The organism is Butyricicoccus sp. AF35-5AC, assembly GCF_003477715.1.
Taxonomy (GTDB): Bacteria; Bacillota; Clostridia; order Oscillospirales; family Butyricicoccaceae; genus Agathobaculum; species Agathobaculum butyriciproducens.
On sequence record NZ_QUDX01000010.1, the window covers coordinates 1 to 57,671 of the forward strand.

51 protein-coding genes (1 of these 51 running past the window's edge) are annotated in these 57,671 nt (G+C 55.4%); 23 read left to right on the forward strand and 28 right to left on the reverse strand.

Annotated elements, in window-relative coordinates; genetic code table 11:
- Positions 1-356 precede the first annotated feature (356 nt).
- The 4 genes from DWZ82_RS11680 to DWZ82_RS15705 form a co-directional block, all read right to left on the reverse strand.
- A complete protein-coding gene (locus DWZ82_RS11680; protein ID WP_118480998.1) occupies positions 357-1,691 on the reverse strand; it encodes an MATE family efflux transporter in 1,335 nt (444 codons plus the stop codon).
- Positions 1,678-2,115: a MarR family transcriptional regulator gene (locus tag DWZ82_RS11685; RefSeq protein ID WP_158575223.1), complete on the reverse strand. Its 438-nt coding sequence runs from the start codon at positions 2,113-2,115 to the stop codon at positions 1,678-1,680. Before DWZ82_RS11685 ends, DWZ82_RS11680 begins: the two co-directional genes overlap by 14 nt.
- A 103-nt stretch (positions 2,116-2,218) precedes the next feature.
- Positions 2,219-2,914, reverse strand: a complete 696-nt coding sequence (locus tag DWZ82_RS11690) for a DUF554 domain-containing protein (RefSeq protein ID WP_118480999.1) — start codon at positions 2,912-2,914, stop codon at positions 2,219-2,221.
- Between the two features lie 121 nt (positions 2,915-3,035).
- A complete protein-coding gene (locus tag DWZ82_RS15705; RefSeq protein ID WP_243022946.1) occupies positions 3,036-6,434 on the reverse strand; it encodes an S-layer homology domain-containing protein in 3,399 nt (1,132 codons plus the stop codon).
- A 414-nt stretch (positions 6,435-6,848) separates the two neighbouring features.
- Between DWZ82_RS15705 and DWZ82_RS11700 the strand changes: the two genes are divergently transcribed.
- Positions 6,849-7,226 carry a hypothetical protein gene (locus DWZ82_RS11700; RefSeq protein WP_118481000.1) on the forward strand — a complete coding sequence of 126 codons (378 nt, stop codon included), beginning with the start codon at positions 6,849-6,851 and terminating at the stop codon, positions 7,224-7,226.
- Positions 7,227-7,300: 74 nt separating this feature from the next.
- Here DWZ82_RS11700 and DWZ82_RS11705 read toward each other — a convergent pair whose 3' ends face one another.
- Together DWZ82_RS11705 and DWZ82_RS11710 are read right to left on the reverse strand one after the other, a co-directional pair.
- Positions 7,301-8,278, reverse strand: a complete 978-nt coding sequence (locus tag DWZ82_RS11705; protein WP_158575225.1) for a D-2-hydroxyacid dehydrogenase — start codon at positions 8,276-8,278, stop codon at positions 7,301-7,303.
- A gap of 114 nt (positions 8,279-8,392) precedes the next feature.
- Positions 8,393-8,695, reverse strand: a complete 303-nt coding sequence (locus DWZ82_RS11710) for a helix-turn-helix domain-containing protein (protein WP_192924468.1) — start codon at positions 8,693-8,695, stop codon at positions 8,393-8,395.
- A gap of 119 nt (positions 8,696-8,814) precedes the next feature.
- Here DWZ82_RS11710 and DWZ82_RS11715 point away from each other — a divergent pair, with 119 nt between their 5' ends.
- Complete coding sequence (locus DWZ82_RS11715) at positions 8,815-9,681, forward strand: hypothetical protein (RefSeq protein ID WP_118481002.1); 867 nt, start codon at positions 8,815-8,817, stop codon at positions 9,679-9,681.
- Positions 9,682-9,730: 49 nt separating this feature from the next.
- On the opposite strand, the gene uraA is transcribed toward DWZ82_RS11715, so the two are convergent.
- From uraA to rpmG, 7 genes are all read right to left on the reverse strand, one after another.
- Positions 9,731-10,993, reverse strand: a complete 1,263-nt coding sequence (gene uraA / locus DWZ82_RS11720; protein ID WP_118481003.1) for a uracil permease — start codon at positions 10,991-10,993, stop codon at positions 9,731-9,733.
- 44 nt (positions 10,994-11,037) lie between these two features.
- Positions 11,038-11,880, reverse strand: a complete 843-nt coding sequence (locus DWZ82_RS11725) for a patatin-like phospholipase family protein (RefSeq protein WP_118481004.1) — start codon at positions 11,878-11,880, stop codon at positions 11,038-11,040.
- A 179-nt stretch (positions 11,881-12,059) separates the two neighbouring features.
- Positions 12,060-12,755 carry a 50S ribosomal protein L1 gene (gene rplA / locus DWZ82_RS11730; protein WP_110435835.1) on the reverse strand — a complete coding sequence of 232 codons (696 nt, stop codon included), beginning with the start codon at positions 12,753-12,755 and terminating at the stop codon, positions 12,060-12,062.
- Positions 12,756-12,853: 98 nt separating this feature from the next.
- On the reverse strand, positions 12,854-13,279 hold the full coding sequence (gene rplK, locus DWZ82_RS11735) for a 50S ribosomal protein L11 (RefSeq protein WP_118481005.1): 426 nt from the start codon (positions 13,277-13,279) through the stop codon (positions 12,854-12,856).
- Positions 13,280-13,383: 104 nt separating this feature from the next.
- The gene (gene nusG, locus DWZ82_RS11740) at positions 13,384-13,920 is read right to left on the reverse strand and encodes a transcription termination/antitermination protein NusG (RefSeq protein WP_110435833.1); all 537 of its coding nucleotides are present in this window, start codon (positions 13,918-13,920) and stop codon (positions 13,384-13,386) included.
- A 17-nt stretch (positions 13,921-13,937) separates the two neighbouring features.
- Positions 13,938-14,168: a preprotein translocase subunit SecE gene (secE, locus tag DWZ82_RS11745; protein ID WP_110435832.1), complete on the reverse strand. Its 231-nt coding sequence runs from the start codon at positions 14,166-14,168 to the stop codon at positions 13,938-13,940.
- 18 nt (positions 14,169-14,186) lie between these two features.
- Positions 14,187-14,336, reverse strand: coding sequence for a 50S ribosomal protein L33 (gene rpmG, locus DWZ82_RS11750; protein WP_110435831.1), 150 nt, complete (start codon positions 14,334-14,336; stop codon positions 14,187-14,189).
- A 294-nt stretch (positions 14,337-14,630) separates the two neighbouring features.
- Between rpmG and ruvX the strand changes: the two genes are divergently transcribed.
- A complete protein-coding gene (gene ruvX / locus DWZ82_RS11755) occupies positions 14,631-15,047 on the forward strand; it encodes a Holliday junction resolvase RuvX (protein ID WP_117491465.1) in 417 nt (138 codons plus the stop codon).
- Between the two features lie 199 nt (positions 15,048-15,246).
- Positions 15,247-16,587 (forward strand): Na+/H+ antiporter family protein, encoded by a 1,341-nt coding sequence (locus DWZ82_RS11760; protein WP_118481006.1) that lies wholly within the window; start codon positions 15,247-15,249, stop codon positions 16,585-16,587.
- A 407-nt stretch (positions 16,588-16,994) separates the two neighbouring features.
- Here DWZ82_RS11760 and DWZ82_RS11765 read toward each other — a convergent pair whose 3' ends face one another.
- A complete protein-coding gene (locus DWZ82_RS11765) occupies positions 16,995-17,363 on the reverse strand; it encodes a hypothetical protein (protein WP_118481007.1) in 369 nt (122 codons plus the stop codon).
- Positions 17,364-17,538: 175 nt separating this feature from the next.
- On the opposite strand from DWZ82_RS11765, the gene DWZ82_RS11770 reads away from it, so the two are divergent.
- Together DWZ82_RS11770 and DWZ82_RS11775 are read left to right on the forward strand one after the other, a co-directional pair.
- Positions 17,539-18,837, forward strand: a complete 1,299-nt coding sequence (locus DWZ82_RS11770; protein WP_118481008.1) for a sedoheptulokinase — start codon at positions 17,539-17,541, stop codon at positions 18,835-18,837.
- A 136-nt stretch (positions 18,838-18,973) separates the two neighbouring features.
- Positions 18,974-19,618, forward strand: coding sequence for a CatA-like O-acetyltransferase (locus DWZ82_RS11775; protein ID WP_118481009.1), 645 nt, complete (start codon positions 18,974-18,976; stop codon positions 19,616-19,618).
- A 45-nt stretch (positions 19,619-19,663) separates the two neighbouring features.
- Here DWZ82_RS11775 and DWZ82_RS11780 read toward each other — a convergent pair whose 3' ends face one another.
- From DWZ82_RS11780 to DWZ82_RS11790, 3 genes are all read right to left on the reverse strand, one after another.
- Complete coding sequence (locus DWZ82_RS11780; RefSeq protein ID WP_118360871.1) at positions 19,664-20,098, reverse strand: hypothetical protein; 435 nt, start codon at positions 20,096-20,098, stop codon at positions 19,664-19,666.
- Positions 20,059-21,198 carry a GGDEF domain-containing protein gene (locus DWZ82_RS11785; protein ID WP_118481010.1) on the reverse strand — a complete coding sequence of 380 codons (1,140 nt, stop codon included), beginning with the start codon at positions 21,196-21,198 and terminating at the stop codon, positions 20,059-20,061. The genes DWZ82_RS11780 and DWZ82_RS11785 overlap by 40 nt, the downstream gene beginning before the upstream one ends.
- A gap of 448 nt (positions 21,199-21,646) precedes the next feature.
- A complete protein-coding gene (locus DWZ82_RS11790; RefSeq protein ID WP_118481011.1) occupies positions 21,647-23,152 on the reverse strand; it encodes a Y-family DNA polymerase in 1,506 nt (501 codons plus the stop codon).
- Between the two features lie 379 nt (positions 23,153-23,531).
- Between DWZ82_RS11790 and yedF the strand changes: the two genes are divergently transcribed.
- The 9 genes from yedF to DWZ82_RS11835 all read left to right on the forward strand — a co-directional run bounded on the left by yedF (position 23,532) and on the right by DWZ82_RS11835 (position 32,122).
- Positions 23,532-24,143 carry a sulfurtransferase-like selenium metabolism protein YedF gene (yedF, locus tag DWZ82_RS11795; RefSeq protein ID WP_118481012.1) on the forward strand — a complete coding sequence of 204 codons (612 nt, stop codon included), beginning with the start codon at positions 23,532-23,534 and terminating at the stop codon, positions 24,141-24,143.
- Positions 24,143-24,385, forward strand: a complete 243-nt coding sequence (locus DWZ82_RS11800) for a DUF3343 domain-containing protein (protein WP_117751907.1) — start codon at positions 24,143-24,145, stop codon at positions 24,383-24,385. Before yedF ends, DWZ82_RS11800 begins: the two co-directional genes overlap by 1 nt.
- An 11-nt stretch (positions 24,386-24,396) precedes the next feature.
- Positions 24,397-25,530 carry an aminotransferase class V-fold PLP-dependent enzyme gene (locus DWZ82_RS11805; RefSeq protein ID WP_118481013.1) on the forward strand — a complete coding sequence of 378 codons (1,134 nt, stop codon included), beginning with the start codon at positions 24,397-24,399 and terminating at the stop codon, positions 25,528-25,530.
- Between the two features lie 30 nt (positions 25,531-25,560).
- Positions 25,561-26,121 carry an alpha/beta hydrolase gene (locus DWZ82_RS11810; protein WP_118481014.1) on the forward strand — a complete coding sequence of 187 codons (561 nt, stop codon included), beginning with the start codon at positions 25,561-25,563 and terminating at the stop codon, positions 26,119-26,121.
- A 69-nt stretch (positions 26,122-26,190) separates the two neighbouring features.
- Positions 26,191-27,711, forward strand: coding sequence for an amino acid adenylation domain-containing protein (locus tag DWZ82_RS11815; RefSeq protein WP_158575227.1), 1,521 nt, complete (start codon positions 26,191-26,193; stop codon positions 27,709-27,711).
- Positions 27,698-28,474 carry a GNAT family N-acetyltransferase gene (locus tag DWZ82_RS11820; protein ID WP_118481016.1) on the forward strand — a complete coding sequence of 259 codons (777 nt, stop codon included), beginning with the start codon at positions 27,698-27,700 and terminating at the stop codon, positions 28,472-28,474. The genes DWZ82_RS11815 and DWZ82_RS11820 overlap by 14 nt, the downstream gene beginning before the upstream one ends.
- A gap of 14 nt (positions 28,475-28,488) precedes the next feature.
- Positions 28,489-28,716 carry an acyl carrier protein gene (locus DWZ82_RS11825; RefSeq protein ID WP_110435814.1) on the forward strand — a complete coding sequence of 76 codons (228 nt, stop codon included), beginning with the start codon at positions 28,489-28,491 and terminating at the stop codon, positions 28,714-28,716.
- Positions 28,716-30,257 carry an MBOAT family O-acyltransferase gene (locus DWZ82_RS11830; protein ID WP_118481017.1) on the forward strand — a complete coding sequence of 514 codons (1,542 nt, stop codon included), beginning with the start codon at positions 28,716-28,718 and terminating at the stop codon, positions 30,255-30,257. Before DWZ82_RS11825 ends, DWZ82_RS11830 begins: the two co-directional genes overlap by 1 nt.
- Positions 30,258-30,268: 11 nt before the next feature.
- Complete coding sequence (locus DWZ82_RS11835; protein WP_118481018.1) at positions 30,269-32,122, forward strand: polysaccharide deacetylase family protein; 1,854 nt, start codon at positions 30,269-30,271, stop codon at positions 32,120-32,122.
- 303 nt (positions 32,123-32,425) lie between these two features.
- Here the strand turns inward: DWZ82_RS11835 and aguB are convergent, their stop codons facing one another.
- Both aguB and rnr read right to left on the reverse strand, forming a co-directional pair.
- Positions 32,426-33,298, reverse strand: coding sequence for an N-carbamoylputrescine amidase (gene aguB / locus DWZ82_RS11840; RefSeq protein ID WP_117491513.1), 873 nt, complete (start codon positions 33,296-33,298; stop codon positions 32,426-32,428).
- 183 nt (positions 33,299-33,481) lie between these two features.
- Positions 33,482-35,752: a ribonuclease R gene (gene rnr / locus DWZ82_RS11845; RefSeq protein WP_118481019.1), complete on the reverse strand. Its 2,271-nt coding sequence runs from the start codon at positions 35,750-35,752 to the stop codon at positions 33,482-33,484.
- A 214-nt stretch (positions 35,753-35,966) separates the two neighbouring features.
- On the opposite strand from rnr, the gene DWZ82_RS11850 reads away from it, so the two are divergent.
- The 4 genes from DWZ82_RS11850 (at position 35,967) to DWZ82_RS11865 (ending at position 39,274) form a co-directional block, all read left to right on the forward strand.
- Positions 35,967-36,722 (forward strand): SDR family NAD(P)-dependent oxidoreductase, encoded by a 756-nt coding sequence (locus DWZ82_RS11850; RefSeq protein WP_117751914.1) that lies wholly within the window; start codon positions 35,967-35,969, stop codon positions 36,720-36,722.
- On the forward strand, positions 36,719-37,519 hold the full coding sequence (locus DWZ82_RS11855; protein ID WP_118481020.1) for a tRNA lysidine(34) synthetase: 801 nt from the start codon (positions 36,719-36,721) through the stop codon (positions 37,517-37,519). Before DWZ82_RS11850 ends, DWZ82_RS11855 begins: the two co-directional genes overlap by 4 nt.
- Before the next feature lie 12 nt (positions 37,520-37,531).
- Positions 37,532-39,025 (forward strand): AAA family ATPase, encoded by a 1,494-nt coding sequence (locus tag DWZ82_RS11860; protein ID WP_118481021.1) that lies wholly within the window; start codon positions 37,532-37,534, stop codon positions 39,023-39,025.
- Positions 39,026-39,088: 63 nt separating this feature from the next.
- Positions 39,089-39,274 carry a hypothetical protein gene (locus DWZ82_RS11865; protein WP_118481022.1) on the forward strand — a complete coding sequence of 62 codons (186 nt, stop codon included), beginning with the start codon at positions 39,089-39,091 and terminating at the stop codon, positions 39,272-39,274.
- Positions 39,275-39,292: 18 nt separating this feature from the next.
- Here DWZ82_RS11865 and DWZ82_RS11870 read toward each other — a convergent pair whose 3' ends face one another.
- From DWZ82_RS11870 to DWZ82_RS11895, 6 genes are all read right to left on the reverse strand, one after another.
- Positions 39,293-40,726, reverse strand: coding sequence for a hypothetical protein (locus tag DWZ82_RS11870; RefSeq protein WP_118481023.1), 1,434 nt, complete (start codon positions 40,724-40,726; stop codon positions 39,293-39,295).
- A gap of 1 nt (position 40,727) precedes the next feature.
- A complete protein-coding gene (locus DWZ82_RS11875; RefSeq protein WP_118481024.1) occupies positions 40,728-41,546 on the reverse strand; it encodes a sensor histidine kinase in 819 nt (272 codons plus the stop codon).
- A 9-nt stretch (positions 41,547-41,555) separates the two neighbouring features.
- The gene (locus DWZ82_RS11880; protein WP_118481025.1) at positions 41,556-43,139 is read right to left on the reverse strand and encodes a response regulator transcription factor; all 1,584 of its coding nucleotides are present in this window, start codon (positions 43,137-43,139) and stop codon (positions 41,556-41,558) included.
- A gap of 137 nt (positions 43,140-43,276) precedes the next feature.
- Entirely contained in the window at positions 43,277-44,242 is a 966-nt protein-coding gene (locus tag DWZ82_RS11885; RefSeq protein ID WP_118481026.1) for a sugar ABC transporter substrate-binding protein, read from the reverse strand.
- 92 nt (positions 44,243-44,334) lie between these two features.
- Positions 44,335-45,279 (reverse strand): ABC transporter permease, encoded by a 945-nt coding sequence (locus DWZ82_RS11890; protein ID WP_118360888.1) that lies wholly within the window; start codon positions 45,277-45,279, stop codon positions 44,335-44,337.
- Between the two features lie 15 nt (positions 45,280-45,294).
- Entirely contained in the window at positions 45,295-46,788 is a 1,494-nt protein-coding gene (locus DWZ82_RS11895) for a sugar ABC transporter ATP-binding protein (RefSeq protein ID WP_118481027.1), read from the reverse strand.
- Between the two features lie 432 nt (positions 46,789-47,220).
- Here DWZ82_RS11895 and DWZ82_RS11900 point away from each other — a divergent pair, with 432 nt between their 5' ends.
- Complete coding sequence (locus tag DWZ82_RS11900; RefSeq protein ID WP_118481028.1) at positions 47,221-47,955, forward strand: hypothetical protein; 735 nt, start codon at positions 47,221-47,223, stop codon at positions 47,953-47,955.
- Positions 47,956-48,079: 124 nt separating this feature from the next.
- Here DWZ82_RS11900 and DWZ82_RS11905 read toward each other — a convergent pair whose 3' ends face one another.
- Genes DWZ82_RS11905 through DWZ82_RS11915 form a run of 3 tightly spaced genes read right to left on the reverse strand, consistent with a single transcriptional unit; the run spans position 48,080 to position 52,391 of the window.
- Positions 48,080-49,996 (reverse strand): sensor histidine kinase, encoded by a 1,917-nt coding sequence (locus DWZ82_RS11905; protein ID WP_118481029.1) that lies wholly within the window; start codon positions 49,994-49,996, stop codon positions 48,080-48,082.
- Positions 49,993-51,672 (reverse strand): hypothetical protein, encoded by a 1,680-nt coding sequence (locus tag DWZ82_RS11910; protein ID WP_118481030.1) that lies wholly within the window; start codon positions 51,670-51,672, stop codon positions 49,993-49,995. The genes DWZ82_RS11905 and DWZ82_RS11910 overlap by 4 nt, the downstream gene beginning before the upstream one ends.
- The gene (locus tag DWZ82_RS11915; protein WP_118360896.1) at positions 51,669-52,391 is read right to left on the reverse strand and encodes a LytR/AlgR family response regulator transcription factor; all 723 of its coding nucleotides are present in this window, start codon (positions 52,389-52,391) and stop codon (positions 51,669-51,671) included. The genes DWZ82_RS11910 and DWZ82_RS11915 overlap by 4 nt, the downstream gene beginning before the upstream one ends.
- Positions 52,392-52,628: 237 nt before the next feature.
- Between DWZ82_RS11915 and DWZ82_RS11920 the strand changes: the two genes are divergently transcribed.
- The 3 genes in view from DWZ82_RS11920 to DWZ82_RS11925 are tightly spaced (at most 52 nt apart) and all read left to right on the forward strand, a layout consistent with a single transcriptional unit that may run on beyond the window.
- Complete coding sequence (locus tag DWZ82_RS11920) at positions 52,629-52,982, forward strand: response regulator transcription factor (RefSeq protein WP_118360898.1); 354 nt, start codon at positions 52,629-52,631, stop codon at positions 52,980-52,982.
- A 52-nt stretch (positions 52,983-53,034) separates the two neighbouring features.
- The gene (locus DWZ82_RS14990; protein ID WP_147356933.1) at positions 53,035-53,376 is read left to right on the forward strand and encodes a hypothetical protein; all 342 of its coding nucleotides are present in this window, start codon (positions 53,035-53,037) and stop codon (positions 53,374-53,376) included.
- Positions 53,373-57,671, forward strand: partial view of an InlB B-repeat-containing protein gene (locus DWZ82_RS11925; protein ID WP_118481031.1) — the start only. The gene runs 5,052 nt beyond the window's last position; the window shows 4,299 of its 9,351 coding nt (coding positions 1-4,299); the start codon lies at positions 53,373-53,375; its stop codon lies off the right edge, out of view. Before DWZ82_RS14990 ends, DWZ82_RS11925 begins: the two co-directional genes overlap by 4 nt.

A 57,671-nucleotide genomic window follows, 5' to 3' on the forward strand; every position in this document is an offset into this window, starting at 1 on the left:
GCGTCCGGTTCTCATGGCTAAGGCTGCTACCGAGTCCTGCCAGGCTGGCGGCGTGTTCGTCAAGGTCGGCGAATAACTCTTCTTAGCATTTCTTTCTTCTCTTTCCATATTTCAAATTAGAAAAGCAGCTCCAAATGCTTTTCATTCCCTCAAATGCAACAGCAAGACAGTTTTAAAGTGACCTCTAAAAGTCAGACAAAATTGTTCAAGCGACCGAAAGGGCTTGCTGCCTGTGAATTACAGGCGGCAGGCCCTTTCGCTTTTCCTTTGCTCTACACCTTCATTCTATATACAATTTGTTATATTTCATCTATATATAACAAAAGAGTGCTGTTCCCTCAACAGCACTCTTTTCCTTAATACTGATACTTTTTCCGTCCCTTGACGAGAAAAAACACCGAAACCATCACGCCGAGCGCCTCTGCTACCGGAACAGCCAGCCAGATGCCGGTTTCCTGCAAAATCAGCGGCAGGAACAGCAGCATCGCCACGAGGAACACAAGCGTGCGCGAAAACGAGATGATCGCAGACACGAGACCATCCGAGAGCGCGGTAAACAGCGAGGACGCGAAAATACTCGTGCCCATGAGCAGGAAGCTGACCGCATAAATCGGAAAGCCGTGCATGGCAATCTCATACACACTGCTGCCGCGCGGCGTAAACAGGGTCAGCGCCGGCTCGAGCGTCAGCCACGAGAGCAAATATGTGCCGAGCGAGCACGCCAGCACGAACGTTATGCAGATGCGGAAGATATGCCTCAGCTGCGGGATATTTTTCTCGCCGAATTTGTAACTGATAACCGGCGCAACGCCCATCGAGAAGCCGAAATACACCGCCGTAAACACAAACTGAAAGTACATTGCAATCGTGATGGCGGCTACGCCGTCCTCACCGCGGTAGCGCATGAACAGCGTATTGAACACGAATGTGGTGATGGCGTTCGCAATGTTGCTGACCATCTCGGACGAGCCATTGCCGCACGCGGCAAGCAGAGTCTGTCCGTCGAATTTGAAGGGCACAAAGTACAAGCTTCCGGTGCGGTTTTTAGTGAAATACACCAAACCAACGATGGACGGCACGCAATAGCCGAGGCAGGTGGCAATCGCCGCACCGGCAACGCCCATGTTCATCGGGCCCATGAACAGCCAGTCAAGCACCACGTTTGTAATGCCGCCGCCCACCGAGGTCAGCAGACCCAAGCCCGGCTTGCCTGCGGTGACGAACAATGTCTGAAAGGCAGTCTGCAGAAACAGCATGGGTGCAAACACCAGCTGAATGCGTGTGTAAATACGGCAGTCTGCCCACTGCAGCTCACTCGTGCCAAGCAGACGCAGGATGGGGTTCAGAAACAGATTGCCAAACACGGCGAAAATCAGACCGATACCCAGCGCAACTGCAATCAGCATGGTGAAGTTGCGGCGCGCCTCGTCTGTGCGTCCCTCCCCCTGCCGGCGGGCGATAATAGCGCTGCCGCCCGTGCCGAGCATAATGCCGGTAGCCATCTGCAGGCAGTTGAGCGGATACGACATATTGATTGCGGAAAGCGCGGTTGTGCCGGCAAACCGCGAAATAAACATGCCGTCCACGATGGTGTACATTGACAGCAGCATCATCATTGCAATGTTCGGCAGTGCGAATCGGAGCAGCGATGCGGCGTTGAATTTGCGCGCAAGCGCGTTATTCTGCTCCATTGCGAATCTCCTTTTCAAAAGAATCGGTAAATTTTCGGGTCATTTCCACCATCATGGCGAACTGCTCAGTGCCCATGGCAGCGGCGGCGCGTTCCTCTGCGCGATACAGACCGCCCAGCTTATCCGCTGTGTAGCGTTTGCCGGATTCGGTCAGGCGCAGCGGCTTTTCCTTGCGGCCGGATACGCTCACCTTTTCCAGATAACCGGCCTGCTCCAGCTCCTGCACCACCGTATGAATTGTCTGCTTGGGCAGCAGGCACATCTGCGCGATTCCTCCTTGTGTCATCTCTGAAAACTGATCTAACATATACAGCACCGTTACTGTACTGGGTTTCATGCCGCTGTGCTTCGCCCAGATGTCGTACAGCTCATCCTGTCGAAAAATACATGCGCACAAGTCGTTCATTTGTCTGCGAAAATCCATAATGCACCTCAATAGTCCTAAATCGTACCACTCCATTATAGTATGATTTAGGACTATTGTCAAGTAAAAGAAAAGCAGACCCGTAAAAGAGTCTGCTTCAAATTTATCCCATCAGCATGGTCCAGAGTGCGCTGAACGGCATGACGAGTATCAGCGCGGGCATGAGATCGACCAGCAGCACGGATTTGATCTTGGAGACACGAAAACCGGCCGACATAGTCAGCACGCCGCCGCACGCGGACAAATCCGCGAACATTTCCGGTGTGAGCACACCGGACAGCAGTCGTCCTGCGATAAACACGCACAGGAGAATCACGCACTGCGGCAGCGGGATAGCACAGATGGCCTTGCCGAGCGTGGACGCGAAGATCATTGCAGTGAACAAGTCCAGCACGGACTTTGCAAACAGCAGATTCGGATCGCCCGCGATGCCCTCAGTCAGCGTGCTGTACCACCCGAATCCCGAGCAGCAGAATAGCGCGACCGCCGTGATGTAGAACTCCATATCAATATTATCCCCGCCGAGGTGCATGGTTTTGACCAGCCGATGAAAAAACCGGCTTGTCCAATCCTCAAGGTGCAGCAGGTGCCCGATGGTAAACCCCACCAGAATCGCCAGCACGACCGCTGTCATGCTGACCGCCTTGATGATGGAATTGATACCGATAGCGATCGAACACATGCCGAACAGCGTCGGCAGGTGCTCTTTCAGGCTGTTCGGCAGGACGTGTCCCAGTGCGGAACCGATCACGCCGCCGGCCAGCACCGAGATACAGTTGACAATTACTCCGATTGGCATAGGATTTCCTTCTTTCTCTTTCCCCTTCTCCTCTATTTCCCATTTTACAGTAGAAAAGCGTCTTTGGCAAGCAAAAGAAAACCGCACAGCCGAAGCTGTGCGGTTTTTGTTGCATTTTCGCTTACTTTTCCACGTTTTCGCAGAAACGCATGAGCATTGCCGCTACTTCCGCGCGGGTCGCGTAGCCCTTCGGGTCCAGCTTGCTGCCGGACTTGCCGGTAACAACGCCAGCCGCATTCGCCCACTGGAGCGCCGGAACAGCATAGCTGCTTACGCTCTGCGCGTCCGTATAGCCGTCGAGGCTCTTCGCGCCGGAAACGTCATACTTCTTGTTCTGTGCGTAACGGTACAGCATAGCTGCCAGCTGCTCGCGGGTGATGTTCACCTGCGGGTTGGTGCCGTCGGATACGCCGTTCGCCTTAGCCCAGTTCATGCCCTTTTCGTACCAGACAGAGCCGCCGGTGGTGTCCTCGCCGGCATGGCGTGCCAGAACCGTCATCAGCATGCCGCGGGTGGTATTAGCCTTCGGAGAGAAGGTATTCGCTGCGGTGCCGTTCATCATGCCCTTGCCGGTTACATAATCAACCGCGGAAGCGAACCAGTCGTTCGCGGAAACGTCGTTAAACGTGGTCTTAGACGGGGTTTCGTCCGCCTTTGCGTAGCTTACGCCAACGGTAACGGCGGAAGCAGGCATGGTGAAGGTGTAAACGGTGTCGCTCTTCTTAACGGTGGAAACGGACTTGCCGGAGCCGTCGGTAACGGTCAGCTTATCCAGCTTGTAGCCCTTGTTCGGGGACAGGGTAATGGTAATGGTAGCGCCCTTTTCCGCGTTGGACGGAGAAGCGTTTACGCCGCCGTTGTTGACCGCCGAGGTGGTTACCTTGTAGGTCGTCTTGCCGGAGGAGGAGCCGCCGGAGGAACTGGAGGACGGCTTGGTGTAGGTAACAACAATCGTGTCGTTCTTAACTTCCTTGGTGCAGTTGCTGCCAACCGTTACATTAGCTTCATCAAAAGTCTTGCCATTGCGATTGATAGTCAGGCTCTTGCCTGCAACCGTAACCTTTTCAGTGCAATTCTTCTGCAGAACGATAGTAGCACCCGTCTGTGCTGCATCGATAGCATTCTGCAGGGTAGTGTACTTATTATTGCCGATTACAGCAACAGACTGCGTGGTCTTGGTAATCGTAAAATCAGAGAAACCGTCAGGATTGATAAACTTTGCAGTGTAAATATTCTTATTTACGCCATCTACCTTTACGGTATTCACCGAAACATCTGCATTGTACTCGTGACCCTTATGCTGTACATACAAACTATCAGTGTTAGTTACAAAACCATCCGGGAGCTGAACCGATACCGGAGTTTCGTTGGAAACCGGCAGCGTATCACCAGTAAACTTCTGTTCCTGATTGTTAGTACCTACGACAACAATATCATACTTCGGAGTAATATTGAGCTTATAGGAATCCGCACTGTACTCCTTAGGCGTTACTTCCAGATATGCGCGAACTTCAACTCGATCTGCCTTTGTGATATTTGTTGCCTTCTCTGTATACTGCTTAGCATCAACTTTGTCTGCAACAACAGCCGCTGCTTCGCTAATCTTCGGTGCTGCAACTACCTTAGCAGCTGCATCAACCTTTGCAACATCAGCTTCATTAACAACGCCTGCTGCGCTTTTAGCCTCTGCTGCACCAACATTCGGAATTACCTCAACATTTTCGTCGAGAATTTCCTTTACCTCAAAAAGGTACGGAGACGCATGCTTTACAGCTGCATACTTATAACCATCCTTGACGCTATCCGCAAGGTACTTAGACGGATTCTCAGTGTAGAGACCACCAGAAATTTTGAGCGATACTGCTGCATTTGTTGCAATACTGCCTGCAAACTTACCATTAGTAACGGTCAGATTACCCGCATTATAATTGCCGTTGTACTTCCAGTTTTCCAGTGCATGATAACCGTCTGCATCAAAAGTACCGCCATTGATGGTTGCAATATTATTATTCTGTACAACAGCCTGCGTAACATTGCTGAACTCGCCGTTATTAATGGTAAGTGTTGCGTTATCATCATTCTTGATGGTGTTGATACCGCCGGAGAATTTACCGTCATTGATAGTTAGTTCCGGTGCAGCATGTCCTACACCCTCAATATAAGCAGTTCTGTCGCCCTTTTGCGTATCAGAATAATTGTAGTAGCCATTTGCTACCAAGCTGGAGAAATGACCGGAAGAGTATACTTCTACACCCTCATTGATGGTCATAACACCATGGTTCAGAATGTTATAATAGCTGTTGCCGCCCGAGCTGGAAGTAGTATTCGCCGCTTCTGCGCTACGAGTGTACTTGCCGCCATTCAGAGTGGTAATACCATTATTGTAAACAGGAGCTTTCGCATTAGTAACATTATCAACAATGCCCTTGCCCTGCACCGTCAGAGTTGCACCCTTGGTAACAGTAATGGTATCGCTCTGAACATTGGTCAGCTTCTTACCATTCAGGTCGAGAGTAATGGTCTGGTCAGCCGGAATAACAACATCTTCTGTTACGTCTTTCAACAGCTTAACGGTTGCGCCGCCCTGTGCCGCTGCAACAGCGTCAGCCAGCGTCTTATAATAGGTATCGTCAATCTTAGCTACTGCATTGGTTTCACCCAGTTGCTCAACAGTGCCGTTCTCGTTCTGAACGTAACCCTCTGCAACATATGCAGAAACATCAGAGGAGAACTTACCGCCAGTGATGGAGATATTAGCAGGTGTATTGCTTACAATAAATCTACCATTAAATGTACCATCTTCAATATTGAGTTGACGGCTCTGTCCTTCACCAATCGTACCACTAATTTCTACATCACCATTGATAACAGAACTGCCCTGAACGGTTACGCTAACCGATGGATATGTGGAATAACGACAAACATCAAATGCAAACGGCCCCGAGCCATAGCCCTTTGCCTTACCTGCATTGATTGTCGAATCCTTAATAACTGTATTACCGCAATTATTAGAGAACGTATAAACCGTTTCATCGCCACCGGTTACAATCATATTTTCCAGTGTCAAATCACAGTAATTCTGAATCATAATAGCCGGTGCGCCATGCCAATCCGGTGTATCATCAGCTGGTTTGGAGCCTTCAGTAGCGCCAACAAACGATCCATTTTTGAAAGTAATTTTGTTATTCTTCAGCAGCTGGCAACCATTTGTTCCCGTACCTGCACTGCCAACCAGTTGACCACCAATCATATAAGTAAATTGATTAAAGTCAATTGTCAATCCCTGCTCAGTAAATTTGCCTTCAGGAACTTTGAAACCATTTCCATTTCCGCCTTTTAGCAACGTGATAGTATCGCCATCATTTGCTGCTTCAATAGCATCCGCTAGCGTTTCATACTTATTACCATCAACTTGAGCAACATATTCAGTTGTGGTTTCCGTATCCGCCGCAAATGCCACCGGTGCCATAGTCAGCACCATCATCACAGCGAGAAAAGCCGATAACAATCTTCTTTTCATGTTTATCCTCCTCAAAATTATTTTTCCGGCAAAAGCGGTGCCGTTTCGCCTTTCCTTTGCGAAATTTGTACTTAGGAAGGTTTTGTGTCTGAGGGCGAGCACCTCAGACACAAGGGTACCCTTGTGCCGCTTTATTGCCTACATCATACCACCGTTTTACATTTTTTGCAATGCCATTTATCACAAAACTTTGTCGATTTTGTGTCGTTTTGGCATAATTATAACTTTTTCATTGCTTTTGCACAATTAAAATTGCCAGCATTTATACATTTTTACCACCGCCGCTTGTATTTTGCGCCCGGTTATGCTATGGTAAACGCAGTAATTTGGAACATTTGTGTTCAACCGCTTCTGAGTCCGTTTTATCGGACACCCGATATGCGATACTCAAAGCATGAAAAGGAGGCATGGCATATGAAAAACGACGATTACGGCTTCTACGGCAAGGGACTTGACGGCTATGTGCACTACCGGCAGGGCATGCAGGAAGCGGCGCGCAATGCACCGAATGCGTCCGGCGGCCGCCGGCCTGTCTCCGCAGAGCAGAAAACAACCGAGCCTGCACCGAAATCCGACGAATCCGGTCAGATCAGCAAGTGGATCCTGCAGCATCCGCTGCATACGGCGTGCATGATCAGCTGGTTTATTGCGCTGACCTGCGTGATTATTGAAAGCCTGGGCGAACCGTCCATCCAGTTTATGACGGCAGCGGCGGTCATCTGCGTGGTTGCCCTGATTTTCCTCGGCATAGAGGTTATCAACTTTATCATCTGGTTTTTCAAAAACTGCTGAGCACCAAAAAACGAGCCGACAGCATGGCTTTCGGCTCGTTTTCTCTTTGTTGCTATACCTGCGGGAAACGCGTATCAGTATCCCTCTGACCGGTTTACGACATTTTTCAGCGGGTTTCCGGTCAAATATCGCTCCAGATTGTCCATGCAGATATGCCAGATCGTGTTCTGCACGTCCGCGCTGCCGCCGAAGCTCGGGCCTGCGATATGCGGCGTGAGCAGCACGTTCTCCATGTCCCACAGCGGACAGTCCGCTGGAAGCGGTTCGGTCTCAAACACATCGAGTGCGGCGCCGCCAAGGTGGCCGTCCTGCAGGGCCGACACCAGATCGTCCGTCCCCGCCAGACTGCCGCGTCCGACATTGACCAGCACCGCGCCTGCTTTCATCGCGTGCAGACGCTCCGCAGTCAGCAGACCTGCGGTCTCGCGCGTGTTCGGCAGACAGCCGATGACGATGTCCGCCCGCGGGAGCAGAGCGTCTAACGCATCGAGTGTATGCGCCTCCTCGAAGTCTGCCGGTACAGCCGAAACCGCTGTGCGCTTCACGCCAAGCACAGCTGCGCCAAAGACTTTCAATCGGCGGGCCACATTCGCGCCGATGTCGCCCATGCCGAGTACAAGCGCGGTCTTGCCGGAAATCGTCTCCGCATGGTCGTATTTTTGCCAGATATGCGCCTGTTTGTTGCTCCAGTACCGTCCAAACGAGCGGTACAGCGCCACCAGACTGCCAATCGCGTACTCCGCGATGATCGTGCCGAACGCACCGGACGCATTCGCCAGCACCACGCTCTGCGGCAGGTTTTCCATGCGCGTGTACTTGTCCGCGCCCGCCCAGGTCAGCTGCAGCAGACGCAGGTTTTCGGTCTGCGCCAGCTGGGCTTCACTCGGCTCGCCGAAAATAATCGCAGCCGCGCGAAGCTGCTCTGCGGTCGGGTGTTCGCCGTTCTCCACGAACGTGAACGCGCACCGCGTACCGAATCGGGTATTTAACGTCTCACGTATGGTCCAATCGCACTGTGCGAGCACCAAAACGGATGTTTTTTCGTTCTGCATTGTGTTTTCTCCGTTATCTGTCAGGATATTTACAATTATATAGTACAGATTTCCGGTTTTCAACAATGGGATAATAAAAAGCATCTGCATGAGCAGACACTTTTCAAATTATTTTTATAATTTCATTTCGCGGTTCTTTCTGCGCAGATGGGTCGCCAGCGCATACAGAACGGCGATATCCTCCTCGTCCAGACCTGTTAAATCCAGCGTCTGCGTTTTTGCAACACACAGCAGATAGTCTGTCGATACCTTGAAAATCTCGGATAATTCGATAATATACTGCGTACTCGGTACATTCAGGCCCAATTCCCACGCATTTACGCTTGACCGTGTGATGCCCAGCCGCTTTGCCAGCGCGGCCTGTGAGAGGTTGTGACTCTCCCGCAGCATTTTAATTCGTTCCCCTATAATCAGCATGCAATCACCTTATTATAGGATATGCCAATCACGATGATATTACGATATCATTATGATATTCATAATTGACATACATATTTCTTCCAGCTATACTAAAGAAGATAACAGGAGGACTGTACATGGTAATCTTACGAATGCTCTTGGTATGTCTGATCATAGCTCTCATACTCCGGGGAATCTATGCTGCCCTTCGTTCCATACTATCCAACAAGTGGCTTCATGACGAGGCACGACAGGATGTTGTACATCTGTTTAATCGAGACTTACCTAAATGGTTAGAAGCAGCTTATACCGCCTTATACCAACATTTGCAGACACAGGGCAGCAAATGTGACTGGAGCATAGAAATTACATGCCCCTCCCATGCTGTTATTGATCGATGCCGTATCAATTTTTCCGGTTCGCAAGGTATTATTCTGGACAGTGCCAATCAGCAATTACTCTATTATAAAACAAAGGATTTGCCGGAATTACATGCCCTTCAATGCACAAATGCCCACCCGTTAGAAGCATTTGAGTGTTTTTCTCTCCCCTACTCCGATATTCTCCAGGCACAGCTTATTACTTCCGCGCACGCCTATACGCAGAGGAAAACGAAAGGCGGGATTTCTCAAGGCACCGCCGAACAGCAGGCCGCCGGGCAAACGGTCTATGACAAATTAGCAATCGTTATTCAAATCAAGAATCCCAATCATCCATATATAGAATTAGACTTTTCTAATCATACCGCGGTATCTGAACTGTGGAAAATTCTTCAGACCTCCGGCATATTAGGAAATATCTTTGAAACCGAGACTAAATTCAGCATTTCATATGCAGGCTGTGATACCGATATCAAGATTCAAAAGCGTTTCTCTGCTATTCCATCGCTTCCATTTGCTCTGACGTCGATCGGACCGGCACAGTTAAATATGTTAAATCAAACCCTGCTCCATCTGGAAGCGATTGCACAAGCTGATCCGTCCGATTCCGCACCTGTTTCATGATTTTCATAATAAAAAAGCGCCTGCTCACGCAGGCGCTTTTTCGATTCATTTACGCATCATTCGACAGATGGAACTTATCGAACGCATAGAACACAAGGCTCATGATCATGCCGACGATAGCGGCGAGGGTCATGCCGGACAGCGACACATCGCCCAGCGCCAGCGTCACGCCGGACAGGCCGGTAACGAAAATGACCGAGGTCAGGATCATATTGCGGTTCTTGCTGTAATCCACATGATTATCAACCAGAATACGCAGACCGGAGGTGCCGATCATGCCGTACAACAGGAACGAGATACCGCCGATGACCGGACCCGGAATGGTCTGGATAAGGGCTGCCAGCGGACCAACGAACGAGCAGATGATGCTCAGCACAGCCGCGCCGCCGATCACGCGCACGGAGTACACCTTGGTGATCGCCATAACGCCGATATTTTCGCCGTAGGTGGTGGTCGGCACCGAGCCGATAAAGCCGGAGATCATGGTCGAGAAGTTATCCGCGAACAGCGAGCGATGCAGACCGGGATCCTTGAGCAGATCACGGCCGATGACCTTGCCGGTGACGAGCTGATGACCGATATGCTCGTTTGCGATAACCAGAAGGACCGGAAGAATGATCAAAATCGCGTTGATGTCAAACTTCGGGGTCTGGAAATTCGGAATGGAGATAAAGCTGGTGTGCAGCGCATCCACAATAGTCTGGGGCTTGATGACTTTGGTAATGACACCCGCGATATAACCGCAGATGATCGCGATCAAAATCGGGATAGTCGAGAAAAAGCCGCGGAACAGCACGCTGCCGAATACCGCAACAGCCAGCGTTACGAGGAACGTGATGACCGTGCCTCTCGTTACACCACTACCGATAATACAGCCGGTTTCAGCCGCCGAGCCTGCCAGCTCAAGGCCGATCAGCGCAACGACCGGGCCCATGGCTGCGGGCGGCAGAACGACGTTGATCCAGTCCGTGCCGCACTTATAGATAATGAACGCGAGCACACAGCCGCACGCACCGACGACAACAAAGCCGCCGAGCGCGTACTGATAGCCCCAGTTCTGGATAACGATGGTCGCCGGAGCGATAAACGCGAACGACGAGCCGAGGTATGCGGGCGCCTTGCCCTTGGTGATGAGGATGAACAGCAGCGTGCCGATACCGTTCATGAACAGCACGATCGCCGGGTTCATCTTGAAGATGAACGGCACGAGCACGGACGCGCCGAACATCGCAAACATATGCTGGATGGACAGCGGCACGAGCAGGCGCGGCGGCACCTTTTCCTCTACCTGAATGATTCTGTTGCTTTGCATCGTTTTTTCATTCCCCCTAAAATATTTCTCTTTTACCAAACCCGTCAGCGGAACAGATTTTTGATCTGCTCCATCCGGGCACACGTCATATTATACCCCATTTCATAGCCCCATTCCAGCTTTTTCACGTCTTTTTCAAAGCTGTTCAGCGATTTTTCCGGCTGAAGGAGTACGGTGTCCTGCGGTTTGTTCTCCGCAAGGCGGTGACAGAAGCAAACTGTCTCGTTGTAGTGCTTGGCACGCTCAAGCAGCACCTTGGGCATTGCCGGATATTTGCGTTTCAGCCACTTTGCGGTGAACTGCACGCCGCGTCCAAGCGTTTTGCGGTAGCTTTCCGGCTGCGTGAGCACGATCAGATTGCGCTCGTTGCCGTCATGCAGGCTGCGCAGAATCGGGATTGGGTCGGCCAGACCGCCGTCGTAATAGGTCTCGCCGTCCATCTGCACCGGTGGGAAGTAGATCGGGATGGCGCAGGTCGCTCGCAGCATCGTGCATGGACGGTCCATGCGCATGCCGTCGAGGTATTCGGCTTTGCCTGTCTTTGCATTGGTGACACCGACCAGATATTTTCCCTGATAGCTGTGAAATGTGTCCCAGTCGAACGGCACAAGCTGGTTCGGGATGGTATCGAACACGAAATCCGTGCCGAAAATGGAGTGGTCGTGCAGCAGGTTGCGCGCGCCGAAATAGCGCTTGTCGCCACGATACTGCCGCAGTATGTTGATGTTGCGCTCACGCTGCCGTGAGAGATACGACGCCGCATAGGTAATGCCGGCGGACACGCCGATGACGTAATCGAACATGATGCCGTTGTCGAGCAGCGCGTCCATCACGCCGCAGGAGAATACCGGGCGGAAGGTTCCGCCTTCTAAGACTAAACCGGGCATAATTAACCTGCCTTTCTTACTATTTTTCTGAAATCAAGAGAGTTTTCGTGTTTTTCGGCACACGCTGTCTGGTGCAGTAAAAATCTACGCTATTTTACAAAAAGACAGACCAACAATCGAAATCATCGGTCTGTCTTTCTGACTCTCAGCGGAAAACCGCCGAGTAAAATGCTATTGAATTAGCCGATCATCTTTGCGGTGCTTACCTTGATGCCAGGGCCCATGGTAGAAGCAATAACGCAGGAACGAACGTACTGACCCTTTGCAGCAGCCGGCTTAGCCTTGATGATAGCACCCATCAGAGCGTCGAAGTTGTCCTGCAGCTTCTCAGCGCCGAAGGAAGCCTTGCCGATCGGGCAGTGGATGATGTTGGTCTTGTCGAGACGGTACTCGATCTTACCAGCCTTGGACTCCTGAACAGCCTTGGTAACGTCCATAGATACGGTACCAGCCTTCGGGTTCGGCATCAGGCCCTTAGGACCAAGCACGCGGCCCAGACGGCCTACAACGCCCATCATATCCGGGGTAGCGATAACTACGTCGAACTCAAAGAAGTTCTCCTTCTGGATGCGCTCCATCAGGTCCTCTGCACCAACGATGTCTGCGCCTGCAGCCAGAGCCTCGTCAGCCTTTGCGCCCTTAGCGAATACAGCAACGCGAACCTGCTTGCCGGTGCCGTGGGGCAGAACGATAGCGCCGCGAACCTGCTGGTCAGCGTGACGGGAGTCAACGCCCAGCTTTACGTGCAGCTCGATGGTCTCATCGAACTTAGCCTTCGCGGTGGAAACAACGGTGGAAAGCGCTTCAGCCGGATCGTACTGCTTGGTGCGGTCGATCGTCTTTGCGCTGTCTACATACTTTTTACCTTTATGCACAATAAATCCTCCTTAAGTGGTTAAGCGGGAACTTGAATAACCCTCCCACTGTATGCGGCAGATAGCCGCAGCTTCGTACAACAAATAAAAACCGGAGATTACTCCTCGACGGTGATACCCATCGAACGGGCGGTGCCCGCGATCATGCTCATAGCAGCCTCGAGAGAAGCGGCGTTCAGGTCGGGCATCTTGGTCTCTGCGATCTTCTGGCAGTCAGCCTTGGACAGCTTTGCAACCTTGGTCTTGTTCGGTACAGCAGAACCGGACTCGATGCCGCAAGCCTTCTTGATCAGAACCGGCGCCGGAGGCGTCTTGGTAACGAAGCTGAACGAACGGTCAGCATAAACCGTAATGATAACCGGAATGATCATGCCGGCATCGTTCTTGGTGCGCTCGTTGAATTCCTTGGTGAAAGACATGATGTTTACACCGTGCTGGCCGAGAGCCGGACCTACCGGGGGAGCCGGGGTTGCCTTGCCTGCGGGAATCTGGAGCTTGATATAACCTACTACTTTCTGTGCCATGTTGAAAGGTTCCTCCTTCAAAAAATGTGGTGGCTGGCGAGTTCCTAATTGGCACGGAACTCTCCCACTTGCCGTAAATGCGGAAATCTATCTTCCGCTCATTGTCACTCGTCGAGAGTTTCAACCTGATCGAGCTCAAGCTCGACAGGGGTTTCGCGGCCGAACATGGAAACGGTTACGTTTACCTTGTTCTTATCCGGCTCAACCGACGATACAACGCCGATAAAGCCTGCCAGCGCGCCGTCGATAACGCGAACACTGTCGCCTGCGGCGTAGTTTACCTCGATCTCGCGCTTTTCCACGCCCATTGCGATGATTTCTTCCTCAGTCAGCGGAATCGGCTTGGAGCCGCCGGACTTGTCCTGACCCAGAAAACCGGTGCAGCCGCGCGTATTGCGAACCAGATACCAGGTTTCATCGGTCATGATCATCTTAACGAGCACGTAGCCCGGGTACAGCTTGCGCTCTACCTCGCGGCTTTTGCCGTCCTTTACCTCAACGACCTTCTCGGTCGGGATGTTGACGGCTTGGATCAGGTCATGCAGCTTGCGGTTTTCGACCGCTTTTTCGATCGAAGAGGCTACCTTGTTTTCGTAGCCGGAGTACGTATGAACAACGTACCATTTTGCAGCGTCTGACATTGTTGCCTCCTTTTAAGTTAGGCGGCGAAATGTTTAAGCAGCGTCTGGACACCAAGACCGAATACGATGTCAAGCACCCAGATGAAAATACCGATGATGACTACGCAGGCGATAACGACCAGCGTGTTGTTCGTCGTCTGCTCACGGGTGGGCCAGACGATCTTACGGCATTCGCTCTTCAATTCGCGGAACCACTTGCCGATACGAGCAAAGAGACCGGGCTTTTTCGCTTTGGTTTCTTCAGCCATTAAGCTACTTCCTTTCCCTTACTTCGTTTCGCGGTGAAGCGTGTGCTTCCGGCAGAAACGGCAGTACTTGTTCATTTCCAGACGATCCGGATCATTCTTCTTGTTCTTCATTGTGTCATAGTTTCTCTGCTTGCACTCGGTGCAGGCCAGCGTGATCTTTACGCGCATAGATAACGGCACCTCCTTTTAATATCTCGCTTCGTTTCCGTATCCCTGTGACACGGCTTGAAGCTAATTGCCTCCCTCTGTCAGCGTTCCGACGTCAACTTTTCAGACACACGAAAAATAGGCGCAAAAAAAGAACCTGCATAGGTGTTTTTAGTATAGCATGTGAGGGATTTGCGGTCAAGCATTTTTTCTGAAAAAGTGCTGATTATTTTCGTTTTTTATGGTATACTCAGGGTAATCACACGGGCAGAAAACACCGATTTGAAAAACTGCCCAAGAAACAGGAGTATGACTATGCGTATTTTGGGCATTGATTACGGAGACGCCCGCACCGGCCTTTCGATCTCCGATCCTTCCGGCTTTCTGGCCGGCTCGCCGAGCGTGATCCACGAGTGGAATTACGCCAAGCTGGTGGACAAGCTGGCGGCCTTCATTCAGGAAAACAAGATTGAGGAGATCGTCCTCGGCCACCCGAAGAATATGGACGGCACGGTTGGCCCTCGCGCCGAAAAGTGCGAGACTCTGGCGAAGGAGCTGGAGGAGCGCACCGGACTGCACGTTGTGCTGTGGGACGAGCGCCGCACGACGGTCGCCGCACACGAAATCCTGCACCGCAGCGGCAAAAAAGAGAAAAAGCACCGTCAGAACGTCGATGCAGTCGCGGCAACGCTTATCCTGCAGGGCTATCTGGATTTTAAGCGCCGCCAGTGATTTCCGGTATATCTATTTATATAGTATCCTTTTTCGGCACCTGTTCCCCGCAGGTGCCGTTTGCTTTTCCAATAACTTCTTTCGATAAGAAACATTTCTTGACGGTTTGGCTTTTTTCTGCTACAATAAGAAAAACTTCAATACTTTACCGTGTGCAAGTCCCGCTGCATGCGGTTTTTGTTTCTAAGGAGAATGATACATGTCTATTCTTTTCAGCCTGCTCACAAACCCGGTCACGATATCCGTACTGGTGCTCTGTGTTCTGTGCCTGACCGGTTTGAATGTGCTGCTGTCCATGCTCATCGCGTGCATCATCGGCGGCGTGGCCGGCGGTATCCCGCTGCTGAACGCGCCCGAGGGCACGCAGACCGTTATGCAGCTGCTGACCGGCGGCTTTGCCAGCAACGCCACGACTGCGCTGGCGTACATCCTGCTCGGCACGTTTGCCACCTGCATCGCCACGACCGGTCTGGCCGACATTCTGTCGAAAAAGCTGTCGCGCCTGCTCGGCGGACACAAACTGGCGCTCATTGGTGTGCTGACGCTCGTTGCCTGCCTGTCGCAGAACCTCATTCCGGTGCATATCGCATACATCCCGATTCTCGTGCCGCCGCTGCTCCGCATGATGAACCGTATGCGGCTTGACCGGCGTGCCGTTGCGTGTGCGCTGGCGTTCGGCCATAAAGCGCCGTATATCACCATTCCGTTTGGTTTCGGATTGATTTTTCAACGCGTTATCGCGGATAATCTGAGTGAAAACGGTCTTTCTGTAACGGTCAAGGACGTTACCGCCGCCAACTGGAGCATTGGCGTTGCCATGCTGATCGGTCTGTTCATCGCCGTGTTTGTCCTGTACCGCAAGCCGCGTGACTACCACGACATTGAAGCAGACACCTCCGCTGCCGAGGTAATTTCGGAAAAGCTCGAGTATCGCCATTATGTCATGCTTGCCGCCGCGATTGTTGTCGCAGTCGTGCAGGTTATCAGTCAGGATCTGGCGCTTTCCGCGCTGTGCGGCCTGATCATCATCATCGCGTTCCGCGCTATCAAATGGAGTGACATTGACGAGCAGATCGAGGGCGGTATCCGTCTGATGGGTCAGATTGCCATCATTATGCTGGTGGCAGGCGGCTACGCCTCGGTCATCAAGGCCACCGGCGGCATTGACGCGCTCGTAAACGCCGGTATTTCCGCCGTAGGCGGCAGCAAGGTTGTCGCTGCGATTGTCATTACGCTCATCGGCCTGCTGGTGACGATGGGCATCGGCACCTCGTTCGGCACTGTGCCCGTGCTCGCTGTGCTGTTCGTGCCGATGTGCAGCTCGCTTGGGTTCTCCACTCCGGCTACCATCCTGCTCATTTCGGCCGCCGCTGCCCTTGGCGATGCAGGTTCGCCCGCATCCGATACCACGCTCGGCCCAACCTCCGGACTCAACGCCGACGGTCAGCACGACCATATCCGCGATACCTGTATCCCAACGTTTATCGCGTTTAATATTCCGATTATGATCTGCGCGATTTTGATGTCGCAGGTGCTGTAAAACAGCACCCCTGCAATAATAATTAAGGTTTAAGGCGCGACGATGAAAAACGCTCGAGATTACTCGAGCGTTTCAGTCTGTCGATAAAGTCAATCTATCGTTTTTACTTTTCGTGCGGCAGCACGCATAAAATAGAATTTGCACAGCAAATTCATCATTCCCGGGGGCATGGTCCAGACCACCCTCTCTTGCCGCTATGCGGCAATTCACCTTGTGTACCTCGGGAATTATACAAGGGACGAAAAATCGTGCCCGTAGGGCGCGGCTTTTCGTCAAGATTCGATTGAAAGCGTGGTTTCAATCGAGAGGCTGCTCGAAAAACGGAGTTTTTCGACAGCCTCAAACGCTCGAGATTACTCGAGCGTTTTATTTTTTATCCACAGCAATGTGGATAACTCGGTGGATAGCTACTCCATCTTTCCATCCAGAATTTCCGCAATATCGTCAATCAGCTGTTCCCAGTCATCCTCGGTGCCCTCGGTCTGCAGAAATCCAGTGCCCATATCGTTGACAAAGGCGTGTCCGATGTCGATATAACTGTCGTAATCCGGCTCATGATAGCCGTATTCCGTGCCGAGCAGCACGATTTCGTCGCATTCATCGCCCTGCAGGTGCGCCATCGCTACATTGAGAAAGCCGTTTTCCGCCATGCTGTCATCATCGTCCGGCGCCGCCCATGCACGCTCCCAGTATTCGTCCTCATCCTCGTTGAACAGGCCGTCCTTGTAATAGTCCAGCTCACGCCGAATGCTCTGCTTGAGAAAATTTCGGTCCATATTGTTCGCTCCCCTTTTCTCTGTTTTGCGACTTTATTATAGCATGTGCAACTCGTTTTTCAAGTCGGTAAATTATCCACAAACTTGTGGACAAATTTGTGCGCAATTTCTTTTCATACACGCTCCGCTGTGCTATACTGCTGACAGAACCATCAGGCGAACCGAGGGACGCAGCATGAAAACATTAGGCATTGACATCGGCACCACAACGATCAGCGCGGCTGTGCTCGAGGACGGACAGTTTCTCGCCAGCGAAACGCGGTCAAACGGTGCCTTTATTTCGTCTGCGCTGACGTGCGCACGCGAGCAGGACGTGGAAAAGATCACGCAAACAGCACTTGCTATTGTGCAAATGCTGTTTGAACGCTATCCGGATATTCATTCCATTGGCGTGACCGGGCAAATGCACGGCATTCTGTATGTGGACGCGGACGGCAATGCCGTCAGTCCGCTGTACACCTGGCAGGACGCACGCGGCAGCCTGCCGCACAGCAAAACCGAAAGCTGGGTGCAGTATCTCACGCGCGAGACCGGATGCCTTGCCGCAGTCGGTTTCGGTCTGGCAACGCACGCGTACAACCTTGCCGCCGGACTTGTGCCGCCCGCCGCCGTCACCTGCTGCACCATCGGTGACTACCTTGCCATGCGGCTGTGCGGATTGGCTGCGCCGCGCATGGATGCCAGCAACGCCGCAAGCATCGGCTTCTTCGACGCGGAACGCTGTGCTTTCGACCAAAACGCTCTGCAAAAAGCCGGTATCGACCCGAACTTTGTCCCGCAGCTTGCCGCCGAGCCGGTAATCGGGCACTTCCGGAATGCGGCTGTCTGTGCCGCCATCGGTGACAATCAAGCCAGCTTTCTGCGCGCGGTGCGCGACAAAACCGCCGAAATGCTTGTGAATGTCGGCACCGGCAGTCAGTTTTCCGTGTTTACGCCGCACTATCTGCAGGCAGACGGCTTAGAGACCCGTCCCATGCCGGGCGGCGGCTATCTTCTGGCCGGTGCTTCGCTGTGCGGCGGACGCGCTTACGCACTGCTCGAGCAGTTTTTCCGCTCCACCGCGTCCATGCTCGGCACAGAAACGAACAGCTGCTACGACGCAATGGCGCGTCTGCTGGATGAAAATCCGCGTCCGGATGATGTGCCTGCCGTCTGCACCCTGTTTGAAGGCACGCGCGCAGACAGCAGCCTGACCGGCAGTATTTCCGGCCTTACAACGCACAATTTCACGCCTTTACACCTGATTTACGGCGTGATGGACGGCATGGCCGACGAGCTGCATCGAATGTACACCGCGTATCGGCAGGCCGGCGGCACGCCGAAAAGGCTGATCGGCTCGGGCAACGGCCTGCTGCAGAACCGGTATCTGCAGCAGCGCTTTGAGTCTGCCTTCGGCTGTCCGCTCACGCTGTCCGACGGCCGCGAGGAAGCTGCCGCAGGCGCGGCGCAGTTCGCTGCGGAGCAGCAGATTTGACAGCAGCAAGATTATTGAACAAGTCGTATCATCAATATTTTGAATTTCGTGCGTTAGTGCGCATGAATAGCGTTTGCTTTGCAAATGCCAAAAAGTCAGGGCGTGTACCTGCAGGGTTCGGAAAGGATGGAACGCTATGCAAGCCTTCAAAAAAGTCAATATGGAAAGCTGGCCTCGCCGTGAGCACTACCGCTACTATACCGAGGCTCTCAAGGTTGAATTCAATATGACGGCGCCGGTGGATGTGCAAAACCTGCTCCGTTTCTGTCATGCACACGGCTGTAAATTCTACGCAGCGGCGATTTACTGCGTCACCAAGGCGCTGGGCCGCATCGAGAACTTCCGCATGTTCAAAAACGCGGACAACGAACTCTGTGTCTGGGATAAAATCGTGCCGAATTTCACGTTCTTTCATCCGGATGACTGCACGTTTTCCGACTGTTGGACGGACTTTTCCGAGGATTTCCCCACGTTTTACAACGCCATTACCGCGGATATGGAGACCTATAAGGATGTCAAGGGCATCAAGACCAAGCCGAATCAGCCTGCGAATTTCTACTGCGTATCCTGTACGCCGTGGACGGCGTTTACCGGCTGCGGCAGCCGCGTCGCGGACGGACAGCCGGCGTACTTTCCCATCGTTGTCATGGGCAGATACGAAAAATGCGGCGAAAAGGTCAATATGCCGGTCAATATCACCATTGCACATGCGGTGGCAGATGGATACCACGCAGGCCTGTTCTTCCGGTATCTGCAGGAGGAACTGGATGCTCTGCACTGAATGTACAAAAATCCACGCTTTTCTTTGTGAAAAGCGTGGATTTTCTCATTCATCCTGTCCAAATATTGCCCCATCCAACATCAGCACATCCTCCATCGGAATCACCGTGCCGTCTGTCAGGGTCAACCGCCGCGTGAACTCATCCGCCTTTTTGACCACACCGGAAACTGTGCGGTATGCACCGCCGGATTTGCGTTCATCCGGCACAAAATAGGTAATCTCCACCTCGGGTTCTGCATCGAGCACGGAAAGCAGCAGCCGATACCGCTCGTTAAGTGCGGTCAGCATGGTCTCGTCCAGCTCGATTTTGCGGTCGGTCAGCCGCGCTGTCTCACGGATAACACCGGCATACCCGGTCAGCGCCGCAAACGGCGAAAACTGCGCCGCACGGTCGCTCATGGGCATCTGCGGACGGGTTGGGGAGACATGATGCGGCAGATTCATAATCCCGGCGTATTTTCGATTGTCGATTGCGGACATACTTCACCTGCTTTCTTCGACTGCGTTTCGTCCAGAAAAATCCACAGCAGCTCATGTGCGTCTGCGGAACTCCGGTCGGCCATGGTGATTTTGAGATGTACCCGGCTGCCGTCCCGTATCTGATAGGTCATCTTCAGCGAACCATGCGCCGCAATCTGCTCCTCTATATAGCTGTAATCCAACAGCTTTGCAAATTCGTCATAATACTCCGGATGAACCAGTTCGCGGCAGTACTCACGCACGGAAGACATAAACGCATGATGATTATTCTCCAGCATGGTCTTAAAATATGACGGAACATAGATATACCGACAGGTATCCTGCTTGGCATTGACCATGTACACTCCCCTGTAAAGCGGCGCGATGGCCTGCAGAAAACGGGTAACATCCTGCTTTTTGATGAGTAGCTGCTCCAGCTTGTCATCGATGATGCGCATTTGACGGATACCGCCGTTATTGCGGTAAAACTCCATCTTATCATGCCGCATGGCCGTTTCAGCCCGATTGACCGTCTCGTTCAGCGTCTGTCTGTCCGTGCTTTCAGACACGCCGACCGAGACCTCATAACCCATCTCACGGATTGTGTGACGGAACGCCGCAAGGCTTTCTGCAAGCTCCTCCGGCTGACGCGCCGGACACAGCAGGACAAACTCATCACCGCCGATGCGGTACGCGCAGTCGTCCGGGAAATACTTCCGAATCCCGTCCGCAATCGAGCGCAGCATATGGTCGCCGGCCTCATGTCCCAAGTGGTTGTTGATCTCATGTAGGCCGACGGCATCCATGTAAATGCAGGTCAGCCGCGCATAATTCGCCAGCTGAAAGACCTTGAGATCGTGCTCGTACTTGCAGCGCGTGTACAGATGGGTCAGCACATCATGATTATAGTAGTCCTCGGAATGGTCGGCTGTGTGGTGCGACAGCTGCAGCTCCTTCTCACCGAGCACGATGGACTGACCGTTCTCACCGTTCTTGAGTGAAAGCGTGATTTCCATATTTTCATCCAGAATCATATCATCCGGATATCGTTTTTCCAAATATTCCGCTACCAGACGCAGGACATTTCCGGCGTGATAGCCTTTTTCGCAGATAATTTTCATTAGCTTCTCCGTATGCAGCTGCCTTGCGGCTTCGCAATCCTTCCAGAAAAGATATATTTCCCATATTATTGTGAATATATTATATTTCCTTTGATTGCCATATACAAGGGTGACTGCCTGAAATGTCGAATTTTCGACATAGAACGTCAGTGGAGAGGCAGAATCAGGCAATTCATTTACATTGCCTGAGGCTGTCGAAAAACTCCGTTTTTCGAGCAGCCTCTCGATTGAAACCACGCTTTCAATCGAATCTTGACGAAAAGCCGCGCCCTACGGGCACAATTTTTCGTCCCTTGTATAATTCCCGAGGTACACGCCCCCGGGAATTATGAATTTGCTATGCAAATTCTATTTTATGCGTGCTGCCGCACGAAAAATAAAAACGATAGATTGACTTTTTCGACAGACTGAGGCAATGCATTTACATTGCCTTAGCATGTTTTTCCGATTATGCGTTATGCCCGCCGATTTTTCCGTTTCGCTCGATGGCAGTCGCACCTTCCTCAAGGTTCATGCCCTTGAGCAGCGCGTTTTTGCCGTACTTGCTCTTGATGGCAAGCGCCGCCTGCTGCAGCTTTCGTTCCCGCTCGAGTGCGGTCTGCTCTGCCCTCCGGCGCTCCTGCTCGGCAGCATAGTCGGTAAACAGGTCAAGCTGCTCACACCGAGCCGGCTGGGGTGCGTCAGATTCCGGAAGGATGTGATCTGCCACCAGATACATGCGCCGGATGAGCAGATTCGGGTCGATAATACGGTCGAACAGCGTGGTCGCTGCGTCCATGAGCTTTCGCGTAGACGAGGTCAGTTCTCCGAGACTCTGCGTGCCGTGTGCAGATTTTGGAAGCGTGCGCCCGTAGCGATCGGTCTCGGTCTTGCCGTGATAGTGAATCCGCCGTGCCGGATCGTTCAGGTTATCAATATCGTACCCGACGGTCAGCACAAGCCGGTCGGTGACAAAGCCCTTGCTCACCAGATCGAGTACCAGCTGATCCGCCATTTCGCGGACAACCAGACGTGCCTTGTCCGCTGTATACGGACACGCAAGCACCTGCCCGGTGCTGATGCTGTTGGTGCTCGGCTTGTAGGCTTTGATATCCGCGACCGTGCACGGCTCCCATCCCCACGCATGGTCGATGAGCAGCTCCGCATTTTTACCGAACAGCTTATACAGCAGATCCTCGTTTTTCTCCGAGCACAGCGCGATATCGCCCATGGTGCACATGCCGTACTGCTCGAGTTTTTTCGCGGTGCCTCGTCCCACACGCCAGAAATCGGTGAGCGGCTGATACGACCACAGCTCGTGCCGGAATCTGCGCTCGTCCAGTTCGGCGATACGCACGCCGTCGCGGTCGGCGGGAACGTGCTTGGCGACAATATCCATCGCCACCTTGCACAGAAACAGGTTGGTGCCGATGCCCGCCGTGGCCGTGATGCCGGTGGTGTTCAGCACATCGAGAATGATTTTCCGCGCCAGCTCACGCGCGGTCAGGCCGTAGGTCTCAAGGTAGCCGGTCACGTCCATGAACACCTCGTCAATGGAGTACACAACCATGTCCTCCGGCGCGACATATTTCATGTAAATGGCATAAATCCGGCTGCTGTACGCCATATAATGCGCCATATGCGGCGGTGCGATGATGAAATTCATCGCAAGAGACGGGTTGTCCCGCAGTTCCGCAGCAGAGTAAGACGCGCCGGTGAATGTGTGCCCGGGCGCACGGCGCTGCCGCTCGGCGTTGACCTGCTTGACGCGCTGACGTACCTCAAACAGCCGTCCGCGGCCGGAAATGCCGTAGCTTTTCAGCGACGGCGTGACTGCCAGACAGATGGTCTTGTCCGTGCGGGTCTCGTCCGCGACAACAAGGTGCGTGTCGAGCGGATCCAGCCTGCGCTCCCGGCACTCCACGGAGGCATAGAAGGATTTCAGGTCGATGGCAAGGTAGGTGTGGGATCGCATGGTTATGCCTCCTTTCGGCATGTCAGTCAATCAGATAACGATTTTGTATCAGATATTGGATATTCGGGTTATCCATAGATAATTTTCCGGTAACACAGTTCAAATAAGCAAGTAATATCTGTAAATGTGTTCTATATAAGGTTACGGATAGATAATTATCGTCTAGGGCAATACCGCATAATTGAACAAGAGCGATTTGCGAATAAATTTTGCGTACTTTTGTAAAATACATTATAATTTTACCCTTTTCAAGAGAACACCGTCAAGAAAAACCGTCCTCTCCTCCCAGTATTCCGCAATCCTATGGATAAATTATGGTCTTCAGTGATTTATTGTGCTATACTATCCACAGAACATCCCCAAAAGGAGGAACTTTATTATGGTACAAGTGAATGCGATCGGTGACGCATGTCCGATTCCGGTCATCAAAACGCTGCACGCGCTGCAGGATTTAAACGGTGCGGGCACGGTGCAGACGCTGGTAGATAATGAAATTGCGGTGCAGAATCTGACCCGCCTTGCGGAGAGCAAAGGCTGCTCGATCACGACCGAAAAGCGCTCGGACAAGGAGTTCTGCGTGACAATCACGACTGAAAATTCCATCGGCAAGGCAGAAGCCGATGAGCAGATTGCCTGCACGGTACCGGCGGCGCAGAAAAAGACGGTCGTTGTCATTTCCGCCGACCATATGGGCGAGGGCGACGAGGAGCTTGGCCGCATTCTCATCAAAGGCTTTATTTTTGCGCTCACCCAGCAGGAGCACCTGCCGAGCACGATTCTGTTCTACAACGGCGGCGCACGCCTGACCTGCGAAGACTCGGCATCGCTCGAGGATCTGAAAAACCTGGCATCGCTCGGTGTGGAGATTCTGACCTGCGGTACCTGTCTCAACCACTACGGCCTGACCGACAAGCTGGCAGTCGGTGACGTGACCAACATGTACGTCATCACCGAGAAGCAGATGCAGGCCGACCTCATTCTGCGCCCGTGATGCGGCGCAAACGACCGTTTGCGGTCATCGCGTTCGCGTCCACCGAGCAGGCACTCGCGGCAGAAGCCATGTTCACGCAGCGCGGTCTGCCCGGACGCATGATCCCGATTCCCTCTCAGGTGAGCGCAGGCTGCGGACTGGCATGGAAGGCCGAAACAAGCGAGGAACAGGTGCTCCTCGACGCTCTGTGTGAAACCGGCATCGGATTCGAGACACATGCTCTTGTCGAACTGTTCGACTGACGGAGGAAATCATGATTTATCTGGATAACGCAGCGACCACGCTGCACAAGCCGCCTGAAGTCGCAGAGGCGGTCAAAAACGCCATTCTTACCGCAGGAAATGCATCGCGCGGCGCACACGGCGTGTCGCTTTCCGCGTCGCGCATGGTGTTCGAAACGCGGAGCAGGCTGGCGAAGCTGTTCGGCTGTCCGCGTGCGGACCATGTTGTGTTCACCGCGAACTCCACCGAGGCGCTGAACATTGCACTCTACGGTCTGTTTTCGTCCGGCGATCACGTCATTTCGACCGATCTGGAGCACAATTCCGTGCTCCGTCCGCTGTATGATCTGCAGACGCGCGGCGTATCGGTAGATTTTGTACCGGCGGACCGTCAGGGCAATATCCGCTATGAGGATATGGAAACGCTCTTTCGACCGGAAACCAAGGCCGTTGTCTGCACGCATGCATCCAATCTGACCGGAAACCTGCTCGATATCGCCAAAATCGGTGCAATGGCGCACGCACACAGTGCCCTTCTGGTTGCAGACGCGTCACAGACGGCAGGTGCGGTACCGATCGACATGCAGCGCATGAACATTGACGTGCTCTGCTTCACCGGCCACAAGGGCCTGATGGGTCCGCAGGGAACCGGCGGCCTGTGCATCCGGCCGGGTGTAGAGCTTCGGCCGCTGCTCCGCGGCGGTACCGGCATTCACTCCTACGACCGCGAACAGCCGCAGGCGTATCCCGCACGGCTCGAGGCGGGCACGCTCAATACGCACGGCATCGCCGGACTGCATGCCGCGCTGAAATTTATCGAAAAACAGACCGTGCAGGCCATCGGAGCACACGAACGCGCACTCATGCGGCGGTTTTACGACGGTGTGAAGGACATTGACGGCGTGACCGTCTACGGCAATTTCTCCCGGCCGGAACGCGCGGCTGTCGTGGCACTTAACATCCGCGATTATGACTCCGCCGAGGTCGCGGACGCGCTGTTTGCCGATTATGACATCGCCACACGCGCCGGTGCACACTGTGCGCCGCGCATGCACGAGGCGCTCGGCACCGTGCAGCAGGGCGCGGTGCGCTTCAGCTTTTCGTATTTCAACACGGAAAACGAGGTCGATACCGCAATTGCCGCCGTGCGGGAGCTGGCGGAGTAATCCTGCATTTTCCCCAAAGGAGCCTTACCTATGAGCAACCAGCTTGCCGTGCTGTTTCCCGGCATCGGCTACCATATCGACAAACCGCTGCTGTATTACAGCGCAAAACTTGCACGCGCACGCGGCTGTTACCTGCTCGCGGTGCAGTATCCTGCTCTGCCGACCGGTTTGAGAGGCCATGCCGAAAAAATCGAACAGGCTGTGCAGACCGCGCTTTCTGCCGCAGAGGAACAGCTTACCGCCATCGACTGGACCGCTTACGACCGCGTTTTCTTCCTCTCGAAGAGCATCGGCACTGCGATTGCAGCACGCTACGCCGTCCGGCAGGGCATTCATCCGCGGCAGGTGTACTACACGCCGATTGAGCAAGCCCTGCCCTATCTCGACCCGACCGGCATTGCCTTTCACGGCACCGCCGATCCGTGGGCGGACACCGAGATGATCACGAACGGCTGCCGGAAGATCGGCATTCCGCTCTATCTGACCGAAAACGCCAACCACTCAATGGAAACCGGCGATACCTTGCACGATATTTTTATTCTGCACGATATTATGGATGAAACCGCACACTGGATGGATTCTCCGACGTAACTACCGTTTTCCGTTTACTTTTTCCGCCCTCTATGATAAAATAAACTATCATAATGAGGAAGTATGTCTATGAGAAAAAATGTACTCGAATATTTGGAATCCTCTGCCCGAATGCATGCGGACAAGCCTGCGTTCTGCGATGAGAACCGCGTGTTTACCTTCGGCGAGCTGCTGAAGGCCGCACAGGGTCTGGGCACCCACCTTGCCAAAACCGTCGATACGCTGCACAAGCCGGTCGCGGTTTTGATCGGCCGCACGGCCGAAAGCGTTGCCGCGATGCAGGGCGTGCTGTATGCGGGCGGCTGCTACGTTCCGATCGACGACCACATGCCGGAAGCGCGTATCCGCCGCATTTTCGAGCAGGTCCATCCTGTTGCCATCGTCTACGCCGAGGGCAACCGTAAGCAGGCTGAGCCGCTTGCCGACTGTGCCCCGCTCATCTCGATGGACGAGGGCTTTGCAGCACCGGCTGACGCAAACCTGCTGCAGTCCATCCGTGAGAGCGTACTGGATATCGACCCGGTTTACCTGCTGTTCACCTCGGGTTCGACCGGTGCGCCGAAGGGAATCGTCATTCCGCACCGTGCGGTCATCGACTTCACCGACTGGATGAGCGAGTTCTGCGGCTACACTGAAAACGATGTTTTCGGCAATCAGGCACCGTTTTACTTTGACCTTTCGTGCAAGGACCTGTACCAGACTCTTTCGCTCGGTGCAACCTGCCATATTTTCTCGAAAAAGCTGTTCACCTTCCCGATGCTGCTGCTCAAGGAGATGGAGCGTGTCGGCGTGACCGCCATCAACTGGGCGACCAGCGCGTTTCACTTCGTGGCAAGCTCGGGTGCGCTGAGCAAATGTGCACCGCCCACGCTGTGCAAAGCCGCTCTCGGCGGTGAAGCGCTGCAGGCGCGCTATGTCAATGCGTGGAAGGCCGCGATTCCGGGTCTCGAGGTTGTCAATATGTACGGACCGACCGAGACCACCGTGGACTGTGCCGCATTCCACCTCACCCGCGACTACCGCGACGATGAAGCCATTCCAATCGGCAAAGCCTGCCGCAACATGCAGATTGTGCTGCTCGACAAGGACGGCAAGCCCGTTCCGGACGGCGAGGCCGGTGAGATCTGCGTGCGCGGCAGCGGACTGGCCAGCGGCTACTTCGGCAACTGGGAAAAGACAACCGAATGCTTCATCCAGAACCCGACAAACCCGTATTTCCGCGATATTCTGTACCGCACAGGCGATATCGCCGTCAAGAAGGATGACGGTCTGCTGTATTTCCTGTCGCGGCAGGACGGACAGATCAAGCACATGGGCTACCGCATCGAGCTTGGCGAAATCGAGACCGCGCTGCACAGCGTGGACGGCATCGCCGCAGCAGCCTGCCTGTTCGACCGCAACCGCGACCGCATTGTCTGCATCTACGAGGGCGAACCGGACGCCGCGGCACTCGCGCGTGCCATGCGCAGGCTGGTGCCCAAGTATATGCTGCCCAACATCTACGAAAAGCTGGACGCACTGCCGATGAACGCCAACGGCAAGATCGACCGTGTCAAGCTGAAGGAGCAATTTATCCATGCGGAAGATTGAGAATTTCGCACAGATTTCCGATCTGCTGAACGCACAGCTCAAGAAAGGCGTCATTACCAACAACTTTCTGCGCGGTGACGACTACACGCGCGAAATCGCGAACGGACTGTACATCCACGAGGCAGACGGCGCACTGCTGCTGTTCCGCGAACGCGGCGACCACCTTGTGATGACGTTTTATCTGCATCCGAACGCGGTGCTTTCCCTGCCGGAGACGGACAGGCCGGTTATGACCGAGCTGTCCTGCCGCGCCAAGGACGCGGACGCGATGGCCAATGCTGCCGAGCAGTTCTGCGCTCTCGGTTTTCGTGAGGTGCTGCGCCGCACGCGGCGCACCCGCAAATCGGAAGCATTTCCGGTGGCAACAACCGCAGTTCCTGCAAAGCCGGAGGATTTCGAGGATATTTCCCGCTTTTTAAGCGAGCACTTCTCCGCTCTCACCGGCTGTCTGCCGACTGCGGACGATCTGCGCGAAAACCTCGCAAACGGCCATACCGTTATCACCCGGGACGAAAAAGGTGTTTCCGGTGTGCTGCATTTTGCGGTTTCCCGCGTCTCGACCGAGATTCGGCACCTTGCCGTGCGTGCGGACTGCCGCGGACGCGGACTGGCAGGCGAACTGCTCACCGCCTACCTGAGTGTGACAGACGGCGCAAAAAGTCAGGTATGGGCGCGGACCGGCAATGCTCCTGCCGAGCATTTTTACGAACAACACGGCTATCAGCCCGACGGATGGACTTCCGCCGTGCTGCAATATAATTAAAGGAGAAATCGACCATGAGAGAAAAAATTATCGAAATTCTGAATGAGATCTGCCCGGGCAACGACTTTGAGAACGAAACTGCCATCATCGATGACGGCATCATCGATTCCCTCGACATCGTAGCCGTTATTTCCGAGCTGATGGAGGAGTTTGACGTTCAGCTGGGTGTCAACGACCTGACGCCTGAGAACTTCAACTCGGTTGACGCCATCGTTGAACTGATCGAGAACGCGCAGGACTAATGGCTTTTACTTCCGCTTCATTTATCGTACTTACCATTGCGAGCGTGCTGCTCTACTACATCGTGCCGAAAAAGGCACAGTGGTGCATCCTGCTGCTGGCGAGTGCGGCGTTTTACATGGCCGGCTCGGTCAAGGCGTTTGCGTGGGTGGTTCTGGTGGCCGGAATGACCTGGGTAACCGGACTCATTCTCGGGCGCTATAACGCCATCAAGCCTGCCGACAAGGCGCAAAAGACCCAAATACAGCACAAAAAGAGGCAGATCGCGGTAATTTGCGCGGTCTGCTGTTTTGGCTTGCTCTACGCGATGAAATACTGGAATTTCACGCTCGAGCTGCTGCCGTCCGCGCTCGGCAATCACATTCCCCGATGGGATTTTGTCGTGCCGCTCGGTCTGTCGTTTTTCATTTTCCAGTCCATGAGCTACGTCATTGACGTGTACCGCGGCAAATATGCGCCCGAGCGCAATCCGCTGCGCTACGGCCTGTTCGTATCGTTCTTTCCGCAGATGGTGCAGGGACCGATCAGCCGTTTCGATCAGCTGGCGCCGCAGCTTACTGCAGAGCGCAAGCTGTGCTGGGATGACCTGCAGATCGGCATTCAGCTGGCGCTCTGGGGGTACTTCAAAAAAATCGTCATCGCTGACCGCGCAGCTGTTCTGGTAAACAACGTCATCATGGAGAACTGTCCGTACGGCGGTGCTGTCATTGCGCTCGGTATTCTGTTTTACTGCATTCAGCTGTACTGCGATTTTTCCGGCGGCATCGATATCACACGCGGCGTCGCGCGCATGTTCGGCATTGATATGACGCTCAACTTCCGCCGACCGCTGTTTTCCACCTCGCTCACCGACTACTGGCGCCGCTGGCACATCACGCTCGGTGCGTGGATGCGCGACTATGTGTTCTATCCTCTGGCGTTTTCCAAGCCGTTCGGCAAGCTGGGCAAGTGGGCGCGCAAGCATTTCAAGGGCATGATGGGCAAGATCTGTGCCACCTCGACCGCTACGTTTATCGTGTATTTGATCATCGGCATCTGGCACGGCGCCAACTTCCGCTACATTGCGTTCGGCCTGTGGAACGGCATCCTCATTACCGCTTCCCTGCTGATGGAGCGCCGCTTCCTTTCGTGGAAGGAAAAGCTGCACATCAACGACAAATCGACCGGCTGGCGCATCTTTATGACCGTCCGCACATTCGGACTGGTGTTTATCGGCCGTTATTTCACCCGCGCACCGCGTCTCAAGACTGTATTCACGCTGCTCGGAACGACCGTGCTGCACCCGCATTTCAGTGAGTTTACGTCGGTTGTGCCGACGCTTGGATTGGGTATTTCCGACTTTATCATCATTTTTGTCGGCATTCTCATCGTCCACGGCGTGGAGTTCTTTGAGGAACGCGGCACGGATGTGCAGGCGTGGCTCAACGAGCGCCCGGCGCTCATGCAGCTGACCGTGCTGACCGTTTCGCTCGTGGTCCTGCTGCTGTTCGGCATTTTCCGTGCCGGATACATCTCGTCCGAGTTCATCTACAAGCAATTTTAAGGAGGCAGAGCATGAACGCAAAAAAATGGGTGCTTTCTCTGCCCGTTATCGTGCTGATCCTGGCCGCACTGCTGGCCGGATTCAACTACGTCACCGACCCGTTCGGCGCGTTTGGCGACCGGTTTATGCAGTGGTTTTCGTATGACGAGACCAACAACCCGCGTGCGGCGAAAATCTCCTATCTCGAACAGCACCATGACGAGTATGACTCGTATTTCCTCGGCTGCTCGTCCACCAGCTCGCTGCCGACCGAATCGTTTAACGAGATGCTGAACGCGAAGTTCTACAACCTCATCATGTACGGCGCGGATATGAAGGACTGCGAAAAGATCGCAAACTACCTCATCGACAACTACACGGTCAAAAATCTGGTGCTGAATGTGTATCTGGACAACGGCCTGACCTACGATGATGAGTCCAACAAGCTGACCCACAGCCTGCACTACAAAACCGACCCGGATATGTCCGCGCTGTCGTATTACTCGCGGTTTCTCCTCGCGGACCCGCGGTACGGCTATCAGAAGCTGGTGAATAAGAGCAAGGACACGCTCATGCCGCAGTCGTTCGACGTATTCGACGAGCAGACCGGTGCGTATGACAAGCGCGTGCGTGATGTAGAGCCGATCGGCTCTACCGCGGATTATCTGAACGCCTATCCGGTATTCACCGATTATCCCAACCACGAGCCGCTGCACCTGTACAAGACCGAAGCCTGCATGCAGTCGGTAGCTGCAATCCGCAAGGTTTGCGAGGAAAACGGCGTTAATCTCATTGTGCTGACCGCTCCGGTGTACACCGACTATTACAAGAACTTTTACGACGATGATATCACGAATTTCTACGAATCTCTTTCCAAAGTGACCGATTACTGGGATTTTTCGTCCTCATCTGTCAGCAGTGAGCCGCGCTTCTTCTACGACAGCACGCACTTCCGCAACAACATCGGCGAGATGATGGCAGCCCGCATTGCCGAGAAGGAGTATCCCGACTTTACGCCTGCCATCACCGCGATTCCGTCGGATTTCGGCACTTATGTAACGGCTGACACGCCGCATGACTATTTCACGCAGCGTCCTGCACCGCGCACGGACAACGACACCGCCGTTCAGGTTCCGGTGCTGACGTGGCACCAGCTGACCGAGGATGTGAGCGGCTCAGCTACCATTTCGCCGGAGGCGTTCCGCAAACAGATTCAGGCGCTTTCCGATGCCGGCTGCAACGCGATTTCGCTTGAGCAGCTGCGCGATTATGTGTACAACGGTACGCCGCTGCCCGAAAAGCCGATTGTTCTCACGTTCGACGACGGCTATCTGAGCAACTACGAGGACGCATTCCCTGTGCTGGGGGAATACAACATGAAGGCGACCATTTTCGCCATCGGCGTTTCCATCGGCAAGGACACCTACAAGAATACCGACCACGCCATGACACCGCACTTCGGCGCGGCTGAGATGCAGGAAATGGTGGATTCCGGCCTGATTTCCATCCAGAGCCACACCTATGACATGCACCAGTGGCCGCCGTTCGAGGACGGCAACGACCGTGTTCGGGAAACACTCGCGCAGCTTCCCGGCGAAAGCGATGCGGACTATGAAGCCGCTGTCAGGGCTGACATCCAGCAGAGCCAGCAGGCCATCGAGCCGATCACCGGCGAAACGGTCAACGCGCTGTCCTATCCGGAAGGCGCGTACGGCACACTGACGATGGATGCGCTGCGCAGCCAGGGCATCGAGCTGACGTTCACCACCCAGCCGGGCGTGAATGCGGTCGTACAGGGTTTGCCGCAGACGCTGTACAGCATGCACCGCATTACCATGACCGAGGATACGGATATGGAGGACTTTCTGGCAGAATTGGAGCAATAATCCTTTATACAGCAAAAGAAAACCCGATTGCGTACACGCAATCGGGTTTTCCAGTCTGTCAAAAAAGTATTATTTTAATTTTTACGCTTCGTGCGGCAGCACGCATAAAATAGAATTTGCGAAGCAAATTCATAAAAACCGGGGGCGTGTACCTCGGTTTTTATACTTTAAGAGGGAGAAAGTTTCCGAATGGGAACTTTCGAACGTCCGTGTTTTGCAAAGTCAAAACACAGATTGTCGGAAAAACGATAGTTTTTCGACAGTCTCACCCGATTGCGTACACGCAATCGGGTTTTCTTTTGCTTATTCTGCGCCGTAGCCGCGCATTGCACCATACATTTCCGGTCTCCGGTCGCGGTAGACACCCCACGAACGGCGCATCTCACGGATTTCATCCAAATCGAACGTATGCGTCAGCACGCCTGCGTTTTCGCGGTCAGCCTGCTCGACAAGCGCGCCGGTCTCATCCGCGATAAAGGACGAGCCGTAAAACGTCAGCGAGGACGACTGGTGCTGGTTATCCTCAGTCGGCTTTACGGTCTCGGTGCCGATGCGGTTTGCAGCGATCAGCGGCATAATATTCGCCGCCGCGTGACCCTGCATGCAGCGCCGCCAGTGCGGCATGGAATCGCAGTCGAGAATCGGCTCGGAGCCGATAGCCGTCGGGTAGAACAGCAGCTCGGCGCCCTGCAGCGCCATGCAGCGCGCGGACTCCGGGAACCACTGGTCCCAGCAGATACCGACGCCGATTTTCGCATAAGCCGTATCCCAGACCTTGAATCCGGTATTTCCGGGCGTAAAATAGAACTTTTCCTGATAAAAATGGTCATCCGGAATGTGGGTCTTGCGGTACTGACCCATGATCGTGCCGTCCGCGTCAATGACAGCCACCGTGTTGAACGTGGTCTCACCGACCCGCTCGTAGTAGCTGACCGGAATGACGACCTTGAAATCACGGGCAATGGTCTGCATCTCGCGGACCGCCGGATTTTCCTCGAGCGTTGTCGCTAAATGGTAATTTTCATAGCTTTTTTCCTGGCAGAAATACCAGTTTTCAAACAGTTCGGGCAGCAAAATGATCTGCGCACCCTGAGATGCCGCTTCGCGAACCTTCTCGCAGGCTTCTTCCAGACCATAGGTCATCTGAATCGCAGCAACGGTTACTTTATTGGACATAAAAGATTCTCTCCTTTATAGCGGCAACACCACACAATTAAAGCTGCGGTGCTTTGCGGAAATTTTGTGCTCTGCTGTCGTTGCGATTTCACGGTAATACACAAAGTATTACCGCAAAACCGCGCCTAAGCAGAACGCAAAATTTGCTCGCAAATCACTCTTGTTCAATTATGCGGTATTGCCTTATCTTCTCTTGCGCGTGGGCGGCTTTTTGCCCTTGCCGGGCTTGCCGCCGCGTCCCTTGCCGCTGTGACGGCGGCGCTCCGCGCGATTGCCTCTCGGAGCACGGTCGGTATCCTCACGGCGCGGACGATCCAGCTTTTCCGAAACCGGAAGCGAGCCGTCTGCCGGTGCAAAGTCGATCTGACCGGTGGTGTCGCTTGCAGCAAGCAGCTTGACACGCATCGGCGTGCCGATCGTAAACCGCTTGCCGGTGTGGCGGCCGACCATCGCCATGTGCTCCTCGTCATACTGGTAGAAGTCGCCGGTCATCAGCTCTGCACGAATCAGACCCTCACAGCCGTTTTCCAGCGCAACGAACACGCCGAACGACTGTACGCCGGAAACCTCCGCGTCAAATTCCTCACCGATAAACTGCTGCATGTAGGACGCGATATACAGCTTGTCGATGTCGCGTTCGCAGTTGTCGGCAGCCTGTTCGCGGTTTGTGGACTGGTCTGCGGCTTCCTCGCACATCGTTTCGTCTGCCGCGGTAAATTCTTCGCCGAGAAGCGCCTTCTGTAGCATGCGGTGCGCCACCAGATCGGGATAACGGCGGATTGGCGAGGTAAAGTGCAGGTAGAACTTCGCCTTCAGACCGTAATGGCCAATACACTCATCCGCGTAGCGGGCACGCGCCAGCGAGCGCAGCAGAAGCGTCGGCAGCACGCGCTGCTTCGGGTCGTTCTTTGCGCCGCGCAGCACGGTCTGGAACTGCGCCGTATCCTCCGGCTTGGACGGGTCGATGCGGTAGCCGAACGGACGCGCAAACGACGCAAACACGCGCAGCTTGTCCGGATCGGGATTCTCGTGCACACGGTAGACGGTCGGCAGCTCGCGCTTGCACATATACTCGGCAACCGCTTCGTTGGCCTGCAGCATGAATTCCTCGATCAGCTTTTCACTCTCGCCGCGCTCACGGAACCGGATTTCAACCGGCTTGCCGTTCTCGTCCACGCGGATTTCCGCCTCCGGAATGTCCAGCTCGAGTGCGCCGCGCTCAATGCGGCGCTTGTACAGCGCGTGCGCCAGATTGTTCATCGTCTCGGCAGTCTCGACCAGAAAGGCGTATTCCTCGCGCAGCCCCTTGTCCCCCGCGAGGATTTTGTTGACCTTGTTGTAGGTCATGCGGGCCTTGGAGCAGATGACCGACTTGGCAAATTTCGCGCCATACCGGCGGCCGTCCTTATCGACCTCCATCAGCGCGGAGAACGCCAGACGGTCCACCTTCGGGTTGAGCGAGCAGATGCCGTTGGACAGCGCGAACGGCAGCATCGGCACAACGTGTCCCGGGAAATAAACCGACGTGCCGCGGCGGAACGCCTCGGCGTCAAGCGGCGAATCCGGCGTGACGTAATGGCTCACATCCGCGATGTGTACGCCGAGCAGATAGTGTCCGTTTTCCAGCTTTTCGAGCGAAACCGCGTCGTCAAAGTCCTTCGCGTCATCGCCGTCGATGGTAAAGATCAGCTTGTCACGCAGGTCAAGCCGCTTGCCGGCGGTGCCCATATCGACCTCCTGCGGAATGGCGAGCGCCTGCTCGAGCACCTCGTTCGGGAATACATCGTACACACCGTTTTCGTGCAGAACAGCCGCGATAGCGGCCTCCATTGTACCGCTTTCGCCCAAATCCACGCGAACAACGCCCTGCGGCATAAACTGCTCATCGCCGTAGTGCGAGATTGAAACAGCCACGCAGTCACCGACGGCGGCTTCGCCGAGGTCATGCTTGTCCACCGCGATCTCCGGATACTTTTTCGAGGTCGGCTGCACGAAAAATGCCTTGCCGCGCTGCACGAGTTCGCCGGTCAGCTCCTTGCCGGCGCGTCCCAGCACGCGAATAACGGTTGCTTCCTTGCGGCCGCGGTTGTTCTTGCGCTCACTCACCTTGACGAGCACGCGGTCGCCGTGCCACGCACCGCCGGACGCATTCGGCGGGATGAACAGATCATCCGGCTTGGCTTCGCCCTCCGGATAATCCGGCGCAACAAACGCGAATGCCCGCTCGGTAGCCAGATAGGTTCCGGCCGCACAGCCGTAGTGCGCGGAGACCGCAAAGCGGTTTTTCTTATTTTTCATCACCCTGCCGTCCGCAATGAGCGCATCCAGCGCGTTTTTGAGATTGTTTTTGCCTGCATTCGGCAGCTCGCGCCGGATGTCCTCAATGCGGCATGGGTGCACCAGGATTTCCAACAGTCTGGATTCCAATTCGGTGTCTGCTTCTTTATTTTTCATGTTCGCCCCTCCAATCTTCGGCTTCTGGCGAAAAAATCAATGCACTATTTCATTGTTATTATACCATTCTCAAATCTTATTGAAAAGCAAAAACCAAGTAAACCCATCACCATCCGCAAATTTGTACAGAATGTGACGAACAACATGAATTGACGCGGACAAGTCCGCATGGTACTATATAATAAGTTATCACAGTGATTTGGAGGGAATTTGCATGAAAGCACTCATCACGGGTGCGTCCTCTGGACTGGGACGCGAAATGGCGCGCCTGCTGGCGGCACGCGGCTACGAGCTGATCCTGTGCGCCCGCAGAGAGGAACGCCTGCGCGAACTGGCGGCAGAGCTGCCGGTACCGTGCCGCGTCATCGCGGCGGACGTGTCGGACGAACAGGAATGCCGCCTGCTGTACGAGGCGGTACAGAGTGAGGAGCTGGAGGTCGTGATCAACAACGCGGGGTTCGGTCTGTTCGGCGAGTTTGTCACCGCCGATCTGGATGAGGAGCTGCGCATGATCGACACCAACGTGCGTGCCGTGCACATTCTCACCAAGCTGGCTGTGCGGGATTTTGTGCAGCGCGGACGCGGCTACATTCTCAACGTATCATCCTCGGCGGGATTTTTGCCGGGACCGCTGATGGCGACCTATTACGCCACAAAAAACTATGTTCTGCGCCTGACCGAAGCCTTGCGCGAGGAGCTGCGCCGCGCCGGCTCTCCGGTGCGTGTGTGCGCCCTCTGTCCGGGACCGGTGGACACCGAGTTCAACAAAGTCGCAGGCGTGCGGTTTTCGCTCTCCGGTCTGTCGGCAGAGCGTGTGGCGCGCGAAGCTGTTGACGGCCTGTTTGCAGGCAAGGCGGTTGTCGTTCCGGGTGCAGCCATGAAGGCCATGACACTGGCGCGGCATTTCGCGCCGGACAGCATTCTTGCCCGTATCACCTATCATTTTCAGCATAAGAAGGGCGCAAAATGACTGCAAAAGAGATAAAAAGAACGCTGCAAAGCGAATTTGTGCGTACATTGCGCAAGCCGTTCGTGGACGCGGTAAAAGCATATGGACTGGTAAAACCGAGCGATAAGGTTGCGGTCTGCATCTCGGGCGGCAAGGATTCTATGCTGCTGGCACTGCTGCTGCAGGATTTGCAGCACACGGTGGATTTTGACCTCGTGTTCCTTGCAATGGACCCGGGCTATGCGCCGGAGGGCCGCAGGCACCTCGAGGAAAACGCAAAACGACTGGACATCCCGCTCGAAATTTTCGACACCGACGTACTGCGCGTGGCAGGGATACACTCTGCCGAGCACCCCTGCTTTCTGTGCGCAAAGATGCGCCGCGGCTATCTGTACACCGAAGCACGCAAGCGCGGCTGCAATAAAATCGCGCTCGGTCATCACTATGATGATGCCATCGGCACCGTGCTGATGGGACTGATCTACGGCGGTCAGGTGCAGGCCATGCTGCCGCGCGTCAAGGCCAAGAATTACGAGGGCATGGAGCTGATCCGTCCGCTGTATTTCACGCGCGAGCAGAGTGTCCTCGACTGGGCGGAATATTGCGGTCTGACCTTCCTGCCGTGCGACTGTCCGGCGAAAAAGCTGGAAAGCGACACCAAGCGCGCGGAAATCAAGCAGCTGATCGCGTCTCTCGCGGCAAACAACCCGCAGATTGAGGCGAATATCTTCAACGCGGTCAAGAACGTCGATACCGCCAAGCTGCTCGGCTGGCGCGATGCGAACGGTAAACATAATTTTCTGGATCAATTTGACTAACGAGGCGCAGTTATGAACATCAAACGAGCAAAAAACGAAATCAAAAATGCGCTCAAGGCGTATCTCACGACCGATGAATTCGGCGCGTATCGCATTCCGCCGATTCGGCAGCGACCAATCCTGCTGATGGGTCCTCCGGGCATCGGCAAAACGCAGATCATGCAGCAGATCGCCGAGGAGACCGGCGTCGGTCTTGTCTCCTACACGCTGACGCACCACACGCGCCAGTCCGCGCTCGGTCTGCCGTTCATCGATAAGGTGGTGCTCGGCGGCGAGGAACGCACGGTCACCGCCTACACGATGAGCGAGATTATCGCTTCGGTGTACCGCGAAATGGAACGTACAGGCGTAAAAGAAGGCATTCTGTTCCTCGATGAGATCAACTGCATTTCCGAGACGCTCACGCCGATGATGCTGCAGTTTCTGCAGTGCAAGACCTTCGGCAACCAGCAGCTGCCTGCCGGATGGGTGGTCGTAGCGGCCGGAAATCCGCCGGAATACAACAAATCCGTGCGGGAATTTGACGTGGTAACACTCGACCGCGTCAAAAAAATCGACATCGGAGAGGATTTCGGCGTGTGGAAGGAGTACGCGTACCGACGCGGCATCCACGGCGCGATTCTGTCCTATCTCGAGATCCGGCGCGAGCATTTCTACCGCGTGGAGACCACCGCCGATGGCTTGCAGTTCGTCACCGCACGCGGCTGGGAGGATTTGTCCGAGCTGATGCAGGTGTACGAGTCGCTGGGTATTCCGGTTGATCGTCAGGTTGTGGAGCAGTATTTGCAGCTGCCGCAGGTGGCAAGTGATTTTGCTAATTATCTGCAGCTTTATGACAAATACAAGCAGGTTTACCGCGTGGATGAGCTGCTTTCCGGCACCTGGGAGCCGGTTCGCGCTTCCGAACTGCGGGACGCGCCGTTTGACGAAAAGCTGGGCGTACTCGGTCTGCTGCTGAGCCGGCTGGCGGACGGTGCCCGTGACGCATACCGTCTGGATGCGCTGACCGACGCACTTCATGCCGACCTGCTCGCCATCCGAGAAGGCGAAAAAGCCATCGCTTCCCTGCCGGATGAAAAGCGTACCGCGCTTGCAGACAAGCGAAACGGCGGCTCGTCCGACAAGGACGCGCTCTATGTCGCCTCCCGTGAGGTGGAGCGTCTGGATGCCTACCGGCAGGCGCTCACACTCGAAAAAGTACCCGATGAGCAGCAGTTTGACCGTCTGAAGACGCTTTTCTCCGCCGATGTGGACGCACGCGCGGCCGCCGCAGACAAGACCGACACCGAACTTGCGAACGCCTTTGCCTTCCTCGATGCCGCCATTCCGGACTCGCAGGAGCTGGTGCTGTTCGCTACCGAACTGACCGCGAACTGGTTTACCTCGTGGTTTATCCAGAACTTCGGGTGCGATGCGTATTTCGCGCATAACAAGCGCCTGCTGTTCGATGATACGCAGAAACAGCTTCTGCAGGATATTGAATCCGCAAGAAACGAAGAATCATGAACAATTTATCCGGAAACCCGGTTGCGCATTAGACTGCAGCCGGGTTTCCGGCATATGTAGAGGGTGTTTCATCTGCGGTTTTCCACCGTCAAGAACGGGTTTGACCTCTCTATGGTTGCCATCAGCGCTGGATTGTGCCTGTTCCATCACTGCCCGTTTTACGGCATCGGTGTCGGCACAGTGCTCTCCGCACTGCTGCTCGGACGGGTCATCAAGCTTTTTGAGCTGCTCCCGCTGTCCGGCGCATAAAAACGCCGCCTGCACACATCATTCCTTGATGTAACGCAGACGGCGCAGAAACTCTTCGTTGTCGGTTTTTTCGCAGATAGCGTCAATGCCGGAGGAGATGATCCAGACCGCCATGCCGCGCCGCGCGCACAGCACCAGCATATCAATGATCATCTTGTGATGCGCCGATTCCTGTCCCGCGAACGGGAAAAAGCAGATCAGCAGCTTGGGATTGAGCAGATACCACCGATAATACGAAAACCGCAGACGATCGGGCAGTGACCATGCGCTGAGCGGACGCAGCAGCATTTCGCGCGGGAACCAGCGAGTCGCCTCCTCCAGAATACTGGAGACGAGCTTTTTGCGGATCAGCCGCTTGTCTGCCTTAGGAATCAGACAGGTGCACAGATTGTCGAGCGCGGTCATGTTGTCAAACAGCACGCCGCCCGGTCGGTCGGGCTGCTCAATCTGGATGCCGATCTCAGTGCCGATGATACGGTTCAGCTCGCTGTGGTCGTAAATTCTGCCGTCCAGCCGGAAAATGCCGTTCTGCCAGCCCTGATTCCCCAGAAAGCAGTCGTGCAGACGGCGTCCGGTGCTGTAATTCTCATCGTGCAGAAAGGCGATCTCGCCGGCGCATACCTCGAAGGACAGCGGCGGCAGTGGCGGCAGGGACAGTTCAAATACGGAAAGCACCGTCTTGCCCTTTGCGGGCGCTGTGCGCTCCATCCATGCCGGACGGCTGGCACGCTCCCAACCGAGCAGCTCAAACAGGCACGGCCCGTATTCCTCGGGATACAGCCGGAAAAAGGTGCGGCGCTCCTTAATCACATCAATGCGGCCGGCATAGCGGAACATGAACATCTCATCCATATCGAAAAGGAGCACCGCCATGCCATGCCCGAGCAGAAGCTGTACGCACTGCATCAGCCGGTCCTGATCCTGCCGGCGCAGTGCCTCTGTCATCCGATCGAGGACGAGCAGCCGACAGCCGGTGAACCATGCGCGGAACACCGAAAGCCGGTAATAATCCAGCACCGAAAGGTCGGCAAGGCGCGTCTCCCACGAATGCTCCAGCCCAAGCTGCCGCAGCATATCGGTCGCGGCAAGCGATTTCAGCCGTGCCGCACTGCGGTTCTTCTGCCGGTACGAGGTCGTTCTGCCAAGCGCCAGCACAAAATCGCGCATGGTCAGCTCCCTGCCCGCAAAGCGGGATTTGTCCACCAGCATGGTGTTCTGCCGGATCCAGTGCTCGATCACTGCGGCGCCTGTCTTGCTGCCGCAGCAGAAGGCGCGTCCGTCCGTCAGTGCAAGGCGTCCCTTGAAAAGATCCAGATATGCAGTACCGGAGGTCAAATACTCATCCACATATACGCCGATGCACTCGCCACAGGAAACCGAGATATCAAACCGGTATTCGCCGGTATCGCTGCGGAATACACCATGCTCAATGCGTATCAGTTCTTCCTTCATGTCACTCCTCCTGCAGCAGCAGCGGCAGTGTAACGCAGCATTCGGTACCGATTCCCTTCGCGCTGAATATCCGCAGACCGTAATTTTCTCCGAACATCAGCCGTATACGGCTGTTGACATTGCGCAGCGCAATGCCGCCGCGTTTGCGGCTGACGGCGTTCGCGCTTCCATGGGCAAACTCCTCGTTCAGCTGCTCCACCTGCTCCTCGGAAATACCGATTCCGTCGTCCTTGACGCGCAGAAACAGCGTGTTTTCGCTGTTTTCCACCGAAATATGTACGGTTCCCTGCCCTATCTTGCCCTCCAGACCATGCACGACGGCGTTTTCCACCAGCGGCTGCAGGATCAGCTTGGGCATACGCGCCTCAAGCAAGTCCTCGTTTTCCATTTCCAGTTCCATATCCAGCTTGTCACCGAAGCGGCAGCGCTGGATGGTGAAATAGTTCTCGGCGTTGTCCAACTCGTCCGAAAAGGTGACATATTCCTGCACATTGGAGATGGTGTAGCGAAAAAAAGTCGCCAGTGCCTCGGTCGTCTCCGCGATGTCCTCGCAATCCGCCAAGAGCGCATCCGAACGGATCGCCTCAAGCGCATTGTACAGAAAATGCGGATTGATCTGGTTTTGCAGCGCCAGATACTCCGCCTGCTTCTGCCGCAGGCGGGTGATCTCCTCGCCGTGCAGACGATCCTCGATCTCGTGGAAAAAGGCAAAAATATCGCGGCAGCGGCTCCAATCCTCGTGCAGCACCGCGTCCAGATTGCCGTCCCGCCGATAGCGGCGCAGCGCCCGGCGCAGCTTCCATTGTGTTTTCAGCCACATGCCCTTCACCTACCTGTACAGCTTTTTATAGTCCGACGGACTGATTCCGGTGGTTTTCTTGAACAGGCGGGAAAAATATTTCAGGTCACGGTAGCCAACCTGTTCGGCAACGTCCTGCACCGAGCATTCATCGCCGCACAGCAATTCCTTCGCCTTATTCATGCGCAGCTCGGTCAGATAATCCATGAAATTCTGTCCGGTCTCCTTTTTGAACATGGCGGAAAAGTAGGTCGCGTTGAAGCCGACCGCATTGCTGACGTCCTCGAGCCGCAGAGATTCCTGATAATGCTGCTGGATAAAGTGCTTTGCGTCCGTAATGGGACGCGCTTCGCGCTGAGAGCGCTCCCGGCGCAGGCGGTTCAGCTCACCGCTGACGCCGTCCTGCAGCAGCCGAAGCAGCTCCTGTGCGTTGGTACACTGCCACAGTCCGTCCTCCATGCGCTGATAGAACTGCTCATCGGCGCTGCCGTCCTGCTGCAAGCCGTAGCGCACCGCAGTTAGTATCTGCCGGACCCAGTCCTCCAGCATTTGTCCCCAGAGCGGCTGCATAGACATAACTGCGCGGTAGCTGTCCTCCAGCTCCTCGGCGTACTGCTCGGTGTTCAGACATGCGGCAGCCTCCTGAAAGCGGCGCTTCTGCGCGCCGTCCAGCGTATAATGCAGGGAAAAATCCGGTGTTTCGGCTTCGGCGTCCCGCCAGTTCGGTGTGTGGCACAAACCGTCGATGCACAGCCAAAGCGCCTCCTTCAGCGAAACGGACAGCTTTTCTGCGGTGCTCTGCCGACTGCCAAGGCAGACGGCGGCGCGAATGCCCCAGAACAGGTCGCGCTGCTTTTCGATCTCCTTGCGTATCTTGGTGAAGCACCGCTTGACCTCGACCGGCTGATACTCCGGCGTATACACGGCCGCCACGATACCCTCGCGGCGTGCCGATGCCACAAAGCCGCAGTCCATCTGTCCCAGCTCCTGCCGGACGATCTCGAGCGCGTGCTTCTGCATGGCACGGAAGCCGTCCTGATTTTCTGCCGCAGACGGAATATTTGGCTTGATAACAGCCGCAAAGTAGCTGCCGCCTTCGGGCAGACCGCGCTCCAGATCAAACGAGCGCACGGTGCTCGAGGTGCGTACACCGCCGCGCACCTCAGTCATCAGGGTGTCGATGATGCGCTCCTGCTCACGCTCGCTGCTCTTTTTCAAGCGGTACTCTATCGCTGCTTCCTCGCCCATCTTCTCCTTGAGGCTGATCAGCAGATCGACCATTTCCTCCTGCTTGAGCGGCTTAAGCAGATAGCCTTCTACGCCGTATTTGAGCGCATTCTGCGCATATTCAAACTGGCGGTAGCCGCTGACGATGATAAAATGCAGTCCCGGCTGAATCTGCTTTGCCTGCCGAATGAGGTCAATGCCGTCACAGCCGGGCATGCGGATATCGGTCACCAGCAAGTGCGGCTTCTTTTCGCGCACTTGATCGAGTGCGCTTATACCGTCGCTCGCCATGCCGACAATCTCAAAGCCAAGACCTTCCCAGTCAATCAGCTTGCGCATCAGCAGCAGGACCTTTTTTTCATCATCTGCCAGTACGACCCTTAACATACATATTCCCCTTTGAAGGTAATTTTAGGAAAATGAATTTCGCTTGTTGATAAGAAAAAGGGAAAACGTATCCGTTTTCCCTTTTTCTTATTCATAATAACACTGTTTGCAAGGATTTGCAAAGTGTTTCCGAGAGATTACTCGTAATCGCCTACGTTGCTGGAGTCGATCCAGGTGTTGTCGGTTACGATCTCGGTGGTGTCGAGGGTTTCACCCTTGAGCAGCTTAACAGCAGCCTCGATGCCGTTTGCAGCCATAGCGCCGCCGTTCTGAGAAACGGTACCGGTGATGCGGCCGTCCTGAATAGCCTCAAAGCCGTCCGGCGTGCCGTCAACGCCTGTGATAACGATGCCGGAGTTTGCACCTGCTGCGTTGCCGGCGCCTACTGCCATGCCGTCGTTCTCACAAACGATAGCATCCAGATCGTAAGCGGACAGCCAGCTCTCAACAGTGGACTGTGCGCTTGCGGTATCCCACTGGCAGTCAGCCGGAGCAACGACCTGCTTGATCTCGGGGTAGTTCTTCAGAATGTTCTCGTAGCCTTCCATACGCTGCAGACCGCCTGCGTCGCCGGACGGGCCGGTCAGGATAGCGATGTTGCCCTTGCCGCCGAGGAGCTTTGCAACCTGCTCCATCTCGGTTTCGCCAGCCTTTACGTTGTTGCCGTAGGAAACAGCGGAGATGCCATTGTCCTGCCAATCGGTGCAGGCAGAGATGATGTTGATCATAACAACACCGGCATCAGCTGCAGACTTTGCAGCATCCGCGAGGCCGTCCGGATCAACAGGCTCGAACAGAATGGCGTCATAGCCCTCGGATACGCACTGCTCAATCTGGCTGATCTGGGTAGCAGCGTCCTGATCAGCGCTCAGGATGGTCAGGTCAACGCCCAGCTCGTCAGCCTTGGCCTCAGCAGCCTCGGATACGGCAATCTGGAATGCGTTGGTCTGGTGCTGCTGGATGAGGGCGATCTTGTAGGAATCGCTGCCGGAATCAGCACCGGAATCGGTTCCTGCATCAGAACCGGTGGAAGTACCGCCGCAGGCAGCCAGACTCAGAGTCATGGCACCGGTAAGCAGCATAGCGAGAAGTCTCTTTTTCATTTTCTTTTTCCTCCTTAGAGAAGTTGTGGTTATGATAGGAGGAGAGAGGAGCGTTCGCACGCTCCTGCGGTCCTCACAGTCAACAATGGAAATCAGTTTTTCTTGGTCTTGCCCTTTACGTCGATCAGAACGGCTACCACGATGATAACGCCCTTGACGATCTTCTGCCAGTGGGACGATACGCCCATAATATCCAGACCGTTTGCGATAACGGTGATCAGCAGACAGCCGATGACAACGCCCCACGGCTTGCCTACGCCGCCGGTCATGGATACGCCGCCGACTACGCACGCGGTGATGGCGTCCATCTCGTAGCTCTCGGCTGCGGTCGGCTGGCCGATGGTAACGCGTGAGGTCATCAGGAAGCCGCACAGACCAGCCAGCAGGCCTGCAATAGCAAATGTGGAGATGCGGATCGCGGTGGTGTTGATGCCGGAAACGCGGGCTGCCTGCAGATTGCCGCCGCAAGCGTAAACACGTCGTCCGTAAACCGTTTTAGATAAAACAAATGCACAGATGATGATAACGATTACAAGAAAGATGGACAGCATCGGAATGCCTGCGATAGAAGATGCAGCGACCGCCTTGTAGCCCTTGCTGATGCCGGTGATCGGCTTGCCGTTGGAGGTCAGCAGCGCCAGACCACGCACAGCCGTCATCGAGCCGAGTGTCATAATAAACGGGGGCAAATCGCCGATGGCAACGCCGATGCCGTTTACCATGCCGACTGCCAGACCGGCCAGCATCGCAACGACCAGCGGCACGATCAGCGGCAGGTCACCCTTGCCGAGCAGCGCTGCCAGAATGCCGGTGAATGCTACGGTAGAGCCGACCGACATATCAAATCCGCCCGCAATAATGACGAACATCATGCCGAACGCCAGAATGCCGTTGATGGAAGCCTGCTTGAGGATGTTGACGAGGTTGTTCGGGCTGATGAAGCTGGGCTTCAGAATGGTCAGCGCAACGACCAGTACGATAAAGATCAGGAAGATGAAGTATTCACTGATCAGTCCTTTAAGATTTTTCTGTTTCATGTTGTTCCCCTTCCTTTATACTTCAAGCGCGGATGCCAGCGTCATGATGCGTTCCTGCGAGAACTCGTTGCGCTTCACCTCGCCGGAGAGATTGCCTTCGCACATTACCATGATGCGGTCGCAGACGCCCATCAGTTCGGGGATCTCGGACGAAATCATGATAACCGCCTTGCCCTGCTGCACCAGCTTGCCGAGCAGCAGGTAAATATCGCGCTTAGCGCCGACGTCAATGCCTCGGGTCGGCTCATCGAGAATGATGACGTCCGGATCGTTCAGCAGCCACTTGGCGATAACGATCTTCTGCTGGTTGCCGCCGGACAGGTTGCCCGCGATCTGGTCGCCGGAAGGAGTTTTGATATTCAGCTTTTTGATGTACTCCATGGAAGCGGCGCGTGCCTTGCCCTTGTTATAAAGACCATGGCTGAGCAGCTTCTTGATCGCTACCATGGCGATATTGTCGTTTACCGAACCGCTGAGGTTCAAACCGGTGACCTTACGGTCCTCGGTAATGAGGGCCACGCCCTCCTTGATGATATCCTTCGGAGAGTGGACCTTGATCTTTTTGCCCTTGACAAAAATCTCACCCTGCGACAGCTCGTGCATACCGAAGATGCCTTCTACCAGTTCGCTTCGGCCTGCGCCTACCAGACCGCCGATGCCGAGAATCTCGCCGCGGCGAACCGAAAGGCTGACGTCCTTTACCTTGTTGTCGGCGCGAACGATGTTCTTTGCCTCAAAGATCACATCGCCGATCTCCGCATCCAGCTTGGGGAATACATCGGTGATTTCGCGGCCGACCATCATCTTGATGAGCTGGGACTCGTCCAAATCCTTAGTATCGCCCGAGCCGATGTACTGACCATCGCGGTAAACGCTGACGCGGTCGCAGATGGAGAAGATCTCGTCCATACGGTGCGAAATGTAGATAATCGCAACGCCCTTTGCCGTCAGGCTGCGGATATGCTCGAACAGCAGCTCGACCTCACGATCGGTGATAGCGGCGGTCGGCTCGTCCATGACAATGACCTTGGCGTTGATGGAAATTGCCTTGATGATCTCGATCAGTTGGCACTGTGCAACGGTGAGGTTGCGCAGCTTTTCCTTCGGGGAAACGTGCAGACCGCACTCCTTGATGAGTTTTTCCGCTTCTGCGATCTCTGCCTTTGCATCGACCAGACCGTTTTTGCGGAGCTCGCGTCCGACGAAGATATTTTCATACACGGACATATCCAGAATCGGGTTCAGCTCCTGATGGATCATGGCAACACCATGGTCCATGGCTTCCTTCGGGTTAGAAACGTGATACGGCTGACCGTTGAAGATGATCTCGCCGCCCTCGTCCTTGGTGTAAATGCCCATCAGAATTTTCATCAGGGTGGATTTACCGGCACCGTTCTCGCCCATCAGCGCGTGAACCTCGCCCGGCTTCACTTGAAGCTGCACATGATCAAGCGCCTTTACGCCCGGGAAAGACTTGCTGATATCTTTCATTTCCAGTACATACTCCATGCTGCTCTTCCCTCCTCATGTGTCATTTCTTTGTGATAATTTTATCAAAGCCGCCGAAATTAGAAAACACACAATCTTCACATTAGGGGTGATAATTTTTAGTTTTTTTACAAATACGGCACTTTGCTTAAAACACTGTATTTCAAATTGTGCAGATTGACAATATCTTTTGTGTACACCGATTCAAATGTACGCAGAGCAGCAGGTCCCTGCACAGTGCATTTCCTGTGCAGAGACCTTGGGAAACACCGCACAATTAAAGCGCTCTTGTTCAATTATAGTGAAGATTTCCATCGGAGTGAGAAACCGCTCATCTGAGCAGAGCTTATACATCACGGCAGTGTGGAGAGCCATATGCGGATAACCTGTTTTCACCGTTTCGATGCAGAAACAGTGAACCCAACGGCAAAATGAAAAGATGAGGTGCCGCTTATGCGCAGCAGAGATACAGAAAAGACGATAAGAGAGCTTCAGCAGTTCCTGCGCGAGCATGAGGACGAAATCACTGATGAGGACAGTATGCATCGTCTGGCGATAACCTTTATGTCGCAGCACAACAGCCGGCTGCAGCCGAAACAGACCGAGCCGGAAGACGCATCCGATTATCTGGAGCTGGCGGAGGCGGCGAGCTCTAAGAAGAAACGGCTGGAATACCTGCACAAAGCGGTCGAAGTCGAGCCGGAAAATATTGACGTGCAGTTGGAGCTGCTGCTTGCGGAGCACGAAAAGCAGCCGAACGAACAGCTGCCCGGGTTGCAGTGCTTGATGGAACAGGCAGAGAAGCAGTTGGACGAAGATGGCATTTTCGAGGAATTTCAAGGCGAGTTCTGGCGAGCTTATGAGGAAACGCAGATGCTGCTTCCGCTGGCCATTCTGTACTACAAGCAGAACCAGTTCGACAAGGCGAAAGACTATTTGAACCGCCTTGCTAAAGTAAACCGAGACACAAAGAAGTTCATGCGTCTGGAGGCGAAGCACGATGGGTACAGCCTGCGTATGGAACAGGGAATGTACGGCTATCGGCCGGGCACCATTGAAGAACTGGTAGACGCGTATTTGAACTCGACCTATCTGTTCAATGCAACGCCGTATTTCAGCCAGTGGGCATATCAATATCTGCGCACGCAGACTGCCTCGAAGAAGAAAAAGCCGAAAAACGAGGAGTAAGTCCGAGAGCCGCAGCGAATAACGAAGATGACAAGAACCCGATACGGTGTAAAGCACGGTATCGGGTTCTTGTTCTGTTTCACAAATAGGACATGGGGCTACGTCCAAGCAGGTATTTTCCTCGTTATTCTTCTTCATCCGCACGTTCCGGCAGGATGAGCACCACGCGGAATATGCTTTCCCGCGGCTCGAACTCCACCGTTCCGCCAAGACGGCGAGTCAGCTCGCGCACCGAGGCGGTTCCGATTCCGCTGCCCGCATGCTTGCGCGAAAGGAACGCACTGCCGCGCCGGTTCACCTCGCCGTCATAGCTGTTTTCGAGCACCACATACAGCCGCCGAAACTGCTGCTTCATGTGCAGGCAGATGGACTTTTCCGTGCTTTCGGGCAGTCTCCAGCACGCCTCCAGCGCATTTTCCAGCAGATTCCCCAGTATGGTGCAGAACTGCACGCTGAACGCAGCAGTATCCTCGGACAGCTCGGCGCGAACCGACACCCGAATTCCTGTGCGCCGCGCAGAGCTGACATAATAGTACAGCATCGCATCCACCGCCGGATCGTGGCAGTAGCTTTCCGGTCGGGTCGCTTCGGACAGCGCAGTAATGCGGCTGATATACGTAAGCTGCGCCTCCGGATCGCCCGCCATACCCGCAATCGTGCGCAGATGCTGTCGGAAATCGTGCCGCTGGCGGCGGCTTTCCTCAATCTTCTCCGAAATCTGCGCAAAATGCGCCTTCTGCATGGCAAGCTGCCGCGCCATCTGCCGCTGCTCCTCCGTAAAGGTCAGGCTGCGTCGGTAGCCCTGTGCGATATCCTGCCAGAACACCGCGCCCAGCACGCACACCAGCAGCAGGCAGCCCCATTCATAAAACCATTTGCCGAGAATCGGCTCGTAGGCAGGCAGCAGGCAGTCCCACAAAAACAGCGTGCCGTAGAAAATATCCGCGCAGAACAGCGCTCCGGCGTGCCATTCCCGTCGGCGCGCCGCATAGAGAGCCGAGCCGAGCAGATAGACTGTCACCGCCAGCCGAAACAGCACCGTCAAATCGGAAAATGCGCGGATATTCCATTCGGACAGGTGCGCGGCACACGCACCGCACAGCAGCGCCGCACCACATATGCCGGCACAGACCAGCACCGCCGCCTTGCGCACGGCATTCGGCAGCGCACAAATACGTCCATGCAGCAGAACGATCAGCAGCGTGGTCAGGTAGCCGCTGACCAGCTCGATGGCGTACCAAGGCTGCACCGGCAGCGCCTTCAGCGCATGAACGACCGGACCGGACAGCAGCACTGCCGCGCTCAGACTCAGCAGCAGAAACAGCCGTGAATTGGGCGGGCACCGCATGGAGCCGAGACACAGCCACAGCGCAAAGGACGCAAACAGCAGCATAAGTGTCAGCATAGCGGCGGAGATGCACACGCGCACCGCACGCTGGGTATTCACGCCCAGCGCTGTACCGAACGCCGGCGGATAGGTCATACCGCTGTATATCCAGCTTTCATCTCGCACCGCCAGCAGCAGGCGCACCGTGCCGCTGCCCTCAAAGCTGACCGCACGGTTTTGCAGCCGCGAGCGGTACTGCTCGTCGTTCGTCTCGCCCGCGGAGAGCACCAGTTCGTCATCAATATAAAACCGGTAAGCGGAAAAGATCTCGGGCAGCTCGATCAAATACTGCCGCGGCGTTTCGGGCAGCAGCAGCGTCAGCATATAGGTGCCGCAGCCATGCGGCGTCCGTTCCGTGCTGCCGAAAGCAAAATTGCTGTATGCGCCAATCTGCACGGAACGAACGGTGCTTTTATCGCGGTTTTCGCAGGTTTTCGGGGAAAGCAGCACATCGGGATAGAAATTCCAGCCGTTCCACAGGCTGCGCACCGGATACGCCGCCAAATCGTCCTCAGAAACGAACAGCGTTCCGGCGATTGCCTGCGGCGCAGACTGCGTATATTTGTTGTCATAGTGGTACAACAGCAGGCAGAACGCAGATGCCGCCGTAAATACCAGCAAAGCCGTCAGCAAACGGCGAAAGAACCGGCTCACAGGTGTTTCCTCCACCACAACAGACCGAAAACTGCCGCCAGCACGGCCGCGCCTGCAGCTGCAAACGGCAGCTTCTGTTCCGGTTCGGCAGGTGCTTCTGCCTCATCGGTCGTCAGCGTCATACCGTCCGGCAGGTCGATCTTCTCTCCGTTCAGCCGCAGTTCCACCTGTGCTCTGCCCTCTGCCGATCGAGTGAGCGTAACCGCAAGAGTATCCGCATCGGTCAGCTCCAGCGCCCGCAGCGTATCGACCGGAAGCGAAAAGGCAATACCGTTTTTATTCAGCGTCAACGGCTCGTCCAGCTCGATCAGCGCCAGCAGGCGCGTACCGGAAAGCACCGCACCGTCTGCGGTGTCCTGCTCAAGGACAGTCGCGGCCGGCTCCGCCGCAACTGGCTGCTTGACTTCGCCGGACGGCGCGCCAGCGGGCTGCCGCTGCACCGGCTGTCGGCTCTCGGTCTGACCGCGCAGCACCGGCGGCGTCGGTATCGTTGCCTCGTCCTCAAGCCTTGACGGCGCAACAATGAAAGGAACGGTGGGGACTGCCGTTTCCGGCTTCTCCGGTGCTGCGGGCGTCTCCGATTCATCGTCTGCGGGCAGGTCAGGCTCGGGTGCTTGAGCGGCATCTTCGGACGGCGTTTCCGGCTCGCCTGCTGCCGGTTCGGAGGTACTCGGTCGATGGTGCGAGCCGCCCGAATGTGAGCCGCCGGGCGATGGCTGAATAATATCCGGCAGATAGGTATCCTCACCGCCGCCGTCGCGGCTGCCCGCACTGTAGCCGTGCTTGAGCGGAGCGACGTCGTATGTAAAGGTCAGAATGCCGGTCTGCCCTCCGGGATATTCCACCTGCAATGCACAGGTCGTTCCCGATGTCAGTCCGCAGGTCTGCGGATAGAGTTTCAGCGCGTCCGTCCCGACCGAAATCCCGCGCGTCAGCGCCTCCCATGCACCGTTTTCCCGCTTAAGCCATACCGTGAACCGGTCGCGCTGCGCCTTTTGCTCCTCGGTCAGCACCCACGGAAAAATCATCTGACCGCGTACCGTGATGAACTCACCGATCTCCGGCTTTCCGGTCTGCTGTACGCTCACGCGACAGCGAATCATCGGCGCTTCCACGCCCTCGGCAAGCGAAAAGCACGCTCTGTCCTCCCCATCGACCAAAAGCAGCGGCGCCACAGCATCATACACGCCGGGCGTATTCCAATCGACTGCCGACAGCTCCCACGCTCCGGTGAAAAAGTCGTAGGGTGTGCCATCCGCATCATAGCCGCACAAGCCGTCTCTCGCATCACGGAAAAAGGCGTGCAGCGCGTCCGCATCTCCGCAGGCAATTGCGGCTACGTCAACATTTACCTGTGTGTCGAAGCGCGTCAGCACGATGGTTTCCGGTTCCGGTTCGGGCGTGGATTCGGGCGGTTCGGGTTCCGGTTCGGGCTCGATCCAAAAGCCGCTGTCCATATCGGGTTCTGCCGGCTGAATCGCGCCGTTTTCCTCATTTTCATCCGATACTTCCGGCGTTTCCTCGATGGTTTCCGTATCGGCAGGTTGATTTTCCGCAATGGCAGGCGGCTGCTCCGCGCCGTGCTCCGGCAGATCCGGCAGTTCGTCCGCCAATGCCGCGCCGGTACACGCTGCCGCGCACAGCAGCGGCAAAATCAGCTTCGCATATGCTCTCATAATCCCCTCTCCATTTCCCGCAGGGCAAACGCCTGAAAGCTGCGCAGCACCTCGCTGCGGCAGCGCCGCGCAATCGGCAGACGAAGTCCGTTATCCATAATAAAATCACTGCCCTCCTGCGCGGCTACATGCCCGAGTTGGATTAAAATACCGCGCCCGATGCCGAGAAAACGGTTGTCCGTCTCCAGCGGCGCGGTCAGTTCGGCAAAGGTCGCTGCACTCTCAATACTGTACTCACACAGGCGCACCACGCCATGCCGTGCGATCGACTCGATGCACACAATCTCCCGCCGGGAAAGCATCTGCACGCCGCTTTTGGTGGGTACAGTCAAAAGATCGGACGGATCGGGCGCAGGAAAGCAGAAATCCAACGCCTGCCGCAGGCGCTCCTCGGCAAAGGGCTTAACCAAATAGTAGGTGGCGCGCACCGCATAGCTTTCCAACATAAACTCCTGGCTGGTGGTAAGAAAAATGATCCGGCAAGCCGGGTCGCGGTGATACAGCAGCCGCGCGACCTCCATGCCGCTGACCTCGCCCATGTAAATATCAATAAATGCGGCGTCATACCGTCTGGGCACGAACGCGGCGGTAAATTCCTCGCCGGAGGCAAACTCCTCGATGGTGAACGCAGCGCCGCGCGGAGCAAGTTCCCGCTCGAGCGCCTCCCGCAGAACCGCGCGGTCGGCGGACAGATCATCTATAATCGCGATACGCAGCATACAACGCCTCCTGAATAAACTATTCCATTTTCATTATAGCACAAAAACAACGCGGTCGAGCAACCGTTTGGTCGCTAAAAGCAGCCGTTCGGTAAAACCGCTTGCCGCGGGCTTGACAGCGTAGTTTACTATAATCAGCCAGACTCGATACGGAGTCCGGCTTTTTATGGCAATCCCGCATAATTGAACAAGAGCGATTTGTGAGTAAATTTTGCGTACTGATGAGGAGGAGAACACATGCATCTGGCACTGCTGGCACGATATCTGGACGGTGACTTGTGGGAGGCGCGGCTGTGCGCTGCTGTTCCCGAAGAGCCTTTGCCGGTTGATGAATTCAACGCGCTTTCCGCGCTCTCCGGCTGCACCGCCGCCTACGATGCGGCAGTTGTAGCACTGGATGGTCCGGACGGTCTGACAGCGGTACGCGAGCTGCGGCAGCGGGCGCCGCTGCTGCCTATCCTCTGGATTGCAGATGAGATGGAATACGCGGTGTTCGCATTCCGATATCGCGTGACGGCATTCCTGCTGCGCGATGCTTCAACCGCAGCACTGCGCAGCGCGATCAACACCATGAGGAGGGAATCTGCATGAATATTGCCTGCTGCGGCATCGACCGCGAGCAGTTCCACGCAGCAGAACAGGCGTGTGGCTGTCCGGTGCTGTATTTGCCGATGCACCCGACCGGCGCGGCGACGTTCGGCTTGCCTATGCCCTGCGGGACGGCGTACCGATCCGGCTGGCGGTAGTCGGTTATCAAGGCGCGGCGGGACTGACCGCGTGCGATTTTCTGTGCAGTCATCTGCCCAGAGAGCGCATACTGTGGCTGTGCCGCCGACCCGAGTTTTCCACAGAAGCGCGGCGACTCGGCGTACACTTCTATCCCGTGGGACCGCCCGATACCGTCCCACCCGATCAAATCACACAGGAGCTCATCCGCCTGCTGCGGCAGCAGCCAGAATACAATCAAGGAGGCATAACAGAATGAAATACAAAAGAGGGATCAGCTTGACATTGACAGCGGCGCTGCTGCTGTCAATGCTGCCGCAGATCGTACTGCCAAAGGCAGCGGCAGCCAATATACCGGAGCGCGAGATCGACAGCAGCACCTATGCGGCGCTCGGTCTGTCGCTCAATGCCGAGGACAAAGGCGCGTCTCTGACAGCGCCGTACAGCAAGAAGCACGTTTCGCAGGCGTTCACCGCCAGCGAGGTCTATGTTGCGGCGAGCGGTTCGCAGGCGAACCGCTACCTCATCCGGGACGGCTTCGACCGCATGGAGACCAACAACCGCGATTCCGCTGTATGGGACGGCGACAACAAGAGCAATGTGCAGGGCAATCTGGACGGCGCGTATATCCGCTATGCCGTCAACGGCTACGGGCTCGGCTTGGGCAAATACGGCAACACCTACGCCAGCAAGCTCAGCTCGAACAGCAGCAACCTGACCGATTACAACAATAACGACTTTTCCGGCATTTATGCCACCAGCACCGCGTTCAACAAGGGCTACGGCAAGGATAACTACATTGCCGAGCTGCGCGCCTACGGTCGTGATAAGAAAACACCGACCGAAATCGGTGACAAGGACGGCGGCTTTGCGCTTGCGCTGTTTAAGGTAGACGACAACGGCAAGCGCTCCTCTGCCGGTACGCTCTCCCCGACCGTCACCGCAGAAATGACCTACGGCGACGGCATGGCGTACTTTACCCGCCGTTATGTGCAGGAAATGGACGCCATCATGGACGTTGCCGCAGCAGATATGAACGGCGACGGTAAGGACGAGCTGTTCGTCTACGCCGGGCGCTGGAAAGACGAAAACGGCACGCGCTACGCCTATGTGGACGTATTCGACACCGCTTCCATGGAACGCACCGGTCAGCTGAAGATCAACGCCGGCAAAGCCTCCGCGTACCAGCAGGCAACGCAGTGGCAGTGGCAGATCGAGAAAATCCCGGTCGTGACGCTTGCCGGCGGCGACCTTGACCGCGACGGCAAGGAGGAAATTGCCGTTACCGCGTCCGCACCGACCGACAACAGCAATGTGGCCTCGGCGGCGCACCTGACCGTATTCACCGAGGAATCCGGCACGCTCACGCCGGTCAGCGGTCTGGATACCGTATCGCTTGCCGATGGCGAGCAGGCGATGGTATCCGCAAACTGCGCGTTCGGCACGTTCTCCCTGCCGGATACCGGCATCACCGGTACGGTGCTCATCGCAGCGGGTTATCAGAGCAATAACGCCTCTTCCGCGCACGACTCCGGCGCGTATACGACCGCTGCGTACCGCTTTGCCTACTACGATCCGCAGTCGAAAAAGTTTAAGCTGTCCGAGTACCGCACACAGGCACTCGGTGACAGCGGCAAGAAAATCGCGCAAAGCTACATTGATGACCCGGATGAGGACTATTACCGTCCGGTCCATGCGCCTATCGCGCTCGGCTGCGCGGATATGGAGGGCATCGGTGCAAACAACAGCAACGATGAGGTACTGCTCGGCGGAGAAATCTACGATTTTGACACTACCGGCGGTATCACGACCCAGCTTTCGTCCGTCAGCGTATGCACCTCGCAGGTCAACATCAACGGCAAGAACAAGGCCAAGGAACAGGTCTGGATCAGCGATGTGCAGGCGGGCGTAGTGGATAGTAATCCATCCGGCCAAAGTGAGGTAAAGCAGGACAACAAATGGCGCGAATCCTTCGTTTATGTTGCCGGCGTACACCGCAAGGAGCCGGTCAACGGCAGCGATGATTACTACTGGATGGACCTCGGTGCGGCATATCTGACCGGCGCAAAGAGCGGCGCGTCCGATTATACCGAAAACCATATGTTCTTCAGCACGCAGGAGGGCGTTATCGCGGAATCCAGCCGCCGCAACGACAATACGGGCACGTTCGTCAGTCTGGCACTGCCGGATTTCGGCAACGACTCGATCACCATGCGCTACGTTGCCGACTATACGGTATACACCAATCCCGAGGTATACGCAGTCCTGCAGGCGACACCGTACTTTGCCGACCTCAACGAAACGTATGACTACATCGGCAACGGCGGCACCGCCTACGGCACAAGCAAATCCACCGGCGACACCAAAACCGCAAGCGTTTCGCAGGCGCTCGGCGTATATCACTCGCTCGAGGTACAGGCGCTCGCCGGCGGCGAATACGAGGTTGAGCTGTCCGCAAGCTACAGCTATGACTACGCAGAATCGACCGAAATCGAGCACTCCGTCACCTACAACGCGCAGGCAGGCGGCGGCGATATGGCTGTTGTGTACACCATACCGTATCAGTACTATATTTATGAGATGTACGACCCGGGCAGTAAGCAGTGGAGCACTACCATCCTGCCCGCAGCGCTCGATCCAACCGTTGCGGTGCTCGATGTGGAAAGCTATGACGAGATCGCCGCGGAAACCAAGGGGCTGGAGCCGATTTCCGGCAATCTGCTTTACTCCACGCCCGGTGAACCGGAAACCTATGCTAATCAACCCGCCGGTACGCGCGAGTTTACCTTTAACGGTGCCTATGCGCACACGGGCGCAAGCAGCACCACTGCCGATACCACGCAGGAGATCACCAAGACGACCGGCAAAGAACACAGCCACGCTTTTAATCTGGAGCTGAACTACAAGGTTGGCGGCGGCGGCGCACTGCTCGGCAATAAGGGCTATGTCGGCGTGACCGGCAGCACCGGCGCAGGCGGCGGCTGGAGCAAGTCCAGCGCGGAAGGAACGGCGTTCTCCGGTACAGTCGATTCCCTGCCCGCTGAGGCAACGCAGTACGGCTTCGACTGGAAGCTGATCGTCAACAATGCGCAGCTTGACGGAACGCCGGTCTGGATCGTTGGCTATGAGGTCAAAAACGTCACGCAGCCACCCAGAATGCCCCAGAATCTGACCGTTACCGAGGTCAGCACCAGCACGGTGGATTTGGAATGGGAATCCAGCGGCGGCGCGGCATATTACGAGATCAGCATGATTGACCAGCATGGCGAATACAACAAGATCGCAACAGTCCCCTATACGGTAACACAGTATCAGGTGACCGACCTCGATGCCAACACCGATTACCGGTTCAGCGTACGCGCGGTCAGTCCAACCAAGGGCAGCAGTATCGACAGCCCAATCGCCTACGCTACTACGCTGAACGGTACGGCGAATTTTGAGATCACCACCCACCCGGAGGACGCCTCGACCGCCGCAGGTAAAACTGCGACCTTCACCGCCGCCGCAACCTACACCGATGACAGCGGCGCCAAGCCGGTCAGCTATCAGTGGCAGGTGAAAACGACCGACAGCAAGTCGCAGTGGCGCGAACTGAAAAACAGCACCGGTGTTTCCGGCGCGGACGGCCCATCGCTCACCATCACCGCTGCGGAGGAGATGAACGGCTATGCATACCGCTGCCGCGTGTATGTGCGAAACCGTTCGCTGTACACCAAATCCGCAGCACTGGACGTTTCTCGCGTGCCGACCAGCATTCAAATCACACCGAAGGACGACACCGTTTGGCTGTCCGGCGGCACGCTGACGACCAGTGAGGGAACCACTGTCACCGGTCAGAAGGCGGTAACGCTGACGAGCGGTGATAAGACCTATTCCCTGCTCTCTGGCGGTAACCAATTTTTCTGGTTTGACGGTGCGGCGTATTACGCCTATAACGGTACCCCGCCGACGCTTACCAATGGTCTGCTGGATAAGGACACGGTGCTTTCCGCCGACAAAATCGGCAGCGCTTTGGATATTCAATCCGAAGGACCGCAGGCGATCCTCACCGTAACGGACGCAGACGGCAAAACCGATACGAAAACGCTGGCGCTCGGCAATCCGGTCAGTGACAGCACCTCTATTCCCTATAATGGCGTATCGTACACCGCTGTACACAAATTCCAGCCGACCGACAGCGCGTATTCCGGCTACACCTTCTACGAGGCGAACGGAAACGGCGAAATCGCATATCTGTACACCAAGGACAGCGGCACGACCTACCTGCCATTTACGCTGCGCTATGCGAGCACTCTTGTCGGCAGAACGGACGTCAACACGCTGGCACCGGTCTATCAGGCGACCGAAACCACCGGCACGAACACGAAAACCGAAAATATCACCGGTAAGCAATATCCGCTGACCGCCTCGGTATGGGAAAACGGCAGCAAGCCGACCGGCATGACCGGCACCGTCACCTTTATCATTTCCGGTGCGGGCATTGAGGGACAGACCCTTACCGTACCTGTCAGCGAAAGCCAGGACAAGTTCACCGCACTTCTCGATAAATTTGCC

What these genes read in the sequence shown, in the direction of transcription:
- ruvX (WP_117491465.1), top strand. Translation starts at nt 14,631, where the DNA reads ATGCGTATTTTGGGCATTGATTACGGAGACGCCCGCACCGGCCTTTCG.
- aguB (WP_117491513.1), bottom strand. Translation starts at nt 33,298, where the DNA reads ATGTCCAATAAAGTAACCGTTGCTGCGATTCAGATGACCTATGGTCTG.
- DWZ82_RS11705 (WP_158575225.1), bottom strand. Translation starts at nt 8,278, where the DNA reads ATGCAGAACGAAAAAACATCCGTTTTGGTGCTCGCACAGTGCGATTGG.
- DWZ82_RS11810 (WP_118481014.1), top strand. Translation starts at nt 25,561, where the DNA reads ATGAGCAACCAGCTTGCCGTGCTGTTTCCCGGCATCGGCTACCATATC.
- DWZ82_RS11690 (WP_118480999.1), bottom strand. Translation starts at nt 2,914, where the DNA reads ATGCCAATCGGAGTAATTGTCAACTGTATCTCGGTGCTGGCCGGCGGC.
- DWZ82_RS11895 (WP_118481027.1), bottom strand. Translation starts at nt 46,788, where the DNA reads ATGGAGTATGTACTGGAAATGAAAGATATCAGCAAGTCTTTCCCGGGC.
- nusG (WP_110435833.1), bottom strand. Translation starts at nt 13,920, where the DNA reads ATGTCAGACGCTGCAAAATGGTACGTTGTTCATACGTACTCCGGCTAC.
- DWZ82_RS11885 (WP_118481026.1), bottom strand. Translation starts at nt 44,242, where the DNA reads ATGAAAAAGAGACTTCTCGCTATGCTGCTTACCGGTGCCATGACTCTG.
- DWZ82_RS11890 (WP_118360888.1), bottom strand. Translation starts at nt 45,279, where the DNA reads ATGAAACAGAAAAATCTTAAAGGACTGATCAGTGAATACTTCATCTTC.
- DWZ82_RS11790 (WP_118481011.1), bottom strand. Translation starts at nt 23,152, where the DNA reads ATGCGATCCCACACCTACCTTGCCATCGACCTGAAATCCTTCTATGCC.
- yedF (WP_118481012.1), top strand. Translation starts at nt 23,532, where the DNA reads ATGGTACAAGTGAATGCGATCGGTGACGCATGTCCGATTCCGGTCATC.
- DWZ82_RS11800 (WP_117751907.1), top strand. Translation starts at nt 24,143, where the DNA reads ATGCGGCGCAAACGACCGTTTGCGGTCATCGCGTTCGCGTCCACCGAG.
- DWZ82_RS11770 (WP_118481008.1), top strand. Translation starts at nt 17,539, where the DNA reads ATGAAAACATTAGGCATTGACATCGGCACCACAACGATCAGCGCGGCT.
- uraA (WP_118481003.1), bottom strand. Translation starts at nt 10,993, where the DNA reads ATGCAAAGCAACAGAATCATTCAGGTAGAGGAAAAGGTGCCGCCGCGC.
- DWZ82_RS11805 (WP_118481013.1), top strand. Translation starts at nt 24,397, where the DNA reads ATGATTTATCTGGATAACGCAGCGACCACGCTGCACAAGCCGCCTGAA.
- DWZ82_RS11680 (WP_118480998.1), bottom strand. Translation starts at nt 1,691, where the DNA reads ATGGAGCAGAATAACGCGCTTGCGCGCAAATTCAACGCCGCATCGCTG.
- DWZ82_RS11880 (WP_118481025.1), bottom strand. Translation starts at nt 43,139, where the DNA reads ATGTTAAGGGTCGTACTGGCAGATGATGAAAAAAAGGTCCTGCTGCTG.
- DWZ82_RS11855 (WP_118481020.1), top strand. Translation starts at nt 36,719, where the DNA reads ATGACTGCAAAAGAGATAAAAAGAACGCTGCAAAGCGAATTTGTGCGT.
- DWZ82_RS11920 (WP_118360898.1), top strand. Translation starts at nt 52,629, where the DNA reads ATGCATCTGGCACTGCTGGCACGATATCTGGACGGTGACTTGTGGGAG.
- DWZ82_RS11715 (WP_118481002.1), top strand. Translation starts at nt 8,815, where the DNA reads ATGGTAATCTTACGAATGCTCTTGGTATGTCTGATCATAGCTCTCATA.
- DWZ82_RS11780 (WP_118360871.1), bottom strand. Translation starts at nt 20,098, where the DNA reads ATGTCCGCAATCGACAATCGAAAATACGCCGGGATTATGAATCTGCCG.
- DWZ82_RS11830 (WP_118481017.1), top strand. Translation starts at nt 28,716, where the DNA reads ATGGCTTTTACTTCCGCTTCATTTATCGTACTTACCATTGCGAGCGTG.
- DWZ82_RS11785 (WP_118481010.1), bottom strand. Translation starts at nt 21,198, where the DNA reads ATGAAAATTATCTGCGAAAAAGGCTATCACGCCGGAAATGTCCTGCGT.
- DWZ82_RS11850 (WP_117751914.1), top strand. Translation starts at nt 35,967, where the DNA reads ATGAAAGCACTCATCACGGGTGCGTCCTCTGGACTGGGACGCGAAATG.
- DWZ82_RS11700 (WP_118481000.1), top strand. Translation starts at nt 6,849, where the DNA reads ATGAAAAACGACGATTACGGCTTCTACGGCAAGGGACTTGACGGCTAT.
- DWZ82_RS15705 (WP_243022946.1), bottom strand. Translation starts at nt 6,434, where the DNA reads ATGAAAAGAAGATTGTTATCGGCTTTTCTCGCTGTGATGATGGTGCTG.
- DWZ82_RS11760 (WP_118481006.1), top strand. Translation starts at nt 15,247, where the DNA reads ATGTCTATTCTTTTCAGCCTGCTCACAAACCCGGTCACGATATCCGTA.
- DWZ82_RS11825 (WP_110435814.1), top strand. Translation starts at nt 28,489, where the DNA reads ATGAGAGAAAAAATTATCGAAATTCTGAATGAGATCTGCCCGGGCAAC.
- DWZ82_RS11775 (WP_118481009.1), top strand. Translation starts at nt 18,974, where the DNA reads ATGCAAGCCTTCAAAAAAGTCAATATGGAAAGCTGGCCTCGCCGTGAG.
- DWZ82_RS11915 (WP_118360896.1), bottom strand. Translation starts at nt 52,391, where the DNA reads ATGCTGCGTATCGCGATTATAGATGATCTGTCCGCCGACCGCGCGGTT.
- DWZ82_RS11815 (WP_158575227.1), top strand. Translation starts at nt 26,191, where the DNA reads ATGAGAAAAAATGTACTCGAATATTTGGAATCCTCTGCCCGAATGCAT.
- DWZ82_RS11685 (WP_158575223.1), bottom strand. Translation starts at nt 2,115, where the DNA reads ATGGATTTTCGCAGACAAATGAACGACTTGTGCGCATGTATTTTTCGA.
- rnr (WP_118481019.1), bottom strand. Translation starts at nt 35,752, where the DNA reads ATGAAAAATAAAGAAGCAGACACCGAATTGGAATCCAGACTGTTGGAA.
- DWZ82_RS11910 (WP_118481030.1), bottom strand. Translation starts at nt 51,672, where the DNA reads ATGAGAGCATATGCGAAGCTGATTTTGCCGCTGCTGTGCGCGGCAGCG.
- rplK (WP_118481005.1), bottom strand. Translation starts at nt 13,279, where the DNA reads ATGGCACAGAAAGTAGTAGGTTATATCAAGCTCCAGATTCCCGCAGGC.
- DWZ82_RS11765 (WP_118481007.1), bottom strand. Translation starts at nt 17,363, where the DNA reads ATGGACCGAAATTTTCTCAAGCAGAGCATTCGGCGTGAGCTGGACTAT.
- DWZ82_RS11710 (WP_192924468.1), bottom strand. Translation starts at nt 8,695, where the DNA reads ATGCTGATTATAGGGGAACGAATTAAAATGCTGCGGGAGAGTCACAAC.
- DWZ82_RS11820 (WP_118481016.1), top strand. Translation starts at nt 27,698, where the DNA reads ATGCGGAAGATTGAGAATTTCGCACAGATTTCCGATCTGCTGAACGCA.
- DWZ82_RS11860 (WP_118481021.1), top strand. Translation starts at nt 37,532, where the DNA reads ATGAACATCAAACGAGCAAAAAACGAAATCAAAAATGCGCTCAAGGCG.
- DWZ82_RS11870 (WP_118481023.1), bottom strand. Translation starts at nt 40,726, where the DNA reads ATGAAGGAAGAACTGATACGCATTGAGCATGGTGTATTCCGCAGCGAT.
- DWZ82_RS11835 (WP_118481018.1), top strand. Translation starts at nt 30,269, where the DNA reads ATGAACGCAAAAAAATGGGTGCTTTCTCTGCCCGTTATCGTGCTGATC.
- DWZ82_RS11875 (WP_118481024.1), bottom strand. Translation starts at nt 41,546, where the DNA reads ATGTGGCTGAAAACACAATGGAAGCTGCGCCGGGCGCTGCGCCGCTAT.
- rpmG (WP_110435831.1), bottom strand. Translation starts at nt 14,336, where the DNA reads ATGCGCGTAAAGATCACGCTGGCCTGCACCGAGTGCAAGCAGAGAAAC.
- DWZ82_RS11900 (WP_118481028.1), top strand. Translation starts at nt 47,221, where the DNA reads ATGCGCAGCAGAGATACAGAAAAGACGATAAGAGAGCTTCAGCAGTTC.
- secE (WP_110435832.1), bottom strand. Translation starts at nt 14,168, where the DNA reads ATGGCTGAAGAAACCAAAGCGAAAAAGCCCGGTCTCTTTGCTCGTATC.
- DWZ82_RS11725 (WP_118481004.1), bottom strand. Translation starts at nt 11,880, where the DNA reads ATGCCCGGTTTAGTCTTAGAAGGCGGAACCTTCCGCCCGGTATTCTCC.